Below are 57140 nucleotides of genomic sequence, written 5' to 3'. Positions count from 1 at the left end.
TCGGCGCCCCCGTCGCCATGGCACTGGGTTCGGGCTTCGTTCCGGCGCGCAAAGCAGGGAAACTGCCCTCGGACACCGTCGCCCAGGCCTATGATCTGGAGTACGGCGCCGCGACCGTCGAGATCCACGCCGACGCGATCACTCCGGGCAGCCGTGTGCTCGTCGTCGACGACGTCCTCGCGACCGGCGGCACCGGCAGGGCCGCGGTGGAACTGGTCCGCAAGGCGGGTGGTACGGTCGTGGGATTCTCCGTCCTGATGGAGCTCTCCGCGCTCCAGGGGCGCGAGAAGATGCCCGACGTGGAGCTGCACACCCTCCTTTCGGTCTGAGGCCGACCTCGCCGTGCCTGTCGCGTCCCGCGGGGAATACCGCGACAGTCCGTCCTTGTTGACGTACTCCAGCACTCGGTGTGACGTACCTGGTGACCTGGGTCACTGCGCGTACCTCCGAGTCGTTACCTGGGACACGAGGAGGCCGGACCGTTCCCCGAGCAGGTGGGGACGGTCCCACTAGACTGGTGGGAGAGGTGACCGCGGCGCCGCGTCAACGACTGTCCCTGATGACACGCACGTGCACCGGAGGCGGGCCGGACGGCGACGTCGGCTCCACCGGGCGGAACCGCGGGAGGTAGGCATGCCAAGCGAAGTGGTCTCGACCGGGGCGGTGTCCGAGCACGAGTCGGGCCGGGAGGCCCCCCGAGCACCGGGAGCCGCCACCACCCCGGGGAACGGTGTGCCCGGCGCCGACGGAGCCCCCGAGGCCGCCGGTGCCACGGGAGCCGAGGCACAGGGAGAGCGCGCGGGCGGCAGTGGCACGCCGACCGGGAAAAGACCACAGGGGGACCGCCCGGAGGGCGCCGCGAGCGAAGCGGCGCCCTCCGACGTCTCGGGACAGGGGACCCCGGGCAACCAGGCGGCCTCCACCACGCCCTCCACCGTGCGAGTACGCAGAAGGCTCGCCCGACTCGGCGCCCAGCGGGGAGTGACGATGAACCCGGTGCTCGAACCACTGATCAAGACGGTGCGCGCCACCCACCCGAAGGTGGACGTACGGCTGATCGAACGCGCCTACGAGGTCGCGGCCCACCACCATCGCCACCAGAAGCGCAAGAGCGGCGACCCCTACATCACGCACCCGCTCGCCGTTGCCACGATCCTCGCCGAGCTCGGCATGCAGGAGGCCACCCTGGCCGGCGCCCTCCTGCACGACACCGTCGAGGACACCGACTACTCCCTCGACGAGCTGCGCGCGGACTTCGGCGACGAGATCGCCGAACTGGTCGACGGCGTCACCAAGCTGGACAAGGTCAAGTACGGCGAGGCCACCCAGGCCGAGACGGTCCGCAAGATGGTCGTGGCCATGGCCCGCGACATCCGCGTCCTGGTCATCAAGCTGTGCGACCGCCTGCACAACATGCGAACCCTGCGCTACCTCCCCGCCAAGGCCAAACGGGAGAAGAAGGCCCGCGAGACCCTGGAGATCTTCGCCCCGCTCGCCCACCGCCTGGGCATGAACACCATCAAGTGGGAGCTCGAGGACCTGGCCTTCGCCACCCTCTATCCCAAGCGCTTCGACGAGATCGCCCGCCTGGTCTCCGAGCGCGCCCCCCGCCGCGACGTGTACCTCCAGGAGGTCATCGAGGCGGTCTCCGCCGACCTGCGCGAGTCCAAGCTCAAGGCGACCGTGCGCGGGCGGCCCAAGCACTACTACTCGATCTACCAGAAGATGATCGCCCGCAACGTGGGCTTCGACGACATCTACGACCTCATCGCGGTGCGGGTCCTGGTGGACAGCGTCCGGGACTGCTACGCGGCCCTGGGAACCATCCACGCGCGGTGGAACCCGGTGCCGGGCCGGTTCAAGGACTACATCGCGATGCCGAAGTTCAACATGTACCAGTCGTTGCACACGACGGTCATCGGCCCCTCCGGCAACCCGGTCGAGCTGCAGATCCGCACCCGCGCGATGCACCGCCGCGCCGAGTACGGCATCGCCGCGCACTGGAAGTACAAGGAGGACCGCAACTCCTCCAACACCGAGGCCAAGCCCAAGGGCACCACCGACATGCAGTGGCTGCGCCAGCTCATCGACTGGCAGCAGGAGACCAAGGACCCGGGCGAGTTCCTGGAGTCGCTGCGCTTCGACCTGTCCGTGCAGGAGGTGTTCGTCTTCACCCCCGGCGGCGACGTCATCTCCCTGCCGCAGGGCGCCACCGCCGTGGACTTCGCGTACGCCGTGCACACCGAGGTCGGCCACCGCACCGTCGGCGCCCGCATCAACGGCCGCCTCGTGCCGTTGGAGAACGAGCTGCACAACGGCGAGACCGTCGAGATCCTCACCTCGAAGGACCCCGACGCCGGTCCCAGCCGCGACTGGATGAACTTCGTCAAGAGCGCGCGGGCCCGCAACAAGATCCGGCACTGGTTCACCAAGGAGCGCCGCGAGGCCGCGATCGAGCAGGGCAAGGACGAGATCGCCAAGTTCATGCGCAAGCAGGAACTGCCGGTCAAGCGCCTGTTCAGCGGTGAGGCCATCATCGCCCTGGCCCGGGACCTGCGCTACACGGACGTGGACTCCCTCTACGCCGCCGTGGGCGAGCGCCAGGTCAGCGCGCAGAGCGTGGTCAGCAAGCTCGTCGACTCCATGGGCGGGCTGGAGAGCCACACCGAGGACATCGCCGAGTCCTCACTGCCCACCAAGACCGCCACCACCCGCCAGCGCTCCGGGAACCCGGGCGTGGTCGTGGCCGGCGGTGACACCGACGTGTGGGCCCGCCTGTCCAAGTGTTGTACGCCCGTGCCCGGTGACGAGATCGTCGGTTTCGTGACCCGCGGCAACGGGGTCTCGGTGCACCGCAAGGACTGCGTGAACGCCGCCAGCCTGGACCGCGAGCGCATGGTCGACGTCGAGTGGCGGCCGACCGAGGACTCGATGTTCCTGGTGGCCCTGCACGTGGAGGCCCTGGACCGCTCCCGGCTGCTGTCCGACATCACCCGGGTGCTCTCCGACCAGCACGTCAACATCCTCTCCGCGACGGTGCAGACCAGCCGCGACCGGGTGGCGCAGAGCCGCTTCACCTTCGAGATGGCCGACCCCACCCACCTGGGCAGCGTCCTGCGCGCGGTCCGCGGTGTGGACGGTGTCTACGACGTGTTCCGCGTCCGCAACTGAGAAGGCCGACCGGGCCGCCGGCGCGGTCGTGAAGCAGTCGCGCCCGGCCGCTGTCGGCGCAGCCCTCAGCCCTCGGCCCCGGTGAGGAGCCGCCGGGTGCGGTCGGGGACCCCCGGCGCGAGGGTGCCGACGACGTCCGCCAGGGTGACCGCGGCCAGGCTGGACCGCCACGCCTGGTGGGCCCGGTGCATCGTCACGGCCAGGACGCACGGTTCCCGGCAGTCCTCCTCGGGGAGGGCTCCGCGCCCCTGCTGCCGGATCTCGCGGCACCGGTACGGGTCGGCGGCGCCGTCGACCGCCTCGATGATGTCGAGCACCGTGATCCGGGAGGCCGGCCGGGCGAGGCGGAAGCCGCCCCGGGGTCCCGTGGTCCCGGCCAGTACGCCGCCGCGGACCAGGTGCGCGAGCTGTTTGGCCAGATAGGGCGCGGGGACCCCGAAGTGCTCGGCGAGGCGGCGCGTACTGACGGTGTCCTCCGGGGCGAGCTGGGCCAGGGAGGCGGCGCAGTGCAGCGCCCACTCGGAACTCTCGGGAAGTTTCACCTGTCCAGTCTATCCGATTAACGCTATTGTGGATCTCTGATATCCATAATTGATCGGGAGGTCGGCGTATGCGTGTCGCGGTGGTCGGAGCCACGGGCCGGATCGGAGCCCTGACACTGGCGGCTCTGGACAGGGGCGGCCACGAGACCGTCGCGATCAGTCGCGGCCACGGCGTGGACGTGCTCACAGGGAAGGGGTTGGACGAGGCCCTGACCGGGGTCGACGCGGTGATCGACGTTCTGAACTGCACATCGGGGGAGGAAGCCGAGAACGTCCGTTTCTTCACGACCACCACCGAGCACCTGCTGGCCACGGAACAGCGGGCCGGGGTGGGCCATCACGTCGTGCTGTCGATCGCCGCCGTGGGCAGGGTCAAGGGGAACCCCCACTACGCGGGCAAGCGCGCGCAGGAGGCCGCGGTCGAGGCGGGACCGGTGCCCCACACGATCGTCCCGGCCACCCAGTTCCACGACTTCGCCGCCATGGTCGCCTCCTGGACCGAGGCCGACGGTGCCGCCAGGATCGCTCCGCTGCTGGTGCGGCCCGTCGCTCCCGAGGACGTCGCGGACGTTCTCGCGCGCGTCGCCACCGGCGAGCCCCAGGGCCGGCACCGGGACGTGGCCGGACCCGGCCCCCAGGACCTGGTCGACATGGCCCGCCGTACCCACGCAGTCCGCGGCCACCGGGTCGAACTCGTGCCGACCTGGGAGAACGGGATCTTCGACGCCTCCATGGCCGGCAACGTCCTCCTGCCCGCCGCGGACGCCGAGGTCGCCCCGACCTCCTTCGAGGACTGGCTCGCCGCCCAGGCGGGATGAGCCTCCCGGGGGCGGTGGCCGGGGAGGCCGGTTCCGGCGACCGGCCCCGGGAAAACCAGTGGCGTCGCGCCCGCCCCGGTGGCTAGCGTTCAGCCTGCCCGCGTCACCGTGAGAAAGGCAGGCCCCCATGCCCGAGATCCGTCCCTTCCTCGCGGAGGACAGCCGCTCGCTGGAGGCGCTCGCCCGACGGCTCTGGCCGGTGGCGCCCCACCCGGGCGGGCTGGGCTGGCAGCTGGCCAACGGGGAGTTCTCCTCCGACAACGCGACCGTGGCCCTCCGGGACGGCGAGCTCGTGGGCTGGTCCCTGGTCGAGGCGCCCAACGCCCTGTTCAGCCGCAGCCAGGTCGTCCTCGTGGGTGCCACCGCCGACCCCGAGGCCGGGGCCGCACTCCTGGACCGGGCGCTGGCGGAGGCCGGCGACGCCGCCGTGGACCTGCTGACCTTCGAGGGCGACGACGGACTCCGCGCGCTCGCCGAGCGGTCCGGTTTCCAGGTGGCCGACCAGAACACCTACGGGGAGTGGATGTACCGCACCGCCACGGAGGAGGAGGCCGTCCTTCCGGAGGGCTACCGGCTCCGCCCGGTGCGCGAGGGCGAGGAAGAGGCTCGGGTGGAGTGCCACCGGACCGCCTGGAAGCCCTCCGACCTGCCCTGGCCCGAGCGGGTGGGCGAGGTCAACCCCGACCTGACCAGCCGGTTCAACCGGGAACGCTACGACAACACGCGCGTCGGCCTGCTCTACGACCGCGAACTCGACCTCGTCGTCGAGGCCCCGGACGGTTCGCTGGCGGCCTGCTGTGTCGTGTGGTGGGACGCGGAGAACCGCTGCTCGGAGATCGAACCCCTCGGCGTGGTCCCCGCCCACCGCCGCAGGGGCCTGGCCTCCGCCATGGCGCTGCACGCCTGCACCCTGACCGCCCGCCGCGGCGGCGACCGGGTGTTCATCAACACCACTCCGAACGAGGCCTACCCGACCCCGGCCAAGACCTACGCCACCGTCGGCTACAAGCCCGTCGACCGCGGCACCGTGTACGCCCGCCCCGCCCGCTGAACCGACGACGGGGCCTCAGCCCTCCCGTTCGGCGAGGAACTCGTCGAGGAGCTGGAAGAGGACGGTGATGGCGATCCCGTCCTCTTCCGGGGTGAGTTGCCCGAGAGCGCGGGACCCGGTTTCCCGGAGCGCGATCCGGCGGACCTGATCCGGCCATCCCAGGTTGTTCCCGGGCGTGCCGCGCTCCTCGAGCCAGGCGCCGAACCCGTGCAGAACCGACTCCCCGGACCGCCGGGCCCGGCTGTCGTACCCGTAGAGGTAGACGACGATCCGGTCCAGGGTAGAACGGCCGGTGTACATACCCGGACGTGCGCGGACCAGTGCCAGGAACTCGCGATCGCTCAGGCCGGTGGGATCGAAGGCGGTGGGGCCGGAACCGGGGGGAACAGACAAGGCGTTCGCTCCTTCTCAGTACGGCGGCCCCGGCCACCCTTCTCGGGTGGCCGGGGCCGTTCGGCTTCTGTTGCGGGTCAGAGGCGGATCGTCGTGGACCGGACGATCTGGAAGACCGGGTGCCGGTCGGCCTCGGCCTCGAACGCCTCCGCCGGGGCCTCGGGCGGGGCGTCGAAGTACGGGCCCACGACCGCGGCCCGGGGGTGGTTCAGGTACTCCTGGAGCAGCGGCGCGGCCTCGGCGGGGCCCACCTCGCGCACGCTCACCAGTTCGATCCAGCCGCCCTGGCGCAGCGTCGCGAAACCGTCCTTGCGGATGTTGCGCACCCAGTCGACCTCCCCGTACGGGGAGACCAGGTACCGTCCGCTCTCACTGTCCAGGACACTGAGCGGGATGGTGCGCAGGAAACCGGACTTGCGCCCACGCGTGGTGAGCAGGTGCAGCTCGGGCGGGCAGGCCCCGTACTTGACGAAGCCGCTGACGAAGGCGTTGGCGGTCCGCCGCAGCTTCGTCATCTCGAACCGCTTCGTCGGTTCGTTCACCATCTTCGGCAACTCCCTCACTCGGATGCTCCCATTGTGATGGTTTCCGGACCCCGATGGCACCCGGGGACGCCGCGTCCTAACGGAACGCGGAGATGCCGGTCACCGACTGGCCGATGCTCAGCGCGTGGATCTCCTCGGTGCCCTCGTAGGTGGCCACCGTCTCCAGGTTCACCATGTGCCGCATCACCGGGTACTCCAGGGTGATCCCGTTGGCGCCGTGGATGCCGCGCGCCGTGCGGGCCACCCGCTGGGCCGCCGCCACGTTGGCGAACTTGCCGAAGCTCACGTGGTTGTGGTGGCAGTTCCCCTCGTCCTTGAGCCGGCCGATCCGCAGCGCCGCCATGTTGGCGTGGTTGACGTCCACGACCATGTCGGCGAGCTTGCGCTGGGTGAGCTGGAAACCGCCGATGGGCTGCCCGAACTGCTCACGGGTCTTCGAGTACTCCAGTGCGGCCTCGTAGCAGGCGCGGGCGGCACCGGCCACACCCCACACGATCCCGAAGCGGGCCTCGTTCAGGCACGAGAGCGGCGAGCCGAGCCCCTTGGAGTTCGGCATGACGGCGTCGGCGGGCAGCCGGACGTCCTCGAGGACCAGCTCGGAGGTGATCGAGGCGCGCAGCGACAGCTTCTTGTGGATGACGTTGGCGGAGAACCCCGGCGTGGCGGTGGGCACCACGAACCCGCGGATGCCGTCCTCGGTGGCGGCCCACACCACGGCGACGTCGGCGACCGAACCGTTGGTGATCCACATCTTGGTGCCGTTGAGGATCCAGTCCGAGCCGTCCTTGCGGGCGCGCGTGCGCATCGAGCCCGGGTCGGAGCCGGAGTCGGGCTCGGTGAGACCGAAGCAGCCGATCGCCTCACCGGCGGCCATCTTCGGCAGCCACTCGTTCTTGTGCTCCTCGGAGCCGAACTTGTGGATCGCCGCCATGGCCAGCGAACCCTGCACGGACACGAAGCTGCGCAGTCCCGAGTCCACGGCCTCCAGCTCGCGGCAGGCCAGGCCGTAGGCGACCGCGCTGGAGCCGCCGCAGCCGTACCCCTCCAGGTGCATGCCGAGCACGCCCAGGTCGCCGAAGGCCTTGGCCAGACCGCGCGGGTCGGGGATGGTCCCGGCCTCGAACCAGTCGGCGACGTTCGGCAGGAGCTCGCGGGAGGAGAAATCGCGGACGGCGTCGCGGACGTCGCGCTCGGTGTCGGAGAGCTCGGCGTCCACTGCCAGGAAGTCGAGGGGGTCGGGCGCGGCGGCCCTGCGCTGGGAGTCGCTCATGGTGGGTGTCCCTTCGTGGTGCTTGCGTGTGTGAGATCTGTGGTGCGCTGTGACGGGGTGCGGGATCTCTAGGTGAGGCCGGTCTGCGGGATGTCGGTCTGCTGGACGGCGCCGCTCTTGAGGAGGGCCTCGACCCGCTCCGGGGTCAGGCCCAGTTCGGCGAGGACCTGTGCGGAGTGCTGGCCCAGCAGAGGCGGGGCGCTCATCGGGGTGGGCGTGTGCTCCATCCGGAACCCCGCCCGTACCTGCTCCAGAGGGCCGGCGGTGGGATGCTCCACCGTGCGCAGGACGTCGTCGCCCCTGGCGTCGGCGGTGCGCAGCGCGTCCAGGACCCCCCGGACGCGGCCGGCCGGGACCCCGGCCTCGACCAGGACCTCCATCCAGTGCTCGGCGGGCCGTTCCCGCAGCGTCGCCGAGAGCTCCCCGACCAGTTCGTCGCGGTGCGCCACCCGTTCCGGATTGGTGGCGTACCGGGGATCCGCGCCCAGATCGGGGCGGCCGATCGCCGCGCACAGGCGCTGGTAGAGGGCGTCGTTCCCGGCGGCGACCACGATCTCCGCGTCCTGGGTGGGGAACACCTGGTACGGGACGATGGTGGTGTGCGCGTTGCCCACGCGCGCCGGTTCGGTCCCGGTGACCAGGGCCTGCTGGGTGAGGTTGACCAGGCTGGACAGGGTGGAGTTGATCAACGAGACGCTGATGTTCTCGCCCCGCCCGGTCACGCGGGCCCGCATGAGCGCGCCGAGGATGCCCACGGCCGCGTTCAGGCCGGTCAGGACGTCGGTGAGCGCCACCCCCACCTTGCTGGCCGGGCCGTCCGCGGGACCGGTCGTGGCCATCAGGCCGCTCTCGGCCTGCACGACGATGTCGAACCCCGGCCGGGTCGCGGGTTCGTGTTCGGGGCCGAACCCGCTCACCGAGCAGTACACGACGGCCGGGTTGCGTCTGCTGATCTCCCCGTAGCCCAGGCCGAGCCGGTCGATCACCCCGGGGCGGAAGTTCTGGATCACCACGTCGGAGGTGGCGCAGAGCTCCTGGACCGCGGCCAGCCCCTCGGGGTCCTTGAGGTCCACGGCCAGGCTGCGCTTGTTCCGGTTGACGGACAGGAAGTAGGCGGCCTCGCCGGGGGAGTGGTCCGCCCGGTGCTCCTCGGCGGGCGCGGCGTAGGGCGGGCCCCAGGACCGGGTGTCGTCGCCACGGCCGGGCTGCTCCACCTTCACGACCTCGGCGCCCATGTCCGCGAGCAGCATGGTGGCGTAGGGGCCCGCGAGCACCCGGGACAGGTCGGCGACCCGTACCCCGGCGAGGGGGAGGGGCGCACCCGCCTCCGGTCCGGACGCCGGTCCGGCATCGGGTGCGGGGTCGGGAACGGGATCGGGGCCGGTCTCACTCATGGGGAGGTCACTCCTTGCCGTCGGGGTTGCCGGGGCCACCCGGGCCGCCGGGCAGCTGGTCGCCGTCGCGCAACTGGTAGTAGGTCTCCAGGCAGCGGCGCAGCGCGGTGGTGAGGGCGGCGCCGGACTGGCCCGCGTACCGCGTCTGTACCCGCTGGACGATCTCCGCGATGTCCTCGGTCACCGAGGCGCCCTCCACGAGGGCGCGGAAGAAGTCCTTCGCCAGGTCGGTGAGGAGGGTGGTGTCCGCGGCCACGATCCGGCCGTCCGCGGTGTCCACCGCGAGCACGACACCGAGCCGCTGGTACTGGGAGTGGCTCGCCACGGAATCGGGGAGGCGGGCGTAGCCGGAGATGAGCACAACCCTGGGGTTGCGGAAAAGCTGCTGAACACGGTCGTCGCCGTACAACGGAAGGCACCTCTCGTCTGCGGGCATGCGAAAACTCCAACGCACTGGAGTCTCGCGCCTGAAGGGCGGCCGGGGGAAACCGGACACCCGCGACGTGAGGGCAGTTCGGGATCAGTATGGCCCAGCCGTGGCGGCCGGTGTCAAGCGGGGTGGTGGTCCAGGCCACACGAAGGCGCGGATGCGTCCCACGCGAACCGTGTGTTAGATTTCGGCACAGGTCACGAGTACCAGCGACAAGCCCCGGCTAGCTGGTCGGCAACCCTCCTTCCGCGGTGGGGTGCCCCGGGTGAGGACCAGGTCCCGACACAACCGTGTCAGACAAGCGCGGACCCCTGAGGTGAAGCCGTCATCCGGCGTACCCCTGTGGGTCCCACGACCCACAGAAGAGGTGCCCCATGACCACTGTCATCCCGTTCGACTCCACCCGCTCCAGCCGCTCCGCCGCCCGCGACGCGGCCCGGGTCGCCGAACTGCGCACCGAGTGCTCGATCGTCACCGCCGACGGCGGGGTCCCCCTGGTCACCGGCGAGTACGTGGACTACGCCAACTTCGACTACGCCGCCAGCGCGCCCTGTCTGACCGGCGTCGCCGCCGCTCTGGCCGAGGCCCTGCCGTACTACGCCAGCGTCCACCGCGGTGCCGGGCACCACTCGCAGGTCAGCACCGACTCCTACGAGCGCGCCCGCCGCAGCGTCGCCCGGTTCCTGGGTGTGCGCACCGAGGCCGACGCGTCCGGTTCCGCCGACGCCGTCGTGTTCGTGCGGGGCACCACCGACGCCGTCAACCTGCTGGCCCGCGCCGTCCCCGAGGGCTGCACCGTGGTGGTGTTCGAGTCCGAGCACCACGCCAGCCTGCTCCCGTGGGAGCACCCCGCCTCGCGCGCCGGGAAGGTGGTGCGGCTGCCGCTGCCCGAGACCCCCGAGGCGGCCGTGGCCGCCGCCCGCGCCGCGCTCGCCGAGGCCCCCGAGGGCCCCAGGCTGCTGTGTGTGACCGCGGCCTCCAACGTCACCGGTGAGATCTGGCCGGTGGGGGAGCTGGTCGAGGCGGCCCACGCCGAGGGCGCCCGTGTGGTCGTGGACGCCGCCCAGTACGTGCCGCACCTGCCGTTCAGCCTCTCCGAGACCGGTGCGGACTACGTGGCGCTGTCCGGCCACAAGCTCTACGCGCCCTTCGGCTCCGGCGTGCTGGCCGGCCGGTCCGACTGGCTGAGCGCGGCCGCCCCCTACCTCGCCGGCGGGGGAGCGACCCGGAGGGTGACCGAGCACGACGTCGTCTGGAACGACCTCCCGGCCCGCCACGAGGCCGGGAGCCCCAACGTGCTGGGCGCCGTGGCCCTGGCGGCGGCCTGCGACACCTTCACCACCGAGACACTGTCCCTGCAGCACATCCGTGAAGCGGCGCTGCTGGAGCGCCTGCGCTCCGGGCTCACCGGGATCGAGGGCGTGCACGAGCTGACGCTGTGGGGCGCCGAGCACGCGAGGGTCGGGATCGTGTCGTTCGTCGTCGACGGCCTGCCCGCGGACCTCCTGGCCGCCGCGCTGTCCGCCGAGTACGGCATCGGGGTGCGGGACGGCCTGTTCTGCGCGCACCCGCTCACCGCCCACCTGCTCCCCGAGGGGCACGCGCAGGCGGTCCGGGCGAGCCTGGGCGTGGGCACCACCGAGGAGCACGTGGACCGGCTGGTGGGCGCGGTCGCTGACCTGGTGGCCCGCGGGCCGCGCTGGGAGTATGCGGACTGCGACGGCCGTCTCGCCCCGGTGCCGGACCCGCGCAACGTCCTCTAGCCGAGCCGCTGCCCCAGGAGGGCCAGGCCCCGGACCAGGGCGGGCAGGGCGAGGGTGAACAGTGCGACCGGCAGTGACCTCCTGGGGCGGAGCACGAGGTGGACCAGTACCGCCTGGACGCCGAAGCCGAACAGGGTCATGAGCAGCGTGAGCGCCACGGTCGGCAGACCCGGCTCCCACACCACCAGGGAGACACCGAACAGGCCGGGGCGTGCCAGGACGGAGAGCGGCGCGAATCCGCTTCCTGGACGCTGCCGGTGTGGGGAAGCGGTGTTCGGGATTGAGGGCTGGGGACCTCATGCTCACAAAAGCTTGCGACGCATGACCTCGCATAAGGGGTACTAAGGCACATTTCACGCAGCTATGTGCTGGGAATCACTTTCACAAGCTGTACTATCGGGCCCTGACGGCAAGGCGCGTCGTCGCCGGACCCGACCGGTCCACCCCGGCGAAGCGCCCTGCCTCCCGCGAGCGAACCGGCTGGGGGAGCGTGACCGTGACGGACGTCCGAGGACCCGAGGCAGGTCCCCTCACGGCCGTGTTCCGAGAACGGGAACCCCGGCGCGCCCCCGGGCGGAAGTCCCGCGTGGTCGACCTCGGCGCACACGCCTGCGCCCCGGCGGACCCCGCCGAGGCCGAACAGGTCCGCCTGCACCAGGCCTTTCTCGGCCGGGTGGTCGACTACCTGTGCGCCGACGCCGGGATACGCCAGTTCGTGGACTGGGGCTGTCCGGTGCCCGGGACCGCCGAGTGCGTCCGGCGGGCCGACCCCGACGCCGCGGTGGTGCACGTCGCCCCGCGCGGTACGGCGGGGGTGCTCACCGCAGCCTCGGACAACGCGACCGTCCTGTCCGGAGACGGTTCGGCCTCCGGGACCGACACCCTCCTCCGTCGCCTCCACACCAGCGGGCTCGTCGACTTCGACGAGCCCGTCGCCGTACTGATGACCCGCCCCGCCACCGAGCAGGCCCCGCCCACCGGGCTGGACACCCTCCACTCGATGATGCGCGGCGGCGGCTACGTCGCCCTCACCTCCAGGGCGTCCCGCGCCGTCGCCGAACAGGCCTTCCACCCCTTCCTCCCCGTCGAGCCGGGAGTCGCCGACCTCACCTGGTGGCCCTACCCGGACGAGGACGTGTCCGCCCCGGGGTGTGGCACCCTGGCCGGACTGGGCCGTGTGCCCGGACGAGGAAGGGGAGTGAGCCGATGGCGTTGAACTGGAACGGCGAGATCCTGGCCCAGACGCGGTTCTACTGGGACTTCTCGCTGTGGCCCCGGCTGGAGGGGCTCACCGACACCGAGTTCTACTGGGAGCCGGTCCCGGACTGCTGGACCGTCCGCCGGCTGCCGGACGGCCGCCACGCGCCCGACGGCGCCTATCCCGAACCCGAGCCCCCGCCGGTCACCACCATCGCCTGGCGCCTCGGCCACCTCGTGGTGGACGTCCTGGAGACCCGGATCAACTGGCACTTCGGCGACCGCACCGCCAGCCGCGACACCGTCGACTGGCCCAGCACCGCGGCCGAGGCCAGGCAGCGCCTGCGCAACGCCTACCTCACCTGGTCCGAACACCTCCAGGAACTCGACGACGAGGACCTGGCCGTCCCCGTGGGCAACGCCGAGGCACCTCAGTGGGCGGAGTTCCCGCTGGTCGTGCTCATCCTGCACCTGAACCGCGAGTTCATCCACCACGGCGCCGAGATCGCCCTCCTGCGCGACCTCCACCGCGCCCGCTTCGGCGAGTAACCCGCCGACCCGGAGCAGGGCCTGGCTAGAGCACGTGCAGCGGGTCCACGCGGACCTGGGCCAGGTGCTCGTCCCGGCGGGCGCTGCGGGCCGACGCCGCCGTCTTCAGCGCCCGGGTGAGGTCGCCGATCGCCCCGCGCGGCACCCGCAGCAGCGCGCGCTCGGTCCGGTTCGTGCCGTCGTCGGCGCGCTCCGAACCCACGGGCACCGGGCCGAGCAGCTCGGCCCGGCCGGGGAGTTCGATCTGGTCCAGCAGCTCGCGCAGGTGCTCGGGGGAGCCGGTGATCGAGGCCATCGACACCGCCGGGGGGAACCCGAGCTCCCTGCGCTCGGCCAGCTCTCGTTCGGCGAACCCGCCCGGGTCCCACCGCACCAGGGACTGCACCACCGGCAGTGAGGAGTCCGCGGACACCACCACCGCCCCGCCCGGCCGGACCAGCGCGGACGCGTTCAGCCAGCGCCGCAGGGTCTCCTCGGAGGCGCGCAGGTCGGCCCGGTTGAGCAGGGCCCACCCGTCCAGCAGCACCGCCGCCGCGTACCCGCCGCCGGAGACCGCCGGCTCGGCCCCGGGGGTGGCGACCACCAGCGACGGTTTGTTCGGGACCTCGGAGAGGACCTCCTCGCGTCCCGACGTGCGCACGGTCAGGGACGGGAAGGACCGGCCCAGTTCCTCCGCGGTCCGGCGGGCGCCGACCACCACCGCGCGCATGCGGGTCATCCCGCACTCGGGGCAGGCCCACTGCCCGGCCACCCGGCCGCACCAGCCGCACGAGGGCATGGCGTGCGACCCGCGCACGGCCAGCGGCCCGTGGCAGGCGTCGCAGCGTGCCGGCGCACGGCATCCCGCGCAGGCCAGGGTGTTGAGGTAGCCCCGGCGCGGCACCTGGAACAGCACCGGACCGCTCCTGGACGCCTCGCGCGCCGCGCGCAGCGCCAGGCTCGGCATCCGCGCGGACCTGGCCGCCCCGTCCCGGGCGAGTTCGCGGTCGTCACCGGCGGGTCGGATCTGCGGTGCCCGGCTGCGCAGCGTCGCCCGGTCGGCGACCAGCGGGCGCGCCCACCCGGACTCCACCAGCAGCTGGGCGTCGGTGGTGCGGGTGTGCCCGCCGATCAGCGCCGCCGCGTTCCCCCGGTGCGCCCGCATCGCCAGCACCGTGCGGGCGTGCGGGTAGGGGGCGTGCGGGTCCACGTGCACGTCGTCGCCGTCGTCCCACAGGACGACCAGTCCCAGGTCCCGGACGGGAGCGAAGACCGCGGCCCGGGTGCCCACCACCACCTGCACGTGTCCGCGCAGCACCGAAAGCCAGCTCCGGTACCGCTTGGCCGGGCCCAGGTCCGCTGTGAGCGCCACATGGCGGCCCTCGCCCAGGTGCCGGGTGAGCGCGGCGTCGACCGCGGCCACGTCGCGGCCGTCGGGCAGCACCACCACGGTGCCGCGTCCGGCGCCCAGAGCGGCCTCGGCGGCCACCGCGATCGCGTCGGTCCAGTCGGTTCCGGGCAGGGCGTTCCACACCGCGCGGGCCGCGATCCCCCCGTGCAGGGCCTCGATGAACGCGGGCCCCTCCGGGTAGGCGTCCCAGGGACCGGGGTCGACCTCCAGCACGGCCGCCTCCACGGTCTCCTGCACCGGGGCGCCGTCGTCGGGGGAGGGTGCGACCTCGGGGTGCTCGGGGGCCTCGGGCGGGTCCTCGTCGGCGGGCTCCACACCCGCGACGTCCTCCTCCCGGGCCTGTTCCTCGCGGGCCGTCTCCTTCTCCACCCGAGCGTGCCGGGGCGGCACCGCCAGCCGCAGGACGTCGCTCAGGGTGCCCGCGTACCGGTCGGCCACGGCGCGTGAGAGCGCGAGGATCTCGGGGGTGAGCACGGGCTCGGGGGAGACCACCGTCTCCAGGTAGGCCAGCCGTCCGGCGAACTCCGAACTCTCCACCCGTTCGGCGAGGAAGCCCGCCAGCAGGCGGCCGTTGAAGCGCACCTTCACCCGGCAGCCGGGCACCGCCGCCTCGTCCATGTCGGCCGGGACCCGGTAGTCGAAGTAGCGGTCCAGGTGGGGCAGCGGGGTGTCGACGATGACACGCGCGACGGGGAGCCGGTCGGCGGGCCGACGCTTGGCCGGCCGACGGCTCTTCGCGGTGTCGGCCTTCTCCCCGGCCGGTTCCTTCTTCGCCTGCTTCTCCTGGCGGGGCAGGACGAAGAGGACCTCCTCGGGCCGCTCGGGCTGCGCTGTCATCACTTCCTGGTTTACCAGAAGCCGCCGACAACACCGCTCTTCGCGGCCGGGGACCGCTCCGGGACTGGTAGAACAGTGACCCGTAGGCGCAGCGGAGGGGACCTGAACATGAAGCTTGTCTTTGCCGGAACACCGGAGGTGGCGGTGCCCTCGCTCCGGGCACTGATCGACTCCGAACACGAGGTCGCGGCTGTGGTCACCCGGCCCGACGCCCGGTCCGGGCGCGGCCGCAAGGTCTCCACCAGCCCCGTCGGAGAACTCGCCGAGAGCGAGGGCATCGAGGTCCTCAAGCCCGCCAAGGCCGGTGACCCCGAGTTCCTGGAGCGCCTCGCCGAGATCGCCCCCGACTGCTGCCCGGTGGTCGCCTACGGCGCCCTGCTGCCGCAGTCCGCGCTGGACATCCCCGAGCACGGCTGGGTGAACCTGCACTTCTCGCTGCTGCCGGCCTGGCGCGGCGCCGCCCCGGTCCAGCACGCCGTCCTGCACGGCGACGACGTCACCGGCGCCGCCACCTTCCGCATCGTCAAGGAGCTCGACGCCGGCCCGGTCTACGGCACCCTCACCGAGACGGTCCGGCCCACCGACACCAGCGGTGAGCTGCTCGAACGCCTCTCCGTCTCCGGAGCCGGGCTCCTGGTCCGCACCGTCGACGGCATCGCCTCCGGGGAGCTCAGCCCGGTCCCGCAGCCGGACGCCGACGTCTCCTACGCGGGCAAGCTCACCACCCTGGACGCCGAACTCGACTTCACCGCGCCCGCCATGCGCGTGGACCGGGTCGCCCGCGCCTGCACACCCGCGCCCGGCGCCTGGACCACCTTCCGCGGCATGCGCCTGAAGGTCGGCCCGGTCCGGCCCGTCACCGACGCTGACCGGCCCGACCTCGAACCCGGTCAGCTGCACGTGGACAAGAAGCACGTCATCGTCGGCACCAGCACCCACCCCGTCGAACTCGGCCAGGTGCAGCCCCAGGGCAAGAAGGCCATGGCCGCCGTGGACTGGGCGCGTGGCGTGCGTCCCACCGAAGATGACCGACTGGGCCGCTGAGCTGCCGTACTCTCGGTTCAGGCGGGCGTGAGCACGCGCCCGCACACGTCCCCGGTTTGTTGAGGCAGAGCACACGTTGAGCGAGCAGTCCCGGTCCCAGCACCAGCGCCCCCGAAAGGGCGGCAAGCCCAGGCAGGGCGGTGGCCAGCGGTCCGGTCCGCCCCAGCCCCGCGACCCGGCCCGCCGGGTCGCCTACGACGTGCTGCGCGCGGTGGAACAGCGCGACGCCTACGCGAACCTGCTCCTGCCCGCCCTGCTCAAGGAGCGCGGCATGTACGGCAGGGACGCGGGGCTGGCCACCGAGCTCACCTACGGGACCCTGCGCCGCCAGGGCACCTACGACGCCGTTCTGGAGACCTGCGTCGACCGCTCGCTGGCCTCGGTGGACGCCGAGGTGCTGCCGCTGCTGCGGATGGGCTCCCACCAGCTGCTGTCCACGAACATCCCGCCGCACGCCGCGGTCAGCGAGACCGTCGACCTGGCCCGGCGCGTGGTGGGCCAGCACCGCGGCAAGTTCGTCAACGCGATCCTGCGCAAGGTCAGCGCCCGCGACCTGGACGCGTGGATCGACGTCATCGCGCCCGACCGCGACCGCGACCCCAGCGGCTACCTGTCCGTCGTCCTGAGCCACCCGCGCTGGGTGGTCAAGGAGCTGGCCCGCGCCCTGGGCGAGCGGGCCAAGGATGGCCTGGTCCGGACCGAACAGCTGCTGATCGCGCACAACGAGCGCCCCAAGGTCACCCTGGTGGCCAAGCCGGGCCGCGCCAAGGTCTCCGACCTCGAGGAGTCCGGGGCGATCCCCGGACGCTACTCCCCCTTCGCCGCCTACCTGCCCGAGGGCGACCCGGGCGCGATCCGCGAGATCCGCCAGAAACGGGCCGCCGTCCAGGACGAGGCCAGCCAGCTCGTCGCGCTGGCGCTGTCCCGGGTGGACGCCCAGGGCCGCGACGCCCTGTGGTTGGACATGTGCGCGGGCCCCGGCGGCAAGGCCGGTCTGCTGGCCTCCCTCGCCGGTCAGGGTGAGGCCCGGCTGGTCGCCTCCGAACTCCAGCCCGCCCGCGCGGGCCTGGTGGCCGACGCCGTCCGCCGCGCCCCCCGCGACGCCGGCCGCACCATCGCCGCCGACGGCACCCGGCCCGCCTGGAAGCCCGGCTCCTTCGACCGGGTCCTCGCGGACGTGCCGTGCACCGGCCTGGGCGCCCTGCGCCGCCGTCCCGAGTCCCGCTGGCGCCGCGGTCCCGAGAACGTCACCCAGCTCGCCCCGCTCCAGCACGAGCTCCTCACCAATGCGGTCGAGGCGGCGCGCCCCGGCGGTGTGGTCGCCTACGTGACCTGCTCGCCGCACCTGGACGAGACCGACGTGATCGTCCGGAAGGTCCTGGCCGAACGCGACGACCTCGAACTCCTGCGCGCTCCCGACTACCTCGACGAGGTCCCCGACCTCGCCGCGGGCCCCGAGGGCAGGTACGTCCAGTTCTGGCCGCACGTCCACGGCACCGACGCCATGTTCCTCGCCCTGTTCCGCAGGAAGCCGGAGTAGGACCGCGGCCTCGGGGAGGCCCGGGTCAGGCCCTGGCGGAGAGCTCCGCCAGGGCCCCGACCAGTTCCCGGGCGACGTACCGGGCCTGCCGGTCGTGGTCGGGGCCCTCGTAGCCGCGGGGGACCGCCTCGACGAGCATGATCAGGTACAGGTGGCTCCGGTACAGCGCGAGGCGTCCCCGGGCGCTCTCGTCGAGCTCCAGGATCCCGCCCGCGGCGCGGTAGCCGTCCAGGAACGCGGTGTCGTCCGCGATGTCGCCGAAGAGCGCCAACGAGACCGCCTCGGCCAGCGGGTCGCCCCAGAAGGCGCGCTCGCCGTCCACCAGGGCGCTGATCCTCGGGCCCCGGCCGGTGTCCTCGACCAGGATGTTGCCCGGCCAGAGGTCGTAGTGGACGAGGGCCGGGGTCCCGACCCCGTCCAGGAGGCCGGCCCGCCCGTGCAGCAGCTCGGCGATCCGGTCCGCGGGGACCGGCAGGGGCGCTTCGAAGCGGCGGGCGTCGGCGAGGACCGAGTCGAGCATTCCGAGGAAGGCGGTCCGCCAGTCGGCGGCCAGTCCTGCCTGCGGATACCCGAACCCGGGCCCGGTGGTGCGGTGCAGCGCGGCGACCGTCCCGCCCAGCTCGGAACGCAGCCGGTTCCACCGGTCGGAGCCGTGTTCCGCGCGCAGGGAGTACAGGGTCCGCCCCGGGCGCCAGGTCATCAGCAGGAGGTCGCTGCCGACCGCCGAGCGGTCGTAGGAGGCGTGCACGACCTCGGGGACCGGGACCCCGCCGTGTGCGGTGCGGTAGAAGAGTTCCTCGGTGCGCATCATCCCGTGCTCGTAGCCCATCACGGGTGCCGCGGGGTCGGGCGCGACCTTCAGGACGAGGTCGGCGCCGTCGGCCATCCGCAGGCGGTAGGCGCTGTTGAAGGTCCCCTCCGCGAGCTCCTCGCAGGCCTCCAGCCGGTCGGGGCCGATTCCTGCTTCGGCCAGTACGGCCCGCACCTGCTCCTCCGACGGTACGACCCGATTCCCACTCACCCGAATCCCCCTGCGCTCCCTGAGACGACAGCGCGACGCTAGCTGTCCGACCGCGTGCTGCCCAGGGGTGCAATTCGGACAAATAGGAATCTACGCCGTAAAGGCGCGGACTCCTCGAGCTACATCGCGCCGATCGCGACCACCACGCAGATCATGCAGGAGTTCCCCGTCTCCCGCAGCAGGTACCGGTAGGTCTCGGCCCGGACCTCCGCGTCGTCCGCGTCGCGGTAGGACCAGCGCACGTCCGCCCACACCAGCCTCGCGGTGAGTTCCTCGGTTCGTCTGATCTCCGGCACCACGCCGACCAGCCCGCGCTCCCGGTACTGCTCCGCCGCGCCCGTGAAGGCCTCCTTGACGTCGGCGGGCGCCGCCACCGCGATGCTCTGCGTGTCCCCGGCGACGTAGGCCGGATAGCTGTACCGGGCGGCGATCCCGTCGAGGTCCCCGCCCACCAGCTCCCGGCTGTAGGCCTCCAGGAAGGCCTGAAGCCCGTCCTCGTCCAGCATGGCGCCTCCTCGGTCGATGTCTCCCCGTGGCACACCTGCCCCGAGTCGGCCTGGATACACTGCTGACGTGGCAATTCAGATCTCTCCCAGCATCCTCAGCGCCGACTTCGCACACCTCGCCGACGAGGCGGCCGCCGTCCCCGGCGCGGACTGGCTGCACGTCGACGTCATGGACGGTCACTTCGTCCCCAACCTCACCCTGGGCCTGCCCATCGTGGAGTCCCTCCTGAAGGCGACCACCACGCCGCTGGACTGCCATCTGATGATCGAGGACCCCGACCGCTGGGCCCCCGCCTACGCCGAGGCGGGCGCGGGCAGCGTCACCATCCACGCCAAGGCGGCCGGCGCCCCCGTGCGCACCCTGCGCGAGATCCGCAGGCACGGCGCCCGCGCCGGCCTGGCCCTCAACCCCGCCGAGCCGGTCGAGCCCTACGCGGACCTCATCGGCGAGATGGACATGCTCCTGCTCATGACCGTCGAGCCCGGCTTCGGCGGCCAGAAGTTCCTGGACCTGGTGCTGCCCAAGATCCGCAAGGCCCGTGAGCTCCTGGACAGCCGGGACGCCGCGGTCTGGCTCCAGATCGACGGCGGGGTGAGCGACGAGACCATCGAGCGCGCCGCCGAGGCCGGAGCGGACGTGTTCGTCGCCGGTTCCGCCGTCTACGGTGCCCAGAACCCGGACGAGGCCATCGAGTCCCTGCGCGCCCAGGCCCGGAAGGCCAGCAAGCTCCCCTGAGCCGTGTTCCCCTGAGGGCTGTGGACCCCGGCCCGTGCCCGACCGGTGCCCCCGTGCCCTGCCCCCGGAGCCCGAACCTACCTTCGGGTAACGATCACGGCGCGGCGTGCCTGTGGGCCTGGTCACAGCGGCCCCGTTCGTCCTATGCTGCCCGCTGTAGTCGTTGATTTTCGCTTGGTCGCGGCTCCGTCTTCCCCTGCATGCGCCCGACGCGCCCGTGTCCGGGGGAGCGGCGCGGCGTGAGCGCGTTGCCAGGCGCGGACCTGTGGAGTACGCGTGAACGCTTGGACCACCGAGCACCTGGCCATGGACGCCCTGTGGGAGGCGGAGAGCTCAGCGATCCGCTGGCTGCAGGGGTGGGGCGAGTGGCTGTCCCATCCGCTGGGTGCCGTCACCCACCTGGGCTCCCAGGGCGTCCTCGTCGTCCTGATGGCCGCCGTCTTCTGGAGCGTCCACGCGGGCATCGGATCACGGCTCTTCGTCGCGGTCATCGCCTCGGCGGTGGTGAACAACCTGCTCAAATCGGTGTTCTACGGCTCCAGGCCCTACTGGTTCGACGCCCTGGTCACCGGCTACAGCCACCACGGCAGTTTCGGGATGCCCTCGGGACACAGCCAGGCCGCGGTCGTGGCCTACGGCTATCTCGGGGCGAAGTCGGGCCGCCGCTCCCTGCTGTGGGCGGCCGTCGCGGTGATCGCCCTGGTGGCCTTCTCCCGGATCTACCTGGGCGCGCACTTCATCAGCGACGTGGTGGTCGGCCTGCTGGTCGGCGGTGCCGTCCTGTGGGCGGTCCTGCGCTACGAGGACCGTGTGCTGGCCTGGTGGCGCTCCCTGGACACGGTGCGCTGGGTGTCCTACCTGCTCGCCTTCGCGCTGGTGCCCTGCGTGGTGGCGACCGTCTGGCAGCTGGGCGTGCGCGGCGGCTGGGCGGTTCCCGCCGAGGAGTGGATCGGAGCGACCCCCGCCGACCCGGCCGGGTACACCCTGACCGGCCTCTACACGACCTCCGGTGCGCTCCTGGGCGGCGTCCTCGGGTTCACCCTGCTGTACCGGCGCGGCTGGTACAGCGCGGCGGGCACCGTCACCGCGCGGGTGGCCCGGTTCGTCCTCGGGATCTCCGTGGTCGTGCTCATCCTGGTCGTGGACCAGGTGCTCTTCCGGAACCTGGCCGGCCTGCCCGCGGCACTGGCCGGCTTCGCGGTCTACGGCTCCATGGCCTTCTGGGCCGCCTACGGCGCGCCGGAGCTGTTCGTGCGCAGCGGCCTGGCCGGCCGCCCCGAGGCCGTCTCCGGGGAGGAATCGGGCGAGGTCGGGGAGCCGGAGGAGGCCCCCGAGACGCCCGAACGCCCCTCCGGGGCCGGGGAGGGCGACCGGACATGAATCCCGTCACACCGGCTATGCGCCCAGGCTACCGAGGGGTTAAGATCATGATCGTTTAGACAACAGTCAAACGCGTGCTCCGGGGTCGGTGAAAGTCCGAACCGGCGGTGATAGTCCGCGACCCGGTCGAGTCCATCGACCGGTTGAACCGGTGGAATTCCGGTACCGACGGTTAAAGTCCGGATGGGAGGCAGTACGCGTTGGGGCGGATCTGAGCCGTGCCAACCCTTTGGCGTCGGCGTCCAGTGACGCCCTTGTCGTGGACCCGTTTTCCGCGCACCTTTTCCCCGGAGCCGTACCAGGCGAAGGGATGTAGGGCGTGTTCACCGGAATCGTGGAAGAGCTCGGCAAGGTCACCTCCATCGAGTCGGCCGGGGCCGGAGGCGAAGCCGCTCTGCTCACCGTGCACGGACCCCTGGTCAGTTCCGATGCCAAGCACGGCGACTCCATCTCGGTCAACGGCGTGTGCCTGACCGTCGTCGGCCAGGGCGAGGGCACCTTCACCGCGGACGTGATGAAGGAGTCCCTGGACCGCTCCAACCTCGGCGACCTCACCCCCGGCGCCCCCGTGAACCTCGAGCGCGCCACCCGCACCGACACCCGCCTGGGCGGCCACATCGTCCAGGGGCACGTCGACGGCACCGCCACGCTCCTGTCCCGGAATCCCGGTGACAACTGGGACGTTCTACGTTTCGGCATGCCCCCGGAGCTCTCCCCGTACGTGGTGGAGAAGGGGTCCATCACCGTGGACGGCACCAGCCTCACCGTCTCCGCCGTGAGCGCCCCCGGCGCCAAGGACGAGTACTTCGAGGTCAGCCTCATCCCGGCCACCCTGGAGGCCACGACCCTGGGCGGTCTGGCGGTCGGCGCCATCGTCAACATCGAGGTGGACGTCATCGCCAAGTACGTGGAACGCATCACCGCGGTCGCCCGGATCCGCGCCCAGGAGGGTACGCAGGCCCGGGCCGACCGCTAGGTCGCCCCCGGCGCGCACACCCGCGCCACCACCGCGCTGCCACCCACCGAGAACCACCCACGACGTACCTTCAGGAGCGGGAATGACCGTCACCGACACCACACCGGCCGCCGACCCCGAGCGGAACGAGCAGGCCGTCGCCCTCGACCGGATCGAGGACGCCATCGCCGAGTTCGCCGCGGGCAGGGCCATCGTGGTCGTGGACGACGAGGACCGCGAGAACGAGGGCGACATCATCTTCGCCGCGGAGCTCGCCACCCCCGAGCTGCTCGCGTTCATGATCCGCTACACCTCCGGTGTGGTGTGCGTCCCCATGGAGGGCGAGGACCTGGACCGCCTCGACCTGCCGCTGATGACCGCGCGCAACGAGGAGAGCCTGCGCACCGCCTACACCGTCACCGTCGACGCCCGTGAGGGTGTCAGCACCGGTATCTCGGCCGCCGACCGCGCGCACACCATCCGGCTGCTGTCCGCCGCCGAGAGCGGCCCCGCCGACTTCGTGCGCCCCGGACACATCCTGCCTCTGCGCGCCCGGAAGGGCGGTGTGCTGGCCCGCCGCGGCCACACCGAGGCCTCGGTCGACTTCGCCCGCCTGGCCGGGCTGCGTCCCGCGGGTGTGCTGGCCGAGGTGGTCAACGACGACGGCACCATGGCCCGCCTGCCCCGCCTGCGCGAGTTCGCCGACGAGCACGGCCTGAAGCTGGTGTCGGTCGAGCAGCTCGCCGCCTACCGCGCCGCCCTCGGTGAGACCCTCACCGAGGAGGAGGCCAACCCGCCGCTGGTCACCCGCATGGTCGAGACCCGCATGCCCAACCAGCACGGCGAGTGGTGTGCGGTCGGCTTCAAGGGCACCGCTGACGGCGCCGAGCACGTCGCGCTGGTCTTCGGTGACCTGGCCGACGGCACCGACGTCCTGGCCCGTGTCCACTCGGAGTGCCTGACCGGGGACGCGTTCGGTTCGTACCGCTGCGACTGCGGCGCCCAGCTCGACGCGGCCATGGCCGACATCGCCAAGGAGGGGCGCGGCGTCATCGTGTACATGGGCGGACACGAGGGCCGGGGGATCGGCCTGCTGCACAAGCTGAGCGCCTACAGCCTCCAGGACCAGGGCGTGGACACCGTCGACGCGAACCTGCGCCTGGGCCTGCCCGCCGACGCGCGCGAGTTCGGCGCGGGCGCGCAGATCCTCGCGGACCTGGGTGTGTCCTCGGTACGGCTGCTGTCCAACAACCCGGCCAAGACCGAGGGGCTGGAGCGCCACGGCGTGAAGGTGACCGAGCGGGTGCCCATGCCCACCTTCGTCACCGACGACAACCTCGCCTACCTGCTGACCAAGCGCGACCGCATGGGCCACGACCTGGCCGGCGTCGCCGAGTAGCCCGGGCGGCCGGGGGGCGGCGAGTCTGCGCTCCGCCGACACCCGCCATCCAGGAACACCCGCCCACCCAGGCACACAAGCATCTTCAGCAACATCGATCCCCAGGAAGGGCCGGCCATGAGCGGCACAGGACGTCCGGACGAACAGCAGATCGACGCCTCCGGGCTGTCAGTGGGCATCGTCGTCACCCGGTGGAACGAGCCGATCGTCGAGCCGATGCTCGCCAACGCGCTCGACGTCGTGAAGGCCTCGGGGGTCGCGGACCCCGTCGTGGTGAAGGTCGCCGGGGCGGTCGAGATCCCGGTGGTCGCCCAGGAGCTGGCGCGCAAGCACGACGCGGTGATCGCCCTGGGCGCGGTCATCCGCGGCGGCACCCCGCACTTCGACTACGTGTGCCAGTCGGTCACGCACGGTCTCACCGAAGTGGCCCTGCGCGAGTCCACCCCCGTGGGCAACGGTGTGCTCACCTGTGACACCCTGGAACAGGCGCGTGACCGCGCCGGCCTGCCGGGAAGCGTCGAGAACAAGGGCGCCGAGGCTGCGCTGGCCGCCCTGGACACGGCGGTGGCCCTGCGCGGGCTGCGCCGCTGACACCGACCTCCTGGCGCACGCGACCGACGAGTCGGGGCCGGTGGGAGTCACGCCTGAGCGCGTGGACACGGATGGAGCAGTTGGTGCGGACGAGGGAACAACCTGTGGACGAGGCGTCGAAGAAGCCGGTCCTGCCGGTGACCTGGCGGCCCCGGGCGGTACGGCTGGTCGCCTACGGCCTGGGCCTGCTCATCGTGGCGACCATGGTGGTGCTCGCCGCGATCCTGCCCGAGGACTGGCGGCTGCTGGACCGCCTCCTGGTCGTGGGGCTCGGGCTCGCGGTGGCCGCCGGGCTGCACATGCTGGCCCGCCCCCGGCTGACCGCCACGGAGCGCAACGTGATCGTCGTCAACGGCATCCGCACCCACCACCTGGCCTGGCCGGAGGTCCTGGACATCCGGATGCCGGTCGGGGAGCCCTGGCCCTCGCTGGACCTGTCCGACGGCACGTCGCTGCCGGTGATGGGTATCCAGAGCACCGACGGTGAGCTCGCCCGGCGCAACCTGGCGGAGTTCCGTTCCCTGCTGTCCCTCGGTGAGGGCGAGGAGCCCGGACACCCCGGTTCGTAGAGCCGGCTTCGTAGACGAAACCGAATCGAGCCCTCGTTTCCTGGAGAAACGGGGGCTCTTCCGTGTTGTCTTGGGCACATAGGTTGGTACCGGGGACCACGTGCCGACCGGTGGAGCCCGTCGTAGGGAGTCGTGGAAGAGGTGCCGCATGCGTGATGTCCGATCGTCTGTGTCCGAGCTGTACCGCTCGGGGGAGACCTTCGCCGTGGCCACGGTCGTCGACACCTACAAGAGCGCGCCCAGAGACGCGGGCGCGGCCATGCTGGTGAACGCCTCGGGGGAGGTCACCGGCAGTGTGTCGGGCGGCTGTGTGGAGGGCGCCGTCTACGAGGAGGCCCTGGAGGCCATCCGTACCGGGGTCCCGGTCCGCCGCACCTACGGGGTCAGCGACGAGGACGCCTTCAGCGTCGGCCTGACCTGCGGCGGAACTCTGCACCTGTTCATCGAGCCGGTCAGCAGGGAGACCTACGCGCAGCTGGGTTCGGTGCTCGGCGCCATCGACGAGCACCAGCCGGTCGCGGTGGCCACGATCGTGTCCGACCCCTCGGACGCCGGCCGGGTCGGCCGCCGCCGTGTGGTGTGGCCCGGCCACGCCGAAGGCGATCTGGGGGAGGGCTGTGAGCGCCTGGCCGCCGCCCTGGACGACGACGTGCGCGGCATGCTCGCCCAGGGCAGCACGGGCCTGCTGCACTACGGCACGGACGGCCAGCGTCGCGGCGACGAGCTGGAGGTGTTCGTCCAGTCGTTCGCCCCGGCGCCCCGCATGCTGGTGTTCGGCGCCATCGACTTCGCGGCCGCGGTGGCCGACCTCGGCACCTACCTGGGCTACCGGGTGACGGTGTGCGACGCCCGCCCGGTGTTCGCCACCCCCAAGCGCTTCCCCACCGCCGAGGAGGTGGTGGTCAAGTGGCCGCACGTGTTCCTGGACGAGATCGCCGACGAGATCGACCAGCGCACCGCGATCTGCGTGCTCACCCACGACCCCAAGTTCGACGTGCCGGTCCTGAAGAGGGCGCTGACCACCCGGGCCGGGTACATCGGCGCGATGGGTTCGCGGCGCACCCACGAGGACCGTCTCGAGCGGTTGCGTGAGGCCGGCGTGGACGAGGAGGCGCTGGAGCGGCTGCACTCGCCGATCGGTCTCGACCTGGGGGCCCGGACCCCGGAGGAGACGGCGGTGTCCATCGCCGCCGAGCTCGTGCAGACCAGGTGGGGTGGGAGCGGCCGGGCCCTGCGAGAGACCAGCGGCAGGATCCACCGTGACACGCCCAGCGCCCCGCTGATTCCGGCCGGATTCGGTCAAGCCAAGAGGTGAACCGAAACCGTTCCGATGGAGAAACACCAGTTCAAAGTGGTGTCCCTGGAACCGGGTCCCGATTCTTGTGCACGGTCTGAGCCAGGCGGGCCATCCGGGAACCCCGTCCGTGGCATCATCGCGTCATGGGTACTGGGGAGCCGAAGGACAGGGGAACCGAGGGGACGAGGCACACGAGCCTGGTGGCCGGCCTACTGCTGGCCGCCGGATCGGGGAGCAGACTCGGCCGCCCCAAGGCCCTGGTCGAACTCGGCGGTGAACGCCTCGTCGACCGGGGTGTACGCACCCTGACCGACGGCGGCTGCGTTCCGGTACTGGCGGTCCTGGGTGCCGCCGACACCACCGTGCCCGGTGCCCTCACGGTGCACAACCCCGACTGGGCCACCGGTATGGGTTCGTCGCTCCGCGCCGGGATCGACGCCATGCCCGACACCGTCGACGCCCTGCTGGTCGCGCTCGCGGACCAGCCCCTGGTGACGGCGGAGGCGGTCCGACGCCTGGTGGAGGCCTTCGAACTGGGTGCCCGCGCCGCGGTGGCCACGTACAACGGAAACCCCCGCAACCCGGTGATGCTGGGCCGCGAACACTGGTCCACGGTCTACTCCATGGCCGAACAGGACGTGGGCGCCCGGCCCTTCCTGCGCGCCTACTCCCACCTGGTCACCGCGGTCGCCTGCGACGACATCGCCAGCCCCGAGGACATCGACACCGAAGAGGACCTGGCGCGGCTGACGGACATGCTCAGGGGCGTTCAGCCCGGGTGATGGCCGAGGGTTCGGCGCGGGTCCTTCTCAGAGCCGCTCGGCGAGGATGCCGAAGGACCGCTCGGCGCTCTCCTCGGGGCCCAGGACGATGAGGTCCGTGCCGCTGTTGAGGGCGTTGGGCGGGCAGGTCATGGGTTCGGCGGCCAGGTGGGCGCGGTGGAGCCCGCCGCTGAGCGTGTCGGAGCTGAACAGCTGGAGCCAGTCGAAACCGGCGCCGGACCACAGGGACACCCGGTGTTCGGGGCCGCTCAGGTGCACCCAGGCGCGGTCGTCGTCGCGGTCGAGGCCGGTGAAGGCGGTGTCCAGCACCGTGTTTCCCAGGGGGCGGCCGGGCGGGCGCAGGTCGAACTCGGTGCCGGCCACCGGCTGGGGGGCGCCCACGGGTGTCAGCTTGTCGTCGGTGGGCTGGTGGCTGCCGACGGTGGCGGCCACGGTGACCTCGCCCCGTTCGGCCAGCTCCCGCAGCGGGGTGCCCAGGGTGAGGTACGGGTGGAAGCCCAGCCCGAACGGGGCGTCGGAGGTCCCCGTGTTGCGCGCCGTGGTGGTGACGGTCAGCCCCTCGGACGCCAGCCGGTACGTGGCGGTCAGCTCCAGAGGGAACGGGTATCCGGGGGTGCCGGGGAAGTCCAGCCGCAGGGTCACGGCCTCCTCGGACTCCTGGACCGGTGCCCACTCCGTCTCGCTGACCAGGCCGTGGATGGCGGAGCCGGTGGCCGGGTCGTTGGCGTCCAGCCGGTACTCGGTGCCCCCGAAGGCGTAGCGGGCCGAGGCGACCCGGTTGGGCCACGGGGCCAGCAGCTGCCCCTGGGAGGCGACGGGGCCCCGCGGTCGGGTGTAGGGCCAGACCAGGTCCCGTTCCCGCCAGGTGAGCGCCTGCAGTCCGGCACCGGTCCGGTCGATTCGCGCCCGGTACTCACCGGCACGCAGCTCGAACACCTCGCCCACCTGTACACCCTTCTCCCACGGTTCGGCACGCTGCCGAACCGGGAGATCATAGCGTGCCCGGGTCGCCCCGACGGCTCGCCCGCCCCGGTGGACCCCGGCGGCGGCACCGACCCGCGGCGCTGCGCTGACGGCTCGCACGCCCCGGCGTGCTCAGCCGAGCAGGCCGTCCAGCGGGATGAGCACACCGGATCCCAGGGCCAGCAGACCCGTCGACAGCAACACCACCAGCATCACCAGTGAACCCGCCACCGCCAGGCGGAAGGCGCCCAGCCGGCGCCGGGCCTTGACCGTGGACTTCGCGGCGGTGCGGCCCAGTACCAGCAGCGTGATCGACAGCAGCACCGGCAACCACCAGGACGCGCCGATCCCGCCGGGCAGCAGCCCGGTGAGCGCGGCGGCCCCCTCGGCCAGCGGGTTGTCGCTGAACTCCAGCAGGCCGGTGTAGGTGTCGGTCACGAACACGCTCTCGGGGAAGAAGCCCTCCTCGGGGCGCAGCGCCCGGCCCAGGCCGTCCACCAGGCCCAACAGGGCGGCCGGGTAGGCGAAGCGGCGGCACTTGCCCGCCTTCATCGCGCGCTGGATCTGGCCCATGGTCTTCTCGACCCGGCGAGCGGCCTTGTCCTGCCGACGCTTCTCCTTGGCCGTCGCGGGTTCCTGCGGCCGGGTGGGGGTGCCGAAGCCCTGGTCGCCGGGGACCACCGGGTGGTCGGGCCGTGTGGTGGCGGCCTCCGCCCGGCGCTGCTTGGCCGTGGACACCTTCTCCTGGGTGCTCTCCCAGCGATCGCGCGCCGAACCGGCCAGAGAGGCCCACCGGTCCTGGCGGCGCGCCTTGCCGTCGGCGCGCTCGCGCTCGGCGATCGCGCCGCCGATCCGGTCGGCCTCGGGCAGCAGCAGGAGTGCGGTGAGCATCGCGGCGCGGCCGGCCAGCTGTTCACCGCCGTCGCGCAGGGCGGTCTTGCGCTGCTCCAGCCACCAGGGCGCGTTCGGTGCGGAGCTGCGCTGGCTGGGGTGCCAGGACTGGCGGCGCAGCAGCGACCGGTGCTGGGCCGCGGTCTCGGGGACCAGCACCAGCTCGACGGCCCGCGCCCAGGTGGAGTCGATCTCGTGGGAGGCGGGGGACCGGGGCGCGTCGGGGCCCGAGGCCGTCACCCGCTCCAGGGTTTCGTGCACGCGCTTCATCAGCAGCGGGACCTCGTGCTGGACGCGTTCCAGCAGTGCGCACCGCCCCGAACCGCCGGAGCGGCAGCCGGGGTGCGGGCACCAGTGCTGGGAGCCCAGGCCCACCACGCCCGACTCCACGGCCTCGCGCACGACCGCGTGGCGGCTGGCCTCGCCGGTGGCCAGGGCCAGGAGCCCGTCGGCGCTGATCTCGTGGCCGCGGAAGCGCGGCGGCATCCCCGGCACGTAGCGGGCGGCCAGTGCGCTGATCGCGACGTGTGCGAGTTCGGGCCGGGCGTCGAGCCCGGTCAGGTAGGCGCGGTCGAAGGTGTAGTCGCTGACCTCGCGGTCCAGCCAGGTGCGCAGCTCCGACCAGTGGCTGCGCAGCCACATCGCGCCGGTGTCGGAGCGGTCGAGCAGGTCGAAGGCGAGGCTGGGCGGGTCCTCGTGGGAGGCCCCGGCGAAGTTGATGGGGCGCAGGCGGCTGGCGGTGCGGATCGGCGGACGCTCGCCCGCGAGCCAGGCGGCGACCTCGTCGTGCCCCCAGCGGGTGGAGGGGGAGAGGGTGAGCAGGCCGCGGGCGAGCAGGCGCCAGCGCTCGTCGGTGATCGCCGAGATGTCCACCTCGGTGTTGCGGGCGGTCAGCCAGTTCCCGCCGCGCTCGGGGCGGCGGCCGGTGGTGAGTTCGTGCACCATCACACCCAGCGACCACCATGCGGCGGGGGCCTCACGGCGGCCCTCGATCACCTCGGGGGCGGCGTAGTCCTCGGTGATGGCCTGACCGCCGTAGACGCGGCTCATGGTGGCGCGCACGGCACCGCCGAAGTCGGTGAGCGCGACCACCGGCGGGTCCAGGGAGCGGACCAGGAGGTTCTCGGGCTTGACGTCGGTGTGGTTGTGCTGGAGCTCGCTCTGCCAGTGGTGCAGGCAGTCGGCGACGGCGCGGACCACGGCACCGGCGCGCTCGTCGTCCAGGGGTGACTGGTTGATGACCTCGCGCAGGGTGCCGAGGGAGAAGTACTCCTGGGCCTCCCAGGCCAGCTCCTCGCCCCAGGAACTGGTGGCGGTCCCGTATCCCTGGATGGCGGGGGTGTGCGGGGAGGCGGTGCCCCGGGCGCGCAGCCGGTCCAGGAGTTCGCGGTTGATGTCGTGGCCGGGCCGGTACACCTTCAGAGCGAGCCGGCGTCCTGGGGAGTCGGTGGGTTCGGCCAGGTAGACGACGGCCTCCCCGCCCGCGCCGATGTGGTCCAGGATCTGGTAGCGGCGGCGGAGCTCGGCGGGGACGGCGTAGTCGAGATCGCCCGCGGGGCCCACCACCGCGCGCGAGACCAGGCGCGCCATCCAGTCCAGGAGGGGGCCGAAGAGCACACGCCACCACGGGGTGCGGCCCTCGGGGGAGCCGGGTGCGCCCACGGTGGGGCGTCGGGCGGGGCGGCCCGCGGAGAGGTCGGCGCCCAGGGCCGTGGTGGGGGAGGCGGGCGGTTGCACCCGGGTGCCGCCCGCGGCGCTGCCCGGGGCGTCCGCGCCGCCGGGCAGGACCGTGGTGTGGTCGCTGCCGGCGCCGGGGGAGGACCCGGGGGGGACGACGCGCGTGGGGCCCTCGTCCGGCTGCTGCCCCTGCTGCGGGCCCGCACGGGTCCCCGGTGGCGGCTCCGGCGGTGGGGCCGCCCCCGGCCGGAACACGCGCGTCACCCAGCGCGTGGCGCCCACCGCCGGGTTGACTCGCGTGGTGGGTGAGGTGGGGTCGATCCGTTGGGTCGGTGCGTTCTCGTCACCGGGGTCGGGCGTGACCATCGAGGCCGGAGCCATCCTTCGGATAGGCGGTTGGTTGCGGATGTCCGGGGGGAGTCCGGGGAAGGGCGGACCCTTCCAGGTTAGGTCTTGCGCGCGCCTGATCGGAGTGGTGGAGCCACCCCTGTCCGGGCGCGTCGCCCGATCCCCCCGATACTCCGTTGGACTCCGCCGGGGCCGCCCGGGTTCCGGTTTCTGTGACTCGTTGTCACGGTCCCGATCCGCCTGTCTCCGGGGAGGCCGTCAGTGCCCGCGAGGAGTGAGCCCCAGCTCGGCGCAGGCCTCCTGGTACATGCGGACGACCTCGGCGCGGATCTGGGCGCGCTCGGTCAGCGGCGCGGCCCAGGGGATGCGCACCTGGCGCTCGGCGCCGTCGACGGTGACCGTGTAGTCGCCGCCCTCACCGTCCAGACCGGTCATCCGGGCGGCGGTGGCGTCGGGCTGGGCGCCCAGCGCTCGGCAGATGAGCAGGGTGTCCTCGGCGTGGTCGTCGTTCATGTGGGCGGTGACGGCGGTGACGACCTCGGGGGCGAAGGGGCTGGACGGCACGGTGGGGTTCTCCTGCGGTTCCTGGCGCACGGGCGTGCGGCGCACGGTTCGGACACTCGGACGTGGTCGGACACACGAAACGGGGGAGGGTCGTGTGGACCCTCCCCCGTCGACGATATCCGAGGCCTCACAGGGTTTCTGACGGGGTGTCGTCAAAACCCGGGGCGGCGGTCACTCCCCCTGAGTGGCCGCGCTCGGACACCGTCCCCTCCCGAGGTCCTCCCCAGGTCCTCGGAAGCGCCCCGGCCGGACGGCGGCGGTGGTGCCGGGCCGGGGCGTCACGTCCGTCGGCCGACTCAGGCCTGACGGGTGAACTCGGCGTCGATGGTGATGGTGATCTTGTCGCCGACGACCACGCCGCCGCCGTCCATCGGCATCTCGATGTCGACGCCGAACTCCTTGCGGCTGATGGTGGTGGAGGCGGCGAACCCGGCGCGGTCCAGACCGTAGGGGTCGACGGTGGAGCCGTTGAACTCGAGGGACAGCTCGATCGGGCGGGTCTTCTTCTTGATGGTCAGCTCACCCTTGAGGACGAAGTCCTCGCCCTTGGCCTCGATGCCGGTGGAGCGGAAGATGAAGTCCGGGTAGTTGTCGGTCTCGAAGAAGTCGGCGGACCGGACGTGGTTGTCCCGGTCGCTGTTGTCGGTGTTGATGGAGCCGGCGTCGATGGTGGCTTCGACCGAGGCCTTGGTGGGGTCCTCGGGCACGGTCAGGGTCGCGTCGAACTTCTCGAAGCGGCCGCGGACCTTGCTCACCATCATGTGGCGGACGGAGAAGCCGACGATGCTGTGGGCGGTGTCGATCTTCCAGGTGCCGGGCTTGAGTTCCTGCGTGGCCATGGTGTCTCTCCCTGTGTGTGGAAGGCCCGGGTGCCGGGCCAACTCGTTGCCTAGCAACAAAGTACCTTAGAAGTATCTTCCTGGGAAGGATTCTATGGACTTGTTCCTGAGGACGCAAGAGTCCGGGCGCCGGTCCGGACGTTCGGCTGCTGGAGTGAGCGGCTGCGGCGCTAGGATCGGGCCATGGAGAAGGCCTGGCTCGAACCCGGTGAACAGGACGTCTGGCGCGGGTTCCTGCGGATGAACGCCTGGATCTACGACGAACTCGAACGCGACCTGCGTGCCCGCGACGGCCTCTCGCTCATCGAGTACGGGGTGCTCGCCCACCTCTCCGAGGCCCCGGACCAGCGCATGCGCATGCGTGACCTCGCCGAGGCGGTCATCGTCTCCAAGAGCCGCCTGTCCCACCAGATCGCCCGCCTCGAACGCGACGGCCACGTGCGGCGCGAGAGCTGTGAGGACGACCGGCGCGGACTGTGGGCCGTCCTCACCGAGAAGGGGGCCGCCGTCCTGGAGCAGGCCGCGCCGAGCCACGCGACCCGGGTGCGCTCCCTGATGTTCGACCGGCTCTCCCCGCAGCAGGTCGACCAGCTCCGCGAGATCGTCGGCGTGCTCGGAGACGGGCGCCCGGAACAGGGTTCGTAGGGGCCAGGGGGCCCGAGGCGTCCGGCCGGGGCCGCCGGACGCGGCTGCGACACATGCCACTCTCCGCCCCCGGCCGCGCGGGCGCACCCGGGTCCGCGCGCGTCCCGAAGACGAAGCGGCCCCGTTCCCGGAATCCGGGCCCCGGCCGGTCCGGGCCCTTCGGCGTCTTCTTCCCCGAACCGCCGACCCGCACGGTACCCGCCTGTGAAGCTGGGCTGCCGAGTACGGCGCGGGGCGACCGCGCCGACCGGGGAGGGCGGCGGCCTTGCGCGGCCCGAGGAGGGGAGAGGTCACATGGTTCTGTCCGAGAAGCGATCCCACAACGGATACGCACCCCAGGTAGAGTCGGAGCCCGTGAGCAGACCAACGATCACCGGCGCCCAGAACTTCCGTGACGACGACGGCAGCGCCGATCCGGAAGTCGAGGCTCGCCTGCGTGACTACGCGGCGATCAAGGTGGGTGACCGCCAGGTCCTCGCCGCCCTCAGCGGGTCCCGGGTCCTCATCCCGGTGGTGGCCGTGGCCACCGAGACCGAGAAGGGCGCGGGCGGGCTCACCAAGGACAAGAACAGCGAAGTGGCCATCCCCATCATGACCGGCAAGGACGGCCGCCGGGGGGTCCTCGCCTTCACCTCCGTGGACGCGGTCCGGCGCTGGCGCCCGGACGCCCGTCCGGTGCCCTTCAGTACGAAGGACGCCTGCCAGGCCACCCTGGAGGAGAACGCCGACGCCCTGGTCATCGACGTGTCCGGGCCGATCCCGTACACCGTCCAGGGCCGTTTTCTCACCATGCTCGCGGAAGAGGGGACCGTCCCCGAACCCAAGGACGACCCACAGGTCCTGGCGCTCATCTACCGGGTGACCCACGCCGAGTTCGGGATCGAACGCGTGCGCATCCACTCCTCCGAGCGCGGAGAGATCGGCATCCGCCTGGAACTGGACGAGCGCGACGACGAATCGCTGCGCCGCGTCGCCGAGCGGCTCAGCGCGGAACTCCGGCACGTGCTGCCCGGCGGGGTCGAACTCAGCGCCGTCGTACGCGCCCGGCGCGACGACGACTGACCCCGGGCGGCCCCGGGTTGTCCACAGAACGCCCGGGGCACTGTCGCGGAGCGCTCCCAACAGGTAGCTTCCGAACATGCCCACCCCCTTGGCGTTCACGCTGTCTCCGCTGTTGTGGGCGGTCCTCGCGGCCGCCTCGCTCTGCGTGCTCGGCACCGTGGTCGGCCGCACCAGCGGTCGCCTCGTCCACCTCTTCGGCCCGTCCCGCCGACCGAGGGGCCCCGAGGCCTCGTCCGAGGCGAGAGCGGCAGCCGCCCCGATGACCACCGCTCGGGGACCGGCGCTCCTGGACGAGCCGGTCTCTCCGGGACAGGAGGTCCCCCCAGGTCAGGACAGTGCCACAGGCACCACCCCGGGGTGGGAAGGCGCGCCCGACACACCCTTCGGCGCCTCGCCGGAGACTCCGCCCGGCCCCGGCCCCGGCTCCGACCCCCTCCTCGGCCTCGACCCCGAGGAGGAGGCCGACGGGCCGCCGCCGCCCCGCTGTCCGCACTGCCGGACCGAACTCCGGTTCACCCGCGGCCTGCCGGTCGTCGCCGCCCGAGCCTTCCGCCGGCGCGGCGCCTGCCCCCACTGCGAGCGGCGCGTGCACCCGCACCCGGCCGCGGTCGTCACCACCGCCCTGCTCTTCGCGCTGGTGGGAGCCCTCGTCCCCTGGCACCTGCCCGACTGGTCACCGCCGGGTGTGCTGGCCGTGCTCTGGCTCGTCGCGCTCGGCGTCCCCCTGTCCGTCATCGACCTGCGGGTCATGCGCCTGCCCGACGCCCTCGTGGCCCCCGCCTACCCCGTCGCCGCCCTCCTGCTGGCCGCGGCGGTCCTCCTCCCGCCCGCCGGGCCCGACCCCGAACGCGGAGCCCAGGCCCTGGTCGGCATGGCCCTCATCACGGTCCTGTACTGGTTGATGTGGCGGATCAGACCGGGCGGGCTCGGTTTCGGTGACGTCAAGCTCTCCGGGCTCACCGGCCTCTACGCGGGCTGGGCGGCAGGGCCGGTGGGCGCGCTGGTCGCCGCGTTCTGGGCCTTCGCGGCCTTCTCCCTCCTGGGTCTGGTCCTGCTGGCGCTGCGCCGGATCACCCGGACCGAACCCCTCCCGTTGGGCCCGTTCATGCTCGCCGCCACCCTCGCCACCGTTCTCGCGGGCCAGCCCCTCCTCCCGAACTCGCTCTGACCGTCGCCCCAACCCCGAGCCCGGTGACCACCTCGACACCCGATCCGTGGGAGGATCGTGCACATGTTGCGTTGGCTGACCGCGGGGGAGTCCCACGGACCTGCACTCGTCGCGATTCTGGAGGGCCTTCCGGCCGGTGTGTCCGTCACCTCTGACGACATCGCCGCCGCACTGCTCCGCCGCCGCGCCGGGTACGGTCGGGGTGCCCGGATGAAGTTCGAGAAGGACCAGGTCTCCGTCATCGGAGGCATCAGGCACGGCATCACCCAGGGTGGGCCGGTCGCGATCGAGGTCGGAAACACCGAGTGGCCCAAGTGGGAGAAGGTGATGTCGCCCGACCCGGTCCCCGCCGAGGAACTGGACGGCGTGGCGCGCAACGCGCCGCTCACCCGCCCCCGCCCCGGCCACGCCGACCTCGTCGGTATGCAGAAGTACGGGCACGAGGAGTCCCGCCCGATCCTGGAGCGCGCCAGCGCCCGTGAGACCGCGGCCCGGGTCGCGATCGGCGAGGTCGCACGGCAGTTCTGCCGCCAGGCGCTCGGTGTCGAGATCCTCAGCCACGTGGTCTCCATGGGCCCCGTCGCCGTTCCCGAGGGCACACCCGAACCCCGGCCGGAGGACCTCGCCGCGATCGACGAGGACCCGCTGCGCTGCTTCGACCGCGAGACCAGCGCCCGCATGGTCGAGGAGGTCGACGACACCAAGAAGTCCGGGGACACCCTGGGCGGCGTCGTCGAGGTGCTCGCCTACAACCTGCCGCCCGGCCTGGGCAGCCACGTGCACTGGGACCGCCGCCTGGACTCCCGCCTGGCCGGGGCCCTCATGGGCATCCAGGCCATCAAGGGCGTCGAGGTCGGCGACGGCTTCCGCACCGCGGCCCGCCGCGGCTCCGAGGCCCACGACGAGATCGAGCCCGGCCCCGACGGCGTGCGCCGCCGCACCAACCGCGCCGGCGGTGTCGAGGGCGGCATGTCCACCGGTGACCCGCTGCGCGTGCGCGCCGCGATGAAGCCCATCGCCACGGTGCCCAACGCGCTGGACACCATCGACATCGAAACCGGCGAGGCCACCAAGGCCAACCACCAGCGCAGCGACGTCACCGCCGTCCCCGCCGCCGGTGTCGTGGCCGAGGCCATGGTCGCCCTCGTCATCGCCGAGGCCGCCATCGAGAAGTTCGGCGGCGACTCGGTCCCCGAGACCGCCCGCAACCTCCAGGGCTACCTGGACTCGCTGACGATCCGCTAGACCCGTTCACCCCGGCCCGCCCTCCCACCGGAGGGCGGGCCGGCGCTCTTCCACCCCCCGGAGCGCTCAAGTCCACGCCTTCGACGTCGAGGCCGCCGTCCAGGGCCGTTACCGGGACGAGGAACTCGACCACCGGGGCCTCGCCTTCCCCGCTTCCCCCTGATCCGGGCCCCGTGGGGTTGTACACAGGCTCTCGCCCCCCGCACGCGTCGCGGTGGTGTTTCTGCTAGACAGGAGGGCACACGGCAGAGATTTCCCCCCGCGCAGGCGGGGGTGACCCCCAGAGGTAGGCAGAGCGTGGCAAGAGCGATCGCGGTGCTCATCGGTTCGCCCGGTTCGGGCAAGTCCACCGTCGGCGAGGCCCTGGCCCGCCGCCTGGACACGGACCTGTTGTGCACCGACACCGAGATCGAGAAGCGTGCGGGCAAGCCCATCAGCGACATCTTCATCCAGGACGGCGAGGAGCACTTCCGCGCCCTGGAGCGGGAGGTCGTCGCCGAGGGACTCCGTGCCTGGGAGGGCGTCATCGCCCTCGGCGGGGGCTCGGTCCTCGACGGGGACACCCGCGAGGAGCTCGCCGACCACCACGTGGTCTACCTCCAGGTGGAGTTCGCCGAGGCCGCCAAGCGTGTGGGCATGGACGTCGCCCGTCCGCTCCTGGCCGGGAACCCGCGCACCCAGCTGCGCAAGCTCCTCAACGAGCGGCTGCCGGTCTACGAGGGCCTCGCCTCGGTGACCGTGCCCACGACGGAGTACCACCCCGAGGAGATCGTGGACACGATCGTCGGGTCCCTCCCCACCGGAAAGGCCGCCAAGTGACCGTGACCCGGATCGGTGTGGGGGAGCCCGCCGGACGCTACGACGTGGTGGTCGGCAGCGGGATCCTCTCCGAACTGCCCTCCCTGGTCGGCGGCGCCGCCCAGGTGGCCGTCATCCACCCCGAGGGGCTGGGCGAGGTCGCCCGGCCCGTGGTCGGGGTCCTGGAGGAGGCCGGTTACCTGGTCCGGCCCATGCCGGTTCCGGACGGCGAGGCCGCCAAGACCGCCGCGGTCGCCACCGGCCTGTGGTCGCGTCTGGGCTCGTTCAACTTCACCCGAACCGACGCCGTGGTGGGTGTCGGCGGCGGGGCCGCGACCGACCTGGCCGGCTTCGTCGCCGCCACCTGGCTGCGCGGGGTGCGCTCGGTGCTGGTGCCCACCACCCTGCTGGGCATGGTGGACGCCGCCGTCGGCGGCAAGACCGGCATCAACACCCCCGAGGGCAAGAACCTCGTCGGCGCCTTCCACCCGCCGGCCGGGGTGCTGTGCGACCTCGCCACCCTGCCGAGCCTGCCCAGGGCCGACTACATCGGCGGCCTGGCCGAGATCGTCAAGGCCGGGTTCATCGACGACCCCGTCATCTGCGAGCTGGTCGAGGACGACCCCGAGGGCGCCGCACGCCCCGAGGGCAAGCACACGCGCGAACTCATCGAACGCGCCGTCCGGGTCAAGGCCGACGTCGTCTCCGGCGACCTCAAGGAGAGCGGCCGCCGCGAGATCCTCAACTACGGGCACACCCTCGGACACGCCATCGAACGCGCCGAGAACTACACGTTCCGGCACGGCTACGCGGTCTCCATCGGCATGGTCTTCGCCGCGGAACTCGCTCGGCTGGACGGCCGGATCGACGACGCCCTGGTCCAGCGGCACCGCTCGGTGCTCACCTCGGTGGGGCTGCCGGTCAGCTACGCCGCCGAGTCCTGGCCCGAGCTGCGCGCCACCATGGCCGTGGACAAGAAGGCCCGTGGCGCCACTCTGCGCTTCGTGGTCCTGGACGGCCTCGCCGAGCCCGCGATCCTCAGCGGCCCCGCGCCTGAGCTGCTGGACGGGGCCTACCAGGCGGTCGTGAACGGTTCCTGAGTCCTCCGGACCCACTAGACTGATCAGAGGCGAGCAGTGCCCCGGGGTCGGTAGACACAGTCGCCGGCAGCCACGGGAACCACGCCTCGCCCCACTGACCACCGACCGGACCAGCGAGTCCGGTCCCCGACGTGTCACACCCCTTGGAGAGACGACCGAAGTGGCCTCGACGAACGACATCAAGAACGGCACGACCCTGCGGCTCGACGGCGGCGTTCTCTGGAACGTCCTGGAGTTCCAGCACGTCAAGCCGGGCAAGGGCGGCGCGTTCGTCCGCACCAAGCTGAAGAACGTCCTCACGGGCAAGATCGTCGACAAGACCTTCAACGCCGGGTCCAAGGTCGAGTTCGCCAGCGTCGACCGCCGTGACATGGAGTACCTGTACCACGACGGTGACTCCTTCATCTTCATGGACACCCAGACCTACGACCAGATCCCGGTCTCCGAGGCCGTGGTCGGCGACGCCAAGGGCTTCCTCCTGGAGAACACCAAGGTCACGGTGGCCACCAACGAGGGCAACCCGCTCTACATCGAGATGCCCGCCGCCGTCGAGCTGGAGATCACCCAGACCGACCCGGGCGTCCAGGGCGACCGCTCCACCGGCGGCACCAAGCCCGCCACCGTCCAGACCGGCGCCACCATCCAGGTTCCGCTGTTCGTCACCACCGGTGAGCGCGTCAAGGTCGACACCCGCACGGGTGACTACCTCGGACGTGTCAACTGATGAGTGGCGCACGGCGCAAGGCCCGTCGGCGCGCGGTCGAGGTCCTCTACGAGGCCGAGGTGCGAGCCACCTCGGTGGAGGACGTCATCAAGCGTCGCCGGGCCCAGCCCGAACCGCCGATCAACGAATTCACCGAGCAGCTCGCCCGCTCCGTCGACGGACGGCGTGAGCGGATCGACGGGCTTCTCGGCGAGTACGCCATCGGGTGGACCCTGGAGCGCATGCCGGTCGTCGACCGCAACATCCTCCGGATGGGCGCCTACGAGCTGCTGTGGGCCGAGGACATCCCTGACGGCGTGGCGATCGCCGAGGCCGTCGGTGTGGCCAAGGAGCTGTCCACCGACGAGTCGCCCAACTTCATCAGCGGACTTCTGTCCAGGCTGATGGAGAACAAGTCGACGCTCTCGCTCTGAGACCTCGCGCGGAGGCCGGGCCGGGCTGACCCGCCCCGTTCCGGGGGCCGGGCACGAGATGATTGAGGGAACGCTGGTGACTGACAGGAGCGGCACGTCCGCGACCGCCGCGAGCGGTTTCGGTACGAGCGGTGTGACCGGTCCCACGCGGGCGGCCACCGCCGCCCGGACCGCCGTCGTGTGGGACGCGCTCTCGCAGCTGCTGGCCCGCCTCTTCGACGGTGAGCCCCTGGAGATCGTCGACGCGGGAGGCGGCACCGGCGGCGCCGCCGTCCCGCTCGCCGAACTCGGTCACCGGGTGACCGTCGTCGAACCCAACCCGGACTCCCTGGCCGCCCTGGAGCGCCGCGCCGCCGAGAGCGGTGTCACGGTGCGCGGTGTCCAGGGGGAGACCCAGGACCTGGCCTCGCTCTTTCCCGCCGACAGCGCGGACCTCGTGCTGGTGCACAACGTGCTCGAGTACGTCGACGAACCCGCTGCCGCGCTGGCCGACGTCGCCGGGATCACCCGCCCCGGTGGCGCGGTCAGCCTGCTGGTGACCAACGCCGTCGCCGGCGCCCTGCACCGCGCCATGGCCGGGCACATCACCGAGGCCCAGCACCTGCTCTCGGACGCGGACGGCCGCTGGGGCGAGGCCGACCCCATGCCGCGCCGCTTCACCCGTCAGCAGCTCCTCGACCTGATCGGCCACTCCGGTCTGACCGGGGAGAGCGTGCGCGGGGTGCGCGTGTTCGCCGACGTCCTGCCCGGGCACGCCTGGGAGGGCGACGCCCAGGCCGGGCAGCACCTGGTGGAGCTGGAACGGGCCGCCGCCGACCACCCCGAGCTGATCGGCATCGCCACCCAGCTGCACGCCATCGCCCTGAAGTCCTAGGCCGGTACGCGCGCGAGCGCGGCCCGCGGACACTAGGGCGTGTCGAAGAGCGTGCTGACCGACTCCCCGTTGTGAATGCGCCGGATCGCCTCGGCCAGCGCGGGCGCGATCGACAGCACCCGCAGTTTCGGTGAGGTCTGCCCCGGTGTCCTGGGCACCGTGTTCGTGCACACGATCTCGGTGACGTCGTCCATGGCGGTGATCCGGTCCAGCGCGCCTTCGCTGAACAGCCCGTGTGTGCAGGCGATCCGGATGGAGCGCACCTTCTGTTCGCGCAGGCGCTCGATCAGCCCGACGACGGTGCTCCCCTTCGCGATCTCGTCGTCCAGGATGATGATGTCGCGGTCGGCGACGTCGCCGATCACCGACGTGATGCTCACACGGTCGTCACCGAACCGCTGTTTGGCCCCGGAGGCGACCGGTGTGCCGAGCCTGCGGGCGAACGCCGACGCCTCCTTGACGTTGCCGAAGTCGGGTGAGACCACCACCGTGTTGGACAGGTCGTCGCCCCGGAAGTGCTCGGCGAGCTCCCCGAGCGCGTGCAGGTGGTCCACCGGGACACTGAAGAACCCGTGGACCTGGGGCGAGTGCAGGGTCATGGCCAGGACCCGGTTGGCTCCTGCCGTGGCGAGCAGGTCGGCCACCAGACGCGCCCCGATGGAGATCCGCGGGGCGTCCTTCTTGTCCGAACGCGCGTAGGCGAAGTGCGGCATGACCACCGTGGTCCGCGCCGCGGAGGCGCCCCGGGCGGCGTCCAGCATCAGGAGCAGCTCGACGAGGTTCTCCTGGACCGGCGGAACCAGCGGCTGGATGAGGTAGACGTCGCGTTCGCGGCAGTTGGCCTGGAGCTGGACCTCGAGGCAGTCGTTGGCGAAACGGGAGACCCGGGTGGGGGAGAGGGGCTTGCCGAGGTTCGTGCAGATCTCCTCCGCGATCTCGGTGTGAGCGCTGCCGGAGAAGATGACGATGTCTCGCATGTGATCCCTGAAGTAGATGCGGGAGAAGTCTTTAAGAAGACTACTGGTGCGTGCCTCAGGGGGCACGGAAGGCCCCTGGGACGGAAGGGGTGGGGGTGACCGATTCCGGACCCGCCCCCGGGATCAGGTGGCACCGGGCAGGGCATAACCTGGGCGTATGAGCCGACGTCAACTGGAACGCGGTGCCGCTCTGCGGGGTGTGGTCACCTCCGACGGCATCGCTCCGCTGGGCGCCGACTTCCCTCCGGACGGCTCAGGTCCGGACGAGGACTGCCACATCCTGCACCTGGACATGGACGCGTTCTTCGCGAGCGTGGAGCAGCTGCGCCGTCCCGAGGCGCGCGGCCGCCCCGTGATCGTGGGCGGCACCGGTCCGCGCAGTGTGGTCTCCTCCGCCGACTACATCGCCCGCCGCCACGGTGTGCACTCGGCGATGCCCATGGCGCAGGCGATGCGGCTGTGCCCGGACGCCCTGGTCTACCCGCCGGACGGCGCCGCCTACAGGCAGGCCTCCGAGGCCGTCATGGACATCCTGCGCTCGGTCACACCCCTCGTGCAGCCCTTGTCGCTGGACGAGGCCTTCCTGGACGTCTCCGGTGCCCGCCGCCGCCTCGGCGGCCCCGTGCGCATCGCCGCGATGATCCGTGAACGCGTCCGCCGGGAACAGCGGCTCACCTGTTCGGTCGGGGTCGCCGCCACCCGCTTCGTCGCCAAGCTCGGCTCCACCCACTGCAAGCCCGACGGGCTGCTGCTGGTCCCCACGGCGCGGGTCCGCGGTTTCCTCGACCCCCTGCCGATCGGCGCGCTGCCCGGGGTGGGGGACAAGACCGAGCGCACACTCGTCCGGCTGGGGACGCGCACCGTCGGCGCGCTGGCCCGGACCGACCCCGAACTGCTGCGCATGGAACTCGGTGAGAAGGCCGGGGCCCGCCTGGCCTCGCTGGCCCGGGGCGAGGACCCCAGCCCGGTCGTTCCCGAGACCCCGGACAAGAGTGTTGGCGCGGAGGAGACCTTCGCCGTGGACGTCGATGACCCGGGCTTGATCGATCGTGAGCTGCTGCGCCTGTCGGAGAAGGTCGCGCACCGTCTGCGCGCCTCCGGGCAGGTGGGGCGCACGGTGAGCGTGAAACTGCGCAGGGCCGACTTCTCCACGATCACCAGGGCGCGGACCCTCTCCGAGAGCACCGACGTGGCCAGGGAGATCAGCGCGGTGGCGCGTGCCCTCTACGCGGCGTCGGGGCTGAGGGGCTCCCCGCTGCGCCTGGTGGGGGTCCGTGTGGAGGGTGTCGCCCCGGTGGAACACTCGCACCGCCAGTTGGCGTTGGGGGAGGAGGACACGGGTTGGCGGGACGTTGAACGGGTTATGGACCGAGTGAAGGCCCGTTTCGGCCCGAGCGCGATACAGTCGGCCGTATTGGCCAAGCGTGACAAAAACGACGTATGATGCGGCAACTTCCGGGGACCTCTGAGCGTTCTCATGAGTAGAACCGGAGTAAGGGTAAGAAGAGAGGCATGGAAGCCGGTGTTTCCGATACAGGGCGAGGGTATCGTGGCCGTAGTGGGTCAGGTACACACGCAGCTTTTCTTTCCACTAGGCGCTAGTGCACCGTATTCTGGGCATACCACTGACCAAGAGACTGTTCATCAGTACCCGTCACCCCAACCGGGGACTGCCGTAGGGAGGCGCCGTGCCGCTCTCTGAACACGAGCAGCGCATGCTCGACCAGATCGAGCAGGCGCTGTATGCCGAGGACCCGAAGTTCGCGAACACTGTTCGGCAGACGAACCCCGGAGTCCATTACAAGCGCTGGATCATCAAGGCCGTGATCGGCTTCGTGCTCGGCATGGGCATGCTGCTCCTGGGGTTGCTGTTGGGAGGTCCGGACGCGTCGCTGGCACTTCCGGTCACCATCAGTGTCCTCGGCTTCATCTTCATGCTGGCCTCCTTCCTCATGGGGGCGAACGCCTGGCGTAAGTCCGTCGGTGGCGGCGCGGAGGCGATGCTTGCCGAGGCTGAGACCGAGACCAAACACAAGCGCAAGGGCGACAAGCGTCCGGGGATGATGAACCGCTTCGAGGAGCGGTGGCGTCGCCGCCAGCAGGGCGAGGACCAGTAGCTCACCAGGGGCGGGCGCCGGTCCGTTCCAGCTGAAGGCCTGCGTACTTCGTCACGGTGGGGCCCACACACGGTGGTTGTGTGTGGGCCCCACCGTTTTCTGTGCCCGAGTGCAGGAGCTTCGCCCGCGACCCGCGCGGAGTTCCCGAAGCGGGCGTGTGAGGCCTCCTGTCCCCCTGCCTGAGAGCGGGCACACCGCAGCGGATGGGAACACGGCCCCCGGTACCGACGCCACGGGGCGCCCGGCACCCCTGCCAGTGGTGGGTTCCTTCCTGCGGACGAGAGCCTCGGACCCGGCGACGCACAGTCCTCAGCCCGCAGACCCGGCCCTGACTCAGGAGACGGCCGGGACGGCCTCTGCCGCGACTCTCGGGCGGCGCCACGGGGCCAGGGAGCGCGGGAGCAGGATCGCGCGCCAGCGGTCGCCTCCGGTGGCCGTCGCGGTCAGCCCCTTCCGGGCCGTTGCCAGGTCGGCGGCCAACCGGTCGCCGTTCGCAGCGCTGTCCGCAGTACCCCCGGCCGCTGCCGTGCCCCCCTCGGCCGGGGCCGGTGCGTACCGGGCGGTCTCCTCCGCCAGGGCCAGCCGCCACACGGCGGCATGGGCCTCGGACGGCAGCACGGTGCCGTCCCGGCCGAGGGCGCCCAGCCGCGCGGCGGTCGCCCGCGGGCTCTCGGTGAGCGACCACTCCACCCCCAGGTCCAGGCAGGTGTCCCGTAGTTCCCGCCAGGCGGTGTGCGCGCCGACGACCCCGCCCGAGGCCTGTGCGGCCCCGCGCGACCAGCGCACCAGGGCCCGGGCCAGGGCGGGACCGGCCAACAGCAGCAGTCCGGCGAGCAGAGCCCCGACCGCCGGCAGCCACGGCATCCGGTCGGAGCCGTCGGAGCCGGTGGTGGATCCCCCGGCTGCGTCGGTCGGCCCTCCCTCGGGTGACTCGCTCTCCTCGGGGGAGGCGCTGGGCTCGTCCTCGGCGGTCTCGGTCGGCTCGGGGGTGTCCCGGGCCGTGGGCTCGGGGTCGGGGAGGCTCTCGGGTGCGGCCTCGCTCCCGGAGGTGTAGTCGGGGGCCGAGGCCGAACCCTGTCCCTGCGCGGAGGAGGGGGTGGGCTCGAACCGGACCCAGCCCGAACCCTCGAAGTACAGCTCGGGCCAGGCGTGCGCGTCGCCGACCGACACCGACCAGCGGCCGTCGCCCACCTGCTGGCCGGCGGTGTACCCCACCGCGACCCGGGCGGGGATGTCGGCCTGGCGGGCCATGATCGCCATCGCCCCGGCGAACTGCTCGCAGTAGCCGATCCGGTCCTCCGTGAGGAAGTACGTCAGGGGGTCGGCGTCGCCGGGGATCGCGGGCGGGCTCAGGTCGTAGGTGAAGTCGCCGCCGGTGAAGAAGTCCTGGAGCGCGATGGCGCGCTCGTAGGCGGTGTCGGCGTTCGCGGTCACGGAGTCGGTGAGCTCCTGGACGCCGTCGTCGATGCCGCCGGGGAGGACGAGGTAGTTGTCGGACAGCGAACGCGGCGGCCCGGCCTCGGCCAGGGTCCGGGCGTCGGGCCGGTTGTCCGCGGACTCCACGACGAAGTTGAACCCGGTCGGCGGGGTGTCGGTGGTGAAGACCATCAGGGTGTCGGAGTCCACGTACCAGTCGCCGGACACCTCCACCGAGCGCGCGGGGTAGGGCAGCGGCAGGAACTCCATGCGCGGGGCGTCGGAGTCCAGGGACACCCGGGTGGTGACCGATGCGTCGGGCTCCTCGTCCCGGCCCGGGGGCAGGGGGAGCGGTCCGTCGAGGTTGGAGTCCCGGCCGGTGTACACCGGGGACATCGTCCAGTTCTCGCCGTCGAACTCGTCCAGGACGAAGGTGCGCAGGTACTCCGGGTCCTCGGCGTCGGAGCGGTAGGTCAGCACCGTCCGGTCGGAGGAGGAGGCCAGGTCGCGTCGGAGCGAGACCAGCGGGTGGGTGGTGGTCACGTTGCCGGAGGAACCGAACTGGCTGCCGTCGGCCATCGTGTAGAAGGCGTCGGTGCGCAGCGAGGGCACCAGCAGCGGCAGGCTCAGGGCCAAGGCGATGGCGGTGGCCGCCGCGGCGGCCACCGTGCCCAGCTGGACGGCCCGTGCGGTGAAGCGGCCGGCGGGGTCGTGGCCGTCCGGGACCCTGACCCCCCACTCGCGGCCCCGGACCCACATGTCCGTGGCGAGCAGGACGAGGAAACCCGCGGCGCAGATCCCGGCCTGGGCCCAGGCCAGGCCGGTGCTGTCCACGGCCAGCGGCACCAGGACCAGGGCCAGCAGCAGCCCGCCGACCATCCCCGGGCAGCGGGCCGTCACCGCCAGGAAGTCCGCGGTCATCGCGAACACCAGGAAGGTCAGCGCGATGATCATCCGCAGACCGTTGGAGGACGGGACCGGGGGAGCGCTGGTGTTGATGCTGTGGACGCCCTGCTGGAACAGCGCCCACATCTGGTGGAAGGTGTCCGGGGTCGGCACGACGCCGAGGAACCCGGTGCCCGGGGTGAGGATCGGGGTGAACAGCAGCGCCGCGACGATCAGTTGGAGGAAGGGCACCGGGAACGAGTTGCGGCCGCTCAGCCGGTAGAGGGCGGAGACCGCGGCCACCGCGATGACGAGGACGGCTGCCGGAATCCACCAGTCGCCGCCGCGGATCAGCCCGTTCAGGAGGGGCAGTGCCGCCAGCATCGAGACCAGGGCGGCCAGGGGCATCAGTGCTCTCAACGGGACCCCTCCCAGGGGGCGCTGGGGCCGGTCGGGGCCACGGGGGCGGGCGTCACGGAGGTGCCGGGGGAGATCGCCCGCAGCCACAGCGGAGGCAGTTCGGCGGGGTCGGTGACGGGAACCACCCGCCAGCCGTTGGCGGTCAGCAGGTCCGCGATGCGCTGGGCGTCCTCGGGGGAGGCCCAGGCGGCCCGCACGCACAGCACCGCCACGTGCAGCCCTGATCCGCGCACCCGGGAGAGAGCCGAGGCGTCTTCCGGGGACAGGGCGCCCAGGATCGCCACGACCAGGCTGGACGAGGAGCCGCGGGCTCCTTCCAGGGTGCTGATCCCGCCGTACAGGCTGTCCGCCTCGGAGGACTCCACGGTCGCGAGCCCGTCCAGCACCCCGGAGGCGTTCTCGGTGTGCAGCTGTCCCCGCTCGGTGTGCAGGCGCAGTTCGTGGCCGCTGTCCAGGAGGTTCACCGCGACGGAGGCGGCCACGCCGACCGCGGTCTCCAACGAGCTCCAGGGGCCCTCGCCGGAGTGCGCCGCGTACCGGGTGTCCAGGAGCAGGGTGCTGTGCTCGCGCCAGTGCTGTTCGTCCCGGCGCACCATGAGCTCGCCGTGCTTGGCGGTGGAACGCCAGTGCACGCGGCGCAGCTCGTCGCCGTAGCGGTACTCGCGGGGGATGGGGTCCTGCTCACCGGCGCCGGTCACCGAGCGGCGCGGGGAGTTCTCGCCCTGGGAGCCGTCGGCGGCGCCGAGGGTCGCGAGCGGGACCACGGGCGGGGTCACGAGCAGCGGGGTGGGCGCGCCGACCCTGCGGGTCACCCGGACACAGCCCAGGGGATCCACCACGCTCACCCGCAGCGGGCCCACGGGGTAGCGGCCGCGGACGGCGGGGCGGACCAGGTAGGTGACGTCGCGGACGGCGCGCGGGGCCAGGTGCCCCACCGTGTAGCGGGGCTCGTAGCCCAGGCGCACCGGCAGGGTGTCCTCGATCCGCACCCAGCTGACCGGCCAGGTGGGGGAGGAGTTGCCGACCCTCACCAGCACCCGGGTGTCGGTACCGGCCGGGACGCGGTACGGGCGCAGGGCCCTGCTGTGCACCACCCGGTCGGTCGCGCCGAGGATCGTCAGGGCGGAGAGCGGCGGTACCAGGAGCAGGAAGAGGCCCACGCCCACGAGTTCCCGCTGGCCGACCACGAAACCGCAGACGAGGGCGACCGCGCCGAAGAACAGCATCAGTCCGCCGCGGGCGGTGAGGGTTCGGTGCGGGCGCATGGTCCGTCTCTCGGGGTCGTGGAGGGCCAGGGATCGAGGAAGGCCGGCGGTCGTGGGGCGTCAGGGTCGTCGGAAGTGCGGAGGCCGGGTCCCCGCGGCCCGGCGAGGCCGGAGTCCGCCGGGGCCCCAGGGGTGCCGGACGGTCTCAGCGGGGCCCGGGGACGGGCAGCCGGGCGACCAGCTTGGCGACGATCTGCTCGGCGCTGAGCCGTTCCATCTGGGCCTCGGGCCCGGGCAGCAGCCGGTGGGCGAGGACCGGGACGGCCAGGGCCTGCACGTCGTCGGGGACGACGTAGTGGCGCCCCTCCAGGGCGGCGTGGGCCCGGGCCGCGCGCACCAGGTGCAGAGTGGCGCGGGGCGAGGCGCCCAGTTTGAGTTCGGGTGCGGTCCGGGTGGAGTTGACCAGGTCCACGACGTAGCGGCGCATGCCCGGCGCCATGTGGACGTTGTGGATGCGGTCCACGAGGGAGCGGATCTCGGCCGCGTTGGTGACCGGGGCCAGCTGCTCCAGCGGAGACCGGGAGCTGTGCGCGTCGATCATGTCCAGCTCGGCCTGGGGTGAGGGATAACCGACCGACACGCGCGCCATGAACCGGTCCCGCTGGGCCTCGGGCAGGGCGTAGGTGCCCTCCATGTCGGCCGGGTTCTGGGTCGCCACGACCATGAACGGCCGCTCCAGGGTCCGGGTCTGCCCGTCGACGCTGACCTGGCGCTCCTCCATGCACTCCAGGAGGGCCGACTGGGTCTTGGGCGAGGCGCGGTTGATCTCGTCGCCGAGCACGATGTTGGCGAACACCGGTCCCGGGTTGAACTCGAACTCGTTGCGGTCCTGGTGGTAGACGCTGACCCCGGTGATGTCGCTGGGCAGCAGGTCGGGAGTGAACTGGACGCGCTGCACGGAGCAGTCCACGGCCCGGCCCAGGGCCTTGGCCATCATGGTCTTTCCCACACCGGGGACGTCCTCGATGAGGAGGTGGCCCTCGGCGAGCATGACGGTGAGCGCGATGCGCAGCACCTCGGGTTTGCCCTCGATGACCGTCTCGATCGCGCCGCGGACGCGGTCGGCGACGGCGACAACGGCACCGACGTCCCCCCGGACGTCGCCCCCGTGACCGTCGTGCTGTGTGCCGAGTGACACGAGGCCCCTCTCGCTCGGTATGTCTCGGTGTATCGATCTGAGGCTAGGGCCAATCAGACCGATTGCAAACCAAAGTGCCGGAATCGGCCGCCGAATGGTTCCACCGGATACCGAAGTGGTCAAAGCGCCCGAACCGTTCTCCTGATCATTGGCGGGGGAGCCGTCCGCGATAGCGGGACGGGTGTCGCAAAACCCCCGGAGTCGCCCTTCGGTGTCGGTGGTCACACCCCCGCCCCCCGCTCCGGGCGTTCGCCGGTCGGCGGCGGTCGGCCGCAGGCGGGAGGCGACGCACGCGGGCACGAAGCGGCCCCGTCCGACCCCTGCTCACGCCGCGCCTCTCTGACCTGCGCATTTGTCGATTCTTCGGTCGGTGAATCCCGATTCAAGCTGTTGACGGTGGGGAAGAGTGGAGTAAGGTGGGGCACCGTGGAGAGAGGGTGAATTCTCCACTTAGGGGGTGAGGGGGTGAGCGTGTGTTCCTAGGCACCCACACACCTCGCCTGGACCAGAAGGGACGGCTGTTCCTTCCCGCGAAGTACCGCGACGAACTGTCGGGGGGTTTGGTGATCACGAAAGGCCAGGAGCGCTGTCTCTACGTCTTTCCGACGGCCGAGTTCAGCCGCATCACCGCCTCCCTGCGCTCCGCCCCGGTCACCGCCAAGGCGGTCCGCGACTACAGCCGCGTCCTCTTCGCCAGCGCGTCGGACGAGTCCTGTGACAAGCAGGGCAGGGTCACGATCCCGCCGAAGCTTCGCGCCTACGCGGGCCTGGACCGCGAGTGCGTCGTCATCGGCGCCAACACGCGCCTGGAGATCTGGGACGCCGCAGCGTGGTCGGAGTACGAGGCCGAGCAGGAGCAGGCGTTCTCGCAACTCTCAGAGGAGGTGCTGCCCGGGGTGCTGTGACGGCGGGACGACCCTTTTCCGTTCCGACACCATCAGCACGGAGTCCATGCAACGCCGGGACCGGCAACGGTCTCCGGAGACGGTCACACGAGCTGGCGCGACTTCCCCGGTGCCAGGTCGTGAGCGAGTTCCCGCCGAGAAGGTGGACAATAGCGGCCGTGTCCGGAGGCCCGCCGGTACTCCGGAGGGGCCACGCGAAAGGACACCGTGGAGCGCGCCCAGTGCGCTGCACGGACTCAGGGGGAGACCGCGACAGCGTGGAGGAACAGCAGCGCATGGGGGACAACCGGCAGCACGAGCGACCCGACGGGGACAGCTCACCAGGTCAGGGCCAGGACATCGATGCGAGCATCCGTGCCGCACGCGAGGGGATCGATCCACTGCACGTGCCGGTGATGCTCGACCGGATCGTGGAACTGCTCGCCCCGGCGCTCAGCCGTCCCGGGTCGGTGTTCGTCGACGGCACCCTCGGGCTCGGAGGGCACTCCGAGGCCCTGCTCAAGGCCTGCCCGAACATGCGCCTGGTCGGTGTCGACCGGGACACCAGCGCCCTGGAGCGCAGCGCCGAGCGGCTGGCGCCCTACGCCGACCGCACCCACTTCGTGCACGCCGTCTACTCCGACATCCCGCGCGCCCTCGACGAGGCCGGGGCCAAGGAGGCCGACGCGATCCTGCTCGACCTCGGCGTCTCCTCACCGCAGCTGGACGAGACCGACCGCGGTTTCGCCTACGCTCACGACGCCCCCCTGGACATGCGCATGGACCGCGCCCAGACGCTCACCGCGGCCGAAGTCGTCAACGAGTACCCCGTCGCCGAGCTCACCCGGGTCCTGCGCACCTACGGCGAGGAGCGCTTCGCCTCCCGCGTGGCCAGGGCCATCGAGCGCCGCCGCGCCCAGGGGCGCCTCGACTCCACCCGCGAACTGGCCGAGCTGGTCCGTGAGGCGATCCCCGCGGCGACCCGCCGTACCGGCGGGCACCCCGCCAAGCGCACCTTCCAGGGGCTGCGCATCGAGGTCAACGCGGAACTCTCCATCCTCAAGGAGACCCTGCCCGCCGCCGTCTCCCGCTTGGGCCTCGGCGGCCGCATCGCGGTGCTGTCCTACCACTCGCTGGAGGACCGGCTGACCAAGAAGGCCCTCAGCGCCCTGGCCGTCGACACCACACCCGCCGACCTCCCGGTCCCCCTCCCGGACAGCCAACCGGAACTCCGACTCCTCACCAGGGGCTCGGAACTCCCCACGGACGAAGAGAACGAACGCAACCCGCGCGCACAGTCGGCACGCCTCCGGGCGGCCGAACGGGTGCGCTGGCCGTCGCGGCAGTAGGGAGAGCAGATGGGCACGAAGACGGACACCCGCCGCACAACGAAGGGGCGGGCCACGACCACGAGGCGTACCGGGGCCGCCAAGCGCCCGGTGGCGTCCCCACGGCCCGCGCGTCCTGCGGCGACCACGCGCACCACCCGCCCCGGCGGTACCGGGACCGCGCCGAAGATTCCGTTCGTCCTGCTCATCCTGTGCCTGCTCGGCGGCGCGCTGGTGGCCCTGCTGGTGCTGCGCAGCGTCGTCGCCCAGGAGGCCTACACCATCACCAGCCTCCAGTCGGAGAACCGCGAGCTGTCCTACGTGGAACAGCAGTTGGAGAAGTCCGTGGCCGAGAAGGAGACCTCCGATCGCATCGCGAACGAGGCCGAGGAGATGGGGATGGAACAGGGGGAGGCCCCGCTCTTCCTGGACCTGGACAAGGGTGAGATCACCGGGGACAGCGGTGACTCCACCGGAAACGCTGGGAGCGGTGAGTGAGCAACCCCCGGGACCGACGCCCCCGTGACCCCCGCAGACCCGGAGCCGCAGGACGCCCCGGGTCCCGGCCCAGCAAGCGACCCGAACGCGAACCCCGCCGCCCCGGCGGCGGGACCGGCGGCGGGGCGGGGTCCCGCACGCGTTCCGGCGCGGCGGGCGCGAGCCGGGGGAGCGCGGCGCGCGAAGTACGCAGAGGGGGCGAGCGGCCCCGTCGCAGGGGCTCGGCGCCCCCGCCTCCACCGCCGTTGCTGCGCCGCACCTTCCGGCCGGGTGACCCGGGCCGGCGCATCAAGATCGGCGGGGCCATCATCGTCGTCATCCTGGTGCTCTTCGCCGGGCGGCTCACCCAGATCCAGGGGGTGGAGGCCGACGCCTACGCGGAGGCCGCCGCCAACCTGCGCCTGCAGACCATCGACATCCCGACCCTGCGCGGCCAGATCACCGACGCCGAGGGCAACCCCTTCGCGTTGTCGGTGGAGGTCCGCAACGTCTTCGTCGACCCCGAGGAGGTCAAGGAGGAGGAACGCGACCAGCTCGTGACGGAACTGGTCACCCGCTTCGGTCTGGAGCAGGACGAGGTCGAGGCCAAGGTCGACGCCGCCCCCAGCCGCTACCAGGTGGTGGCCACCGAGGTCTCGCCCGACGACTGGCAGGACATGCGCGACCTCGGCCTCTCCGGGGTGGGCGCCGAGGTCGACTACGAGCGTGTCTACCCCGAGGAGACCGGAGCCGCCGACCTGATCGGTTTCGTGGGTTCCGAAGGCCACGGTCTGGAGGGGTTGGAGGGCTACCTCGACTCGACCCTCGCCGGTGAGGCCGGCAAGCGCCAGGTCGAGGTGGGCATGGACGGTACCCAGATCCCCATGGCCGGCGGTCTGGTGCGTGAACCCGAACCCGGACAGGACGTGCGCCTGACCCTGGACCGCGACCTCCAGTGGTACGCCCAGCAGGCTCTGGCCGAACGGGTGGAGGAGCTGGACGCCGAGGGCGGCAGCGTCGTCGTCACCAACACCGACCACGAGATCCTCGCGATGGCGGACTACCCGTCCTACTCGCCGAACGACATCGGCGCCACCGGGTCCGAGCAGTGGTCCAACGGGGCGGTGGCCGAGACCTTCGAGCCGGGCAGCACCAACAAGGTGATCACCCTCGCCGCGGCGCTGGAGGAGGGGCTCACGACCCCGGAGACGGTGTACACCGTGCCCTACTCCCTCCAGTACTACGACCGGACCTTCCGCAACTCCACCAACAACGGCACGCAGCGGTTGACGGTCAACGGGATCATGGCCCAGTCCAGCAACGTCGGCACGATCAAGATCGCCGACGAGGTGGGCCGCGGGACCCTGTACGACTTCATGAAGGACTTCGGGCTCGGCCAGCCGACCGGCCTGGCGCTGCCGGGGGAGGAGGCGGGCATCCTCACCGACCCCGACGACTGGTGGGGCACCCAGCTGCCGTCGGTGTCCATCGGGCACGGGCTCTCGGTGAACGCCACCCAGATGGCCCTGGTCTACGCCACGGTGGCCAACGGAGGGGTCCGGGTGGAACCCCGGCTGGTCGCCGGCACGGTCGACCCGGAGGGTGAGTTCACCCCGTCCGAGGAGCCCGAGAAGACGCGGGTGGTCAGTGAGGAGACCGCCGAGCAGCTCGCCCTGATGCTGGAGGCCGTCACGGGAGACGAGGGCACCGCCCCGCAGGCCCGGATCGACGGTTACCGGGTGGCCGGCAAGACCGGTACCGCCAACCGCCTCGATCCCGAGACCGGGGCCTACAACGAGGGCGTCTACACCGCGACCTTCGCGGGCTTCGCCCCGGCGGACGACCCGGAGCTCATCGTCCAGGTGGTCCTGCACAACCCGAAGGAGACCTACTACGGCGGCGAGGCGGCGGGTCCGGTGTTCAACGACATCATGTCCTTCGCCCTCAAGACCATGAAGGTCCCGCCGACGGACACCGAACCCCCGGCCATCCGCCTCTTCGAGGACGAGGACGAGGAGGACAGCGACGGCTGACCCGGCCCCCGGGAGGGGCCGCGGGGGCGGGGTCCCGGCCCTGGGCCGGGGACCTCACTCACCGCTCCCCTGGGGGAGCGAGTCCAGACGGGCGCGGACGGCGCGGACGTGTTCGGGGCCGGTGCGGCAGCAGCCCCCGACGAACACCGCGCCGTCCGCGTGCCATTCGGCGGCGGCCTCCCCGAAGCCCCGGGGGTCGCCGGTGCCGGTCCACCGCTGGGTGGTGGCGTCCCAGGTCTCGCCGGAGTTCGGGTAGGCGACGGACGGCAGGCCCGCGGACGCGACCTCGCGGAGCAGCGACGGGACGTGCCGGGGCGGCACGCAGTTCACGCCGACCGCGAGGACGCGGCCGCTCCGGTGCAGGGGCGCGAGTTCGGCGGCGACGTCGCGCAGCGGGGTGCCGTCGCTGATGTGCGCGGCGTCCGAGCAGGAGAAGCTGAACCACGCGCGGGCCCCCGGGGTCTCCTCCAGGAGGCGGGCCAGGGCTCGGGCCTCGGGGAGTGAGGGCAGGGTCTCACAGGCGACCAGGTCGGCCCCGGCGGAGGTGAGGACCTGCCAGCGCTCGCGGTGCCAGGCGTACAGCTCGTCCTCGGTGAGGCCGTAGGCGCCGGTGTACTCCGAGCCGTCCGCGAGGGCGGCGCCGTAGGGGCCCACGCCGGCGGCCACGAGGCCGGAGCCGAAGGCGTCGCGTTCGGCCAGGGCGAGTTCCACGGAGCGGGTGAGGAAGCCGAGGGCCTCGGTTCGGGAGTAGCCGCGCCGGGTGAAGGCGGGGACGCTGGCCTGGTAGGCGGCGGTGATGGCGACGTCGGCGCCGGCCTCGAAGTAGTCGCGGTGCACCCGGGAGACGAGCCCGGGTTCCTCGGCGAGGAGACGGGCCGACCAGAGACCGCCGCCGAGGTCGCGCCCGTAGGCCTCCAGGCGTGTGGCCAGGCCGCCGTCCAGTACGAGTGCCTTGCTCATGGTGGTGGCACCTCCTCCGGCTCCAGTATCACGCGTAATCTGGATGTCGACCCCGGGAGGGCCCGTCATCGAAAACAGCCGACAACGCAGCGTGGAAATTACCGACAGGTCCTCCACAGCCGTTAACCTCCACTCGTGCCACCGGTAATGCGACCTGAACACACCAAACTCCGTCCACTGTCCGCCCTCGCAGCGCTGCTCGGGCCGGACACCACCCTTCTGCGCCCCGACCTCAGCGCGGACCGTCCAGCGGACATGCCCGACCGGGAGATCCATGTCCGCGGTATCACCCACGACTCGCGCAAGGTCCGGCAGGGCGACCTGTACGCGGCCCTGCCCGGGACCCGCGCGCACGGCGCCGACTTCTCACAGCAGGTGGCCGACGCCGAGGCCGCCGCGATCCTGACCGACGCCGCGGGCGCCGACCGCGCGGCCGAGACCGGTCTGCCCGTCGTGGTCGTGCCCGACGCGCGCGCCGCACTGGGCACGGCGGCGGCCTGGGTCTACGGCGACCCCGCCCAGGACCTGCTTCTGGTCGGTACCACCGGTACGAGCGGCAAGACCACGATCACCTACCTGATCGAGTCCGGCATGCGCCAGGCCGGGATGAGCACCGGCCTGGTCGGTACCGTGGAGATGCGGGTCGGCGACGAGCGGGTCGCCTCCTCCCTCACCACGCCCGAGGCCACCGACCTGCACGGGTTGTTCGCGGTCATGCGTGAGCGCGGCACCACGGCGGCGGCGATGGAGGTCTCCAGCCACGCCCTGGCCCTGGGCCGTGTGGGAGGTACGCGCTACGACGTCGCGATCTTCACCAACCTGTCCCAGGACCACCTGGACTTCCACTCGGACCTGCGCGACTACTTCGACACGAAGGCGCTCCTGTTCACCCCCGAGTACTGCGACATCGCGGTGGTCAACACCGACGACCGCTTCGGCCGGGCCCTGGTGGACATGGTCCAGGGGCGCGGGGTGGTCCCCGTGACCACCTTCGCCGTGGAGGGCGGTTCGGACGCCGGTCCGGAGAACGGCATGGAGGCCGACTGGAAGGCCGTGGACGTCGAACTGGGCGCCACCGGGAGCAGCTTCCGCATCGTCGGCCCCGGGGGGATGGAGGCGAGGGCCTCCGTGGCGCTGCCCGGACCGTTCAACGTCTCCAACGCCATGGCGGCCGTCGTCGGCCTCGTCGAGGCCGGGATCCCCCTGGAGACCGCGATCGCCGGTGTGGCCGCGGCCCCCGGTGTTCCGGGCCGGATGGAGTCGGTGGAGATCAGCGGTACCTCCTCCGGGTTCCAGGACTTCGCCGCCCTGGTGGACTACTCGCACAAGCCCGGGGCCATCGAGGCCGTGCTGAGCGCTCTGCGGGAGACCACGGACGGCCAGGTCACCATGGTGGTCGGCTGCGGTGGCGACCGCGACCGGGCCAAGCGTCCGCTGATGGGCGAGGCCGCCGCGCGCCTGGCCGACCAGCTGATCATCACCAACGACAACCCGCGCACCGAGGACCCCGTCACCATCGCCACCTCGATGCTGGAGGGCGTGGCCAAGGTCCCCGAGGAGCAGCGGGCACGCGTCACCGTGGAGTTCGACCGGGCCGAGGCGATCGGTCTGGGCGTGCACCGGACCGGTCCCGGCGACGTGGTCGTGGTCGCGGGCAAGGGCCACGAGACCGGTCAGTACGTCAAGGGCGAGGTCCTGCCCTTCGACGACCGCGAGGTCCTGCGGAGCGCCATCGAGGACGCGCTGCGCACCCGGGCCAGCGAACGGCTCGGCAACGCCCTTCAGGACGTCCACCGGGCTCCCGAACAGGGCTGACGAGCGCGACACACCCGGGACGCGCCGCGCGAGGTGCCGTCCGCTTTCCGGGACGCGGCCTCGGGCCGCGTCCCGGTGGTGTGCGCGCCGCCGACGTGCACGGATCACCGGCGCCGGGGCCGCCGTCGATCACGAAGTGGAGCATATTGCTCTGCGCAGGGCCCCGCCGGGACCCCAGACACCCCAACATGTTCTAAGGTAGGTCCGGCAATCGCAGCCCGACACGTGCCGCCCACGGTGGCGCCCACGGCCCGGTTCGGACCGGTCACCGTGGTGAAGCCCGGCGCGGCATCGCGCGCACGGTATCCGCGGTGCCATCCCCTGACCCGAACCCGAGGCCGGGTGGCCAATGCCCCTGGGGCGCCGTGGGCCGGGCCTGACATGAGGAGTGGATTTGATCGCGCTCACGCTCGATCGGATCGCTGAGATCACCCAAACCGCCATCGGCGGATCAGCGCGCCCCGACGCCGTCGTCGACGGCCCCGTTGTCATCGACTCGCGACAGGTGGCGCCAGGTGCGCTCTTCGTCGCCCTGAGCGGTGAACGGGTCGACGGTCACGACTTCGCCGGGTCCGCCGTCGCCGCCGGTGCGACCGCGGTCCTGGCCTCACGCCCGGTCGAGGCCCCCCACCTGCTGGTGGACGGCGGCGACGACGAGGTCGTGGCGGCCCTGGCCCGGCTGGCCCGGTACGTGGCCCAGGAGCTCAGCGATCCGGCGCGCGGGACGGCCGCGGCCGAGGTCGTGGGGGTCACCGGCTCCTCCGGGAAGACCACCACCAAGGACCTCATCGCCCAGGTCGTCAGCGGCACGGGACCCACCGTCGCCCCCGCCGGTTCGTTCAACAACGAGATCGGTCACCCGCTCACGGTGCTCCGCGCCGACACCGGCACCAAGAACCTGGTGCTGGAGGTCGCGGCCCGCGGGATCGGGCACATCGCCCACC

Annotated in this window: 53 protein-coding genes and 2 riboswitches (2 of these 55 running past the window's edge); of the genes, 34 read left to right on the top strand and 19 right to left on the bottom strand. The window is 72.1% G+C overall.

Annotation, left to right across the window (positions count from 1 at the left end):
• Positions 1–329, top strand: the 3' portion of a protein-coding gene (locus D458_RS0113885; RefSeq protein WP_017587360.1) for an adenine phosphoribosyltransferase. It extends 235 nt beyond the left edge of the window; 329 of the gene's 564 nt are visible here — the last part of the coding sequence; the start codon falls outside the window, past its left edge; the stop codon is at positions 327–329.
• 658 nt (positions 330–987) lie between these two features.
• Complete coding sequence (locus D458_RS0113880; RefSeq protein WP_017587359.1) at positions 988–3171, top strand: RelA/SpoT family protein; 2184 nt, start codon at positions 988–990, stop codon at positions 3169–3171.
• Positions 3172–3236: 65 nt separating this feature from the next.
• Here the strand turns inward: D458_RS0113880 and D458_RS0113875 are convergent, their stop codons facing one another.
• Positions 3237–3713: an RrF2 family transcriptional regulator gene (locus D458_RS0113875; protein ID WP_017587358.1), complete on the bottom strand. Its 477-nt coding sequence runs from the start codon at positions 3711–3713 to the stop codon at positions 3237–3239.
• A gap of 68 nt (positions 3714–3781) precedes the next feature.
• On the opposite strand from D458_RS0113875, the gene D458_RS0113870 reads away from it, so the two are divergent.
• On the top strand, positions 3782–4531 hold the full coding sequence (locus tag D458_RS0113870) for an SDR family oxidoreductase (protein ID WP_017587357.1): 750 nt from the start codon (positions 3782–3784) through the stop codon (positions 4529–4531).
• A 127-nt stretch (positions 4532–4658) separates the two neighbouring features.
• Positions 4659–5582, top strand: coding sequence for a GNAT family N-acetyltransferase (locus D458_RS0113865; RefSeq protein WP_017587356.1), 924 nt, complete (start codon positions 4659–4661; stop codon positions 5580–5582).
• Positions 5583–5597: 15 nt separating this feature from the next.
• On the opposite strand, the gene D458_RS0113860 is transcribed toward D458_RS0113865, so the two are convergent.
• From D458_RS0113860 to D458_RS0113840, 5 genes are all read right to left on the bottom strand, one after another.
• Positions 5598–5975 carry a hypothetical protein gene (locus tag D458_RS0113860; protein ID WP_017587355.1) on the bottom strand — a complete coding sequence of 126 codons (378 nt, stop codon included), beginning with the start codon at positions 5973–5975 and terminating at the stop codon, positions 5598–5600.
• A 77-nt stretch (positions 5976–6052) separates the two neighbouring features.
• Positions 6053–6520 carry a nitroreductase/quinone reductase family protein gene (locus D458_RS0113855; protein WP_017587354.1) on the bottom strand — a complete coding sequence of 156 codons (468 nt, stop codon included), beginning with the start codon at positions 6518–6520 and terminating at the stop codon, positions 6053–6055.
• A gap of 76 nt (positions 6521–6596) precedes the next feature.
• Positions 6597–7790 (bottom strand): acyl-CoA dehydrogenase family protein, encoded by a 1194-nt coding sequence (locus D458_RS0113850; protein ID WP_017587353.1) that lies wholly within the window; start codon positions 7788–7790, stop codon positions 6597–6599.
• 68 nt (positions 7791–7858) lie between these two features.
• Entirely contained in the window at positions 7859–9184 is a 1326-nt protein-coding gene (locus D458_RS0113845; protein ID WP_017587352.1) for a CaiB/BaiF CoA transferase family protein, read from the bottom strand.
• 7 nt (positions 9185–9191) lie between these two features.
• Positions 9192–9593, bottom strand: coding sequence for a DUF3870 domain-containing protein (locus D458_RS0113840; RefSeq protein WP_026119287.1), 402 nt, complete (start codon positions 9591–9593; stop codon positions 9192–9194).
• Between the two features lie 216 nt (positions 9594–9809).
• Positions 9810–9924: riboswitch (SAM riboswitch) on the top strand.
• Positions 9925–9988: 64 nt separating this feature from the next.
• Between D458_RS0113840 and D458_RS0113835 the strand changes: the two genes are divergently transcribed.
• Positions 9989–11377, top strand: a complete 1389-nt coding sequence (locus D458_RS0113835; RefSeq protein WP_017587350.1) for an aminotransferase class V-fold PLP-dependent enzyme — start codon at positions 9989–9991, stop codon at positions 11375–11377.
• Here D458_RS0113835 and D458_RS0113830 read toward each other — a convergent pair.
• Entirely contained in the window at positions 11374–11562 is a 189-nt protein-coding gene (locus D458_RS0113830) for a hypothetical protein (protein WP_017587349.1), read from the bottom strand. The two genes, D458_RS0113835 and D458_RS0113830, sit on opposite strands and share 4 nt — an antisense overlap.
• Before the next feature lie 353 nt (positions 11563–11915).
• Between D458_RS0113830 and D458_RS0113825 the strand changes: the two genes are divergently transcribed.
• Positions 11916–12593, top strand: coding sequence for an SAM-dependent methyltransferase (locus D458_RS0113825; RefSeq protein WP_239647954.1), 678 nt, complete (start codon positions 11916–11918; stop codon positions 12591–12593).
• The gene (locus D458_RS0113820) at positions 12584–13123 is read left to right on the top strand and encodes a DinB family protein (protein WP_017587347.1); all 540 of its coding nucleotides are present in this window, start codon (positions 12584–12586) and stop codon (positions 13121–13123) included. Before D458_RS0113825 ends, D458_RS0113820 begins: the two co-directional genes overlap by 10 nt.
• Before the next feature lie 25 nt (positions 13124–13148).
• Here D458_RS0113820 and D458_RS0113815 read toward each other — a convergent pair whose 3' ends face one another.
• Positions 13149–15350 (bottom strand): primosomal protein N', encoded by a 2202-nt coding sequence (locus tag D458_RS0113815; RefSeq protein WP_017587346.1) that lies wholly within the window; start codon positions 15348–15350, stop codon positions 13149–13151.
• 108 nt (positions 15351–15458) lie between these two features.
• On the opposite strand from D458_RS0113815, the gene fmt reads away from it, so the two are divergent.
• Positions 15459–16394, top strand: coding sequence for a methionyl-tRNA formyltransferase (fmt, locus tag D458_RS0113810; protein ID WP_026119286.1), 936 nt, complete (start codon positions 15459–15461; stop codon positions 16392–16394).
• Between the two features lie 76 nt (positions 16395–16470).
• Positions 16471–17934: an RsmB/NOP family class I SAM-dependent RNA methyltransferase gene (locus tag D458_RS0113805; RefSeq protein ID WP_017587344.1), complete on the top strand. Its 1464-nt coding sequence runs from the start codon at positions 16471–16473 to the stop codon at positions 17932–17934.
• Between the two features lie 25 nt (positions 17935–17959).
• On the opposite strand, the gene D458_RS0113800 is transcribed toward D458_RS0113805, so the two are convergent.
• Together D458_RS0113800 and D458_RS0113795 are read right to left on the bottom strand one after the other, a co-directional pair.
• A complete protein-coding gene (locus D458_RS0113800) occupies positions 17960–18955 on the bottom strand; it encodes a phosphotransferase family protein (RefSeq protein ID WP_026119285.1) in 996 nt (331 codons plus the stop codon).
• 119 nt (positions 18956–19074) lie between these two features.
• The gene (locus D458_RS0113795) at positions 19075–19461 is read right to left on the bottom strand and encodes a DUF6841 family protein (protein ID WP_017587342.1); all 387 of its coding nucleotides are present in this window, start codon (positions 19459–19461) and stop codon (positions 19075–19077) included.
• Between the two features lie 67 nt (positions 19462–19528).
• On the opposite strand from D458_RS0113795, the gene rpe reads away from it, so the two are divergent.
• The 8 genes from rpe (at position 19529) to D458_RS0113755 (ending at position 27170) form a co-directional block, all read left to right on the top strand.
• Positions 19529–20197, top strand: coding sequence for a ribulose-phosphate 3-epimerase (gene rpe, locus D458_RS0113790; RefSeq protein ID WP_017587341.1), 669 nt, complete (start codon positions 19529–19531; stop codon positions 20195–20197).
• Positions 20198–20503: 306 nt separating this feature from the next.
• On the top strand, positions 20504–21577 hold the full coding sequence (locus tag D458_RS0113785; RefSeq protein WP_040702441.1) for a phosphatase PAP2 family protein: 1074 nt from the start codon (positions 20504–20506) through the stop codon (positions 21575–21577).
• A gap of 70 nt (positions 21578–21647) precedes the next feature.
• Positions 21648–21778: riboswitch (FMN riboswitch) on the top strand.
• 118 nt (positions 21779–21896) lie between these two features.
• Positions 21897–22553 carry a riboflavin synthase gene (locus tag D458_RS0113780; RefSeq protein WP_017587339.1) on the top strand — a complete coding sequence of 219 codons (657 nt, stop codon included), beginning with the start codon at positions 21897–21899 and terminating at the stop codon, positions 22551–22553.
• Positions 22554–22635: 82 nt separating this feature from the next.
• Positions 22636–23931: a bifunctional 3,4-dihydroxy-2-butanone-4-phosphate synthase/GTP cyclohydrolase II gene (locus D458_RS0113775; protein WP_017587338.1), complete on the top strand. Its 1296-nt coding sequence runs from the start codon at positions 22636–22638 to the stop codon at positions 23929–23931.
• 117 nt (positions 23932–24048) lie between these two features.
• Positions 24049–24522, top strand: coding sequence for a 6,7-dimethyl-8-ribityllumazine synthase (gene ribH, locus D458_RS0113770; RefSeq protein WP_017587337.1), 474 nt, complete (start codon positions 24049–24051; stop codon positions 24520–24522).
• Between the two features lie 104 nt (positions 24523–24626).
• Positions 24627–25091 carry a PH domain-containing protein gene (locus tag D458_RS0113765; RefSeq protein ID WP_017587336.1) on the top strand — a complete coding sequence of 155 codons (465 nt, stop codon included), beginning with the start codon at positions 24627–24629 and terminating at the stop codon, positions 25089–25091.
• A gap of 148 nt (positions 25092–25239) precedes the next feature.
• A complete protein-coding gene (locus D458_RS0113760) occupies positions 25240–26406 on the top strand; it encodes an XdhC family protein (protein ID WP_026119284.1) in 1167 nt (388 codons plus the stop codon).
• 182 nt (positions 26407–26588) lie between these two features.
• On the top strand, positions 26589–27170 hold the full coding sequence (locus tag D458_RS0113755) for a nucleotidyltransferase family protein (RefSeq protein ID WP_017587334.1): 582 nt from the start codon (positions 26589–26591) through the stop codon (positions 27168–27170).
• A gap of 27 nt (positions 27171–27197) precedes the next feature.
• Here the strand turns inward: D458_RS0113755 and D458_RS0113750 are convergent, their stop codons facing one another.
• The 4 genes from D458_RS0113750 to D458_RS0113735 all read right to left on the bottom strand — a co-directional run bounded on the left by D458_RS0113750 (position 27198) and on the right by D458_RS0113735 (position 32452).
• Positions 27198–28115, bottom strand: a complete 918-nt coding sequence (locus D458_RS0113750; protein ID WP_017587333.1) for an aldose 1-epimerase family protein — start codon at positions 28113–28115, stop codon at positions 27198–27200.
• A 150-nt stretch (positions 28116–28265) separates the two neighbouring features.
• Complete coding sequence (locus tag D458_RS0113745; RefSeq protein ID WP_017587332.1) at positions 28266–31067, bottom strand: serine/threonine-protein kinase; 2802 nt, start codon at positions 31065–31067, stop codon at positions 28266–28268.
• 240 nt (positions 31068–31307) lie between these two features.
• On the bottom strand, positions 31308–31562 hold the full coding sequence (locus D458_RS0113740; RefSeq protein ID WP_083936321.1) for a DUF2470 domain-containing protein: 255 nt from the start codon (positions 31560–31562) through the stop codon (positions 31308–31310).
• Between the two features lie 347 nt (positions 31563–31909).
• On the bottom strand, positions 31910–32452 hold the full coding sequence (locus D458_RS0113735; protein ID WP_017587330.1) for a YceI family protein: 543 nt from the start codon (positions 32450–32452) through the stop codon (positions 31910–31912).
• Between the two features lie 183 nt (positions 32453–32635).
• On the opposite strand from D458_RS0113735, the gene D458_RS0113730 reads away from it, so the two are divergent.
• From D458_RS0113730 to D458_RS0113690, 9 genes are all read left to right on the top strand, one after another.
• Positions 32636–33097 (top strand): MarR family winged helix-turn-helix transcriptional regulator, encoded by a 462-nt coding sequence (locus D458_RS0113730; RefSeq protein WP_017587329.1) that lies wholly within the window; start codon positions 32636–32638, stop codon positions 33095–33097.
• A 354-nt stretch (positions 33098–33451) separates the two neighbouring features.
• The gene (locus tag D458_RS0113725) at positions 33452–34159 is read left to right on the top strand and encodes an SseB family protein (RefSeq protein WP_026119282.1); all 708 of its coding nucleotides are present in this window, start codon (positions 33452–33454) and stop codon (positions 34157–34159) included.
• Positions 34160–34235: 76 nt separating this feature from the next.
• Complete coding sequence (locus D458_RS0113720) at positions 34236–35327, top strand: prepilin peptidase (RefSeq protein ID WP_017587327.1); 1092 nt, start codon at positions 34236–34238, stop codon at positions 35325–35327.
• A 63-nt stretch (positions 35328–35390) separates the two neighbouring features.
• A complete protein-coding gene (gene aroC / locus D458_RS0113715; RefSeq protein WP_017587326.1) occupies positions 35391–36572 on the top strand; it encodes a chorismate synthase in 1182 nt (393 codons plus the stop codon).
• 315 nt (positions 36573–36887) lie between these two features.
• On the top strand, positions 36888–37391 hold the full coding sequence (locus tag D458_RS0113710) for a shikimate kinase (RefSeq protein ID WP_017587325.1): 504 nt from the start codon (positions 36888–36890) through the stop codon (positions 37389–37391).
• A complete protein-coding gene (aroB, locus tag D458_RS0113705; RefSeq protein WP_017587324.1) occupies positions 37388–38470 on the top strand; it encodes a 3-dehydroquinate synthase in 1083 nt (360 codons plus the stop codon). The genes D458_RS0113710 and aroB overlap by 4 nt, the downstream gene beginning before the upstream one ends.
• A 160-nt stretch (positions 38471–38630) precedes the next feature.
• Positions 38631–39194 carry an elongation factor P gene (gene efp, locus D458_RS0113700; RefSeq protein WP_017587323.1) on the top strand — a complete coding sequence of 188 codons (564 nt, stop codon included), beginning with the start codon at positions 38631–38633 and terminating at the stop codon, positions 39192–39194.
• Positions 39194–39607, top strand: coding sequence for a transcription antitermination factor NusB (nusB, locus tag D458_RS0113695; RefSeq protein WP_017587322.1), 414 nt, complete (start codon positions 39194–39196; stop codon positions 39605–39607). The genes efp and nusB overlap by 1 nt, the downstream gene beginning before the upstream one ends.
• Positions 39608–39683: 76 nt before the next feature.
• Entirely contained in the window at positions 39684–40481 is a 798-nt protein-coding gene (locus D458_RS0113690; protein ID WP_026119281.1) for a methyltransferase domain-containing protein, read from the top strand.
• A 32-nt stretch (positions 40482–40513) separates the two neighbouring features.
• Here D458_RS0113690 and D458_RS0113685 read toward each other — a convergent pair whose 3' ends face one another.
• Complete coding sequence (locus D458_RS0113685; RefSeq protein ID WP_017587320.1) at positions 40514–41458, bottom strand: ribose-phosphate diphosphokinase; 945 nt, start codon at positions 41456–41458, stop codon at positions 40514–40516.
• 157 nt (positions 41459–41615) lie between these two features.
• Between D458_RS0113685 and dinB the strand changes: the two genes are divergently transcribed.
• Both dinB and D458_RS0113675 read left to right on the top strand, forming a co-directional pair.
• On the top strand, positions 41616–42902 hold the full coding sequence (dinB, locus tag D458_RS0113680; RefSeq protein ID WP_051049671.1) for a DNA polymerase IV: 1287 nt from the start codon (positions 41616–41618) through the stop codon (positions 42900–42902).
• A 244-nt stretch (positions 42903–43146) separates the two neighbouring features.
• Positions 43147–43575, top strand: a complete 429-nt coding sequence (locus D458_RS0113675; RefSeq protein WP_026119279.1) for a DUF3040 domain-containing protein — start codon at positions 43147–43149, stop codon at positions 43573–43575.
• 333 nt (positions 43576–43908) lie between these two features.
• Here D458_RS0113675 and D458_RS0113670 read toward each other — a convergent pair whose 3' ends face one another.
• The 3 genes from D458_RS0113670 to D458_RS0113660 form a co-directional block, all read right to left on the bottom strand.
• A complete protein-coding gene (locus D458_RS0113670; RefSeq protein WP_017587317.1) occupies positions 43909–46284 on the bottom strand; it encodes a transglutaminase family protein in 2376 nt (791 codons plus the stop codon).
• A gap of 8 nt (positions 46285–46292) precedes the next feature.
• Positions 46293–47561, bottom strand: coding sequence for a DUF58 domain-containing protein (locus tag D458_RS0113665; protein WP_017587316.1), 1269 nt, complete (start codon positions 47559–47561; stop codon positions 46293–46295).
• A 145-nt stretch (positions 47562–47706) separates the two neighbouring features.
• Entirely contained in the window at positions 47707–48699 is a 993-nt protein-coding gene (locus tag D458_RS0113660; protein WP_017587315.1) for an AAA family ATPase, read from the bottom strand.
• A gap of 473 nt (positions 48700–49172) precedes the next feature.
• On the opposite strand from D458_RS0113660, the gene mraZ reads away from it, so the two are divergent.
• From mraZ to D458_RS0113640, 4 genes are all read left to right on the top strand, one after another.
• Positions 49173–49604, top strand: a complete 432-nt coding sequence (gene mraZ, locus D458_RS0113655; protein WP_017587314.1) for a division/cell wall cluster transcriptional repressor MraZ — start codon at positions 49173–49175, stop codon at positions 49602–49604.
• A gap of 275 nt (positions 49605–49879) precedes the next feature.
• Positions 49880–50932, top strand: a complete 1053-nt coding sequence (gene rsmH, locus D458_RS0113650; RefSeq protein WP_017587313.1) for a 16S rRNA (cytosine(1402)-N(4))-methyltransferase RsmH — start codon at positions 49880–49882, stop codon at positions 50930–50932.
• A 9-nt stretch (positions 50933–50941) separates the two neighbouring features.
• Entirely contained in the window at positions 50942–51409 is a 468-nt protein-coding gene (locus tag D458_RS36985; protein WP_017587312.1) for a hypothetical protein, read from the top strand.
• Complete coding sequence (locus D458_RS0113640; RefSeq protein WP_040702387.1) at positions 51406–53421, top strand: peptidoglycan D,D-transpeptidase FtsI family protein; 2016 nt, start codon at positions 51406–51408, stop codon at positions 53419–53421. The genes D458_RS36985 and D458_RS0113640 overlap by 4 nt, the downstream gene beginning before the upstream one ends.
• 54 nt (positions 53422–53475) lie before the next feature.
• Here the strand turns inward: D458_RS0113640 and mmuM are convergent, their stop codons facing one another.
• Complete coding sequence (gene mmuM, locus D458_RS0113635) at positions 53476–54381, bottom strand: homocysteine S-methyltransferase (protein ID WP_017587310.1); 906 nt, start codon at positions 54379–54381, stop codon at positions 53476–53478.
• Positions 54382–54528: 147 nt separating this feature from the next.
• Here mmuM and D458_RS0113630 point away from each other — a divergent pair, with 147 nt between their 5' ends.
• Together D458_RS0113630 and D458_RS0113625 are read left to right on the top strand one after the other, a co-directional pair.
• Positions 54529–56196: a UDP-N-acetylmuramoyl-L-alanyl-D-glutamate--2,6-diaminopimelate ligase gene (locus tag D458_RS0113630; protein ID WP_017587309.1), complete on the top strand. Its 1668-nt coding sequence runs from the start codon at positions 54529–54531 to the stop codon at positions 56194–56196.
• Positions 56197–56590: 394 nt separating this feature from the next.
• Positions 56591–57140, top strand: the start of a protein-coding gene (locus D458_RS0113625; protein ID WP_017587308.1) for a UDP-N-acetylmuramoyl-tripeptide--D-alanyl-D-alanine ligase. Its footprint extends 899 nt past the window's final position; 550 of the gene's 1449 nt are visible here — the first part of the coding sequence; it begins with the start codon at positions 56591–56593; its stop codon lies beyond the right edge, outside the window.

It is taken from the genome of Nocardiopsis ganjiahuensis DSM 45031, assembly GCF_000341085.1.
Taxonomy (GTDB): domain Bacteria; phylum Actinomycetota; class Actinomycetes; order Streptosporangiales; family Streptosporangiaceae; genus Nocardiopsis; species Nocardiopsis ganjiahuensis.
Note: the sequence above shows the minus strand (reverse complement) of the source record. Positions and strands in the feature narration are given on the sequence as shown.

Bases quoted from the DNA above. Each gene is read 5' to 3' on its own strand.
- D458_RS0113785 (WP_040702441.1), top strand. From the start codon at position 20,504: ATGGACGCCCTGTGGGAGGCGGAGAGCTCAGCGATCCGCTGGCTGCAG.
- D458_RS0113720 (WP_017587327.1), top strand. From the start codon at position 34,236: ATGCCCACCCCCTTGGCGTTCACGCTGTCTCCGCTGTTGTGGGCGGTC.
- D458_RS0113670 (WP_017587317.1), bottom strand. From the start codon at position 46,284: ATGCCCCTGGCCGCCCTGGTCTCGATGCTGGCGGCACTGCCCCTCCTG.
- D458_RS0113760 (WP_026119284.1), top strand. From the start codon at position 25,240: ATGCGTGATGTCCGATCGTCTGTGTCCGAGCTGTACCGCTCGGGGGAG.
- D458_RS0113880 (WP_017587359.1), top strand. From the start codon at position 988: ATGAACCCGGTGCTCGAACCACTGATCAAGACGGTGCGCGCCACCCAC.
- D458_RS0113730 (WP_017587329.1), top strand. From the start codon at position 32,636: ATGGAGAAGGCCTGGCTCGAACCCGGTGAACAGGACGTCTGGCGCGGG.
- D458_RS0113795 (WP_017587342.1), bottom strand. From the start codon at position 19,461: ATGCTGGACGAGGACGGGCTTCAGGCCTTCCTGGAGGCCTACAGCCGG.
- D458_RS0113815 (WP_017587346.1), bottom strand. From the start codon at position 15,350: ATGACAGCGCAGCCCGAGCGGCCCGAGGAGGTCCTCTTCGTCCTGCCC.
- D458_RS0113850 (WP_017587353.1), bottom strand. From the start codon at position 7,790: ATGAGCGACTCCCAGCGCAGGGCCGCCGCGCCCGACCCCCTCGACTTC.
- aroC (WP_017587326.1), top strand. From the start codon at position 35,391: ATGTTGCGTTGGCTGACCGCGGGGGAGTCCCACGGACCTGCACTCGTC.
- D458_RS0113630 (WP_017587309.1), top strand. From the start codon at position 54,529: ATGCGACCTGAACACACCAAACTCCGTCCACTGTCCGCCCTCGCAGCG.
- dinB (WP_051049671.1), top strand. From the start codon at position 41,616: ATGAGCCGACGTCAACTGGAACGCGGTGCCGCTCTGCGGGGTGTGGTC.
- D458_RS0113835 (WP_017587350.1), top strand. From the start codon at position 9,989: ATGACCACTGTCATCCCGTTCGACTCCACCCGCTCCAGCCGCTCCGCC.
- D458_RS0113845 (WP_017587352.1), bottom strand. From the start codon at position 9,184: ATGAGTGAGACCGGCCCCGATCCCGTTCCCGACCCCGCACCCGATGCC.
- mmuM (WP_017587310.1), bottom strand. From the start codon at position 54,381: ATGAGCAAGGCACTCGTACTGGACGGCGGCCTGGCCACACGCCTGGAG.
- rsmH (WP_017587313.1), top strand. From the start codon at position 49,880: ATGGGGGACAACCGGCAGCACGAGCGACCCGACGGGGACAGCTCACCA.
- ribH (WP_017587337.1), top strand. From the start codon at position 24,049: ATGAGCGGCACAGGACGTCCGGACGAACAGCAGATCGACGCCTCCGGG.
- D458_RS0113865 (WP_017587356.1), top strand. From the start codon at position 4,659: ATGCCCGAGATCCGTCCCTTCCTCGCGGAGGACAGCCGCTCGCTGGAG.
- fmt (WP_026119286.1), top strand. From the start codon at position 15,459: ATGAAGCTTGTCTTTGCCGGAACACCGGAGGTGGCGGTGCCCTCGCTC.
- D458_RS0113855 (WP_017587354.1), bottom strand. From the start codon at position 6,520: ATGGTGAACGAACCGACGAAGCGGTTCGAGATGACGAAGCTGCGGCGG.
- D458_RS0113745 (WP_017587332.1), bottom strand. From the start codon at position 31,067: ATGGTCACGCCCGACCCCGGTGACGAGAACGCACCGACCCAACGGATC.
- D458_RS0113665 (WP_017587316.1), bottom strand. From the start codon at position 47,561: ATGCGCCCGCACCGAACCCTCACCGCCCGCGGCGGACTGATGCTGTTC.
- D458_RS0113685 (WP_017587320.1), bottom strand. From the start codon at position 41,458: ATGCGAGACATCGTCATCTTCTCCGGCAGCGCTCACACCGAGATCGCG.
- nusB (WP_017587322.1), top strand. From the start codon at position 39,194: ATGAGTGGCGCACGGCGCAAGGCCCGTCGGCGCGCGGTCGAGGTCCTC.
- D458_RS0113820 (WP_017587347.1), top strand. From the start codon at position 12,584: ATGGCGTTGAACTGGAACGGCGAGATCCTGGCCCAGACGCGGTTCTAC.
- D458_RS0113870 (WP_017587357.1), top strand. From the start codon at position 3,782: ATGCGTGTCGCGGTGGTCGGAGCCACGGGCCGGATCGGAGCCCTGACA.
- D458_RS36985 (WP_017587312.1), top strand. From the start codon at position 50,942: ATGGGCACGAAGACGGACACCCGCCGCACAACGAAGGGGCGGGCCACG.
- D458_RS0113735 (WP_017587330.1), bottom strand. From the start codon at position 32,452: ATGGCCACGCAGGAACTCAAGCCCGGCACCTGGAAGATCGACACCGCC.
- D458_RS0113740 (WP_083936321.1), bottom strand. From the start codon at position 31,562: ATGAACGACGACCACGCCGAGGACACCCTGCTCATCTGCCGAGCGCTG.
- D458_RS0113775 (WP_017587338.1), top strand. From the start codon at position 22,636: ATGACCGTCACCGACACCACACCGGCCGCCGACCCCGAGCGGAACGAG.